Origin of the sequence: Flavobacterium pokkalii (assembly GCF_014596575.1) — a bacterium.
Taxonomy (GTDB): Bacteria; Bacteroidota; Bacteroidia; order Flavobacteriales; family Flavobacteriaceae; genus Flavobacterium; species Flavobacterium pokkalii.
This window is the reverse complement of sequence record NZ_NASZ01000026.1, coordinates 1-48,886: the sequence shown is the minus strand read 5'-3', so window position 1 is coordinate 48,886 and position 48,886 is coordinate 1. Positions and strand designations below refer to the sequence as shown.

The 48,886-nt window shown below is 35.2% G+C and carries 39 protein-coding genes; 27 read left to right on the top strand and 12 right to left on the bottom strand.

The window, feature by feature from the left end; genetic code table 11:
* Nucleotides 1-389 precede the first annotated feature (389 nt).
* The 6 genes from B6A10_RS14370 to phoU all read left to right on the top strand — a co-directional run bounded on the left by B6A10_RS14370 (nt 390) and on the right by phoU (nt 6,383).
* The gene (locus tag B6A10_RS14370; RefSeq protein ID WP_188221415.1) at nt 390-1,577 is read left to right on the top strand and encodes a porin; all 1,188 of its coding nucleotides are present in this window, start codon (nt 390-392) and stop codon (nt 1,575-1,577) included.
* A gap of 90 nt (nt 1,578-1,667) precedes the next feature.
* Nucleotides 1,668-2,501, top strand: coding sequence for a phosphate ABC transporter substrate-binding protein (locus tag B6A10_RS14365; protein ID WP_188221414.1), 834 nt, complete (start codon nt 1,668-1,670; stop codon nt 2,499-2,501).
* 79 nt (nt 2,502-2,580) lie between these two features.
* Nucleotides 2,581-3,894 carry a phosphate ABC transporter permease subunit PstC gene (gene pstC / locus B6A10_RS14360; RefSeq protein ID WP_188221413.1) on the top strand — a complete coding sequence of 438 codons (1,314 nt, stop codon included), beginning with the start codon at nt 2,581-2,583 and terminating at the stop codon, nt 3,892-3,894.
* A 3-nt stretch (nt 3,895-3,897) separates the two neighbouring features.
* Nucleotides 3,898-4,842, top strand: coding sequence for a phosphate ABC transporter permease PstA (pstA, locus tag B6A10_RS14355; protein WP_188221412.1), 945 nt, complete (start codon nt 3,898-3,900; stop codon nt 4,840-4,842).
* A gap of 49 nt (nt 4,843-4,891) precedes the next feature.
* Nucleotides 4,892-5,650, top strand: coding sequence for a phosphate ABC transporter ATP-binding protein PstB (pstB, locus tag B6A10_RS14350; protein WP_055094125.1), 759 nt, complete (start codon nt 4,892-4,894; stop codon nt 5,648-5,650).
* A 70-nt stretch (nt 5,651-5,720) separates the two neighbouring features.
* On the top strand, nt 5,721-6,383 hold the full coding sequence (phoU, locus tag B6A10_RS14345; protein WP_188221411.1) for a phosphate signaling complex protein PhoU: 663 nt from the start codon (nt 5,721-5,723) through the stop codon (nt 6,381-6,383).
* 74 nt (nt 6,384-6,457) lie between these two features.
* Here phoU and B6A10_RS14340 read toward each other — a convergent pair whose 3' ends face one another.
* Nucleotides 6,458-7,096 (bottom strand): response regulator, encoded by a 639-nt coding sequence (locus B6A10_RS14340; RefSeq protein ID WP_188221410.1) that lies wholly within the window; start codon nt 7,094-7,096, stop codon nt 6,458-6,460.
* Nucleotides 7,097-7,107: 11 nt separating this feature from the next.
* Complete coding sequence (locus B6A10_RS14335) at nt 7,108-8,580, bottom strand: sensor histidine kinase (protein ID WP_238929416.1); 1,473 nt, start codon at nt 8,578-8,580, stop codon at nt 7,108-7,110.
* A gap of 342 nt (nt 8,581-8,922) precedes the next feature.
* On the opposite strand from B6A10_RS14335, the gene B6A10_RS14330 reads away from it, so the two are divergent.
* The 3 genes from B6A10_RS14330 to B6A10_RS14320 all read left to right on the top strand — a co-directional run bounded on the left by B6A10_RS14330 (nt 8,923) and on the right by B6A10_RS14320 (nt 18,874).
* Complete coding sequence (locus B6A10_RS14330; RefSeq protein ID WP_188221408.1) at nt 8,923-15,840, top strand: DUF7507 domain-containing protein; 6,918 nt, start codon at nt 8,923-8,925, stop codon at nt 15,838-15,840.
* 55 nt (nt 15,841-15,895) lie between these two features.
* The gene (locus B6A10_RS14325) at nt 15,896-16,810 is read left to right on the top strand and encodes a PorP/SprF family type IX secretion system membrane protein (RefSeq protein WP_055094135.1); all 915 of its coding nucleotides are present in this window, start codon (nt 15,896-15,898) and stop codon (nt 16,808-16,810) included.
* 117 nt (nt 16,811-16,927) lie between these two features.
* The gene (locus B6A10_RS14320; protein ID WP_188221407.1) at nt 16,928-18,874 is read left to right on the top strand and encodes an OmpA family protein; all 1,947 of its coding nucleotides are present in this window, start codon (nt 16,928-16,930) and stop codon (nt 18,872-18,874) included.
* A 104-nt stretch (nt 18,875-18,978) separates the two neighbouring features.
* On the opposite strand, the gene B6A10_RS14315 is transcribed toward B6A10_RS14320, so the two are convergent.
* From B6A10_RS14315 to B6A10_RS14305, 3 genes are all read right to left on the bottom strand, one after another.
* Nucleotides 18,979-20,055 (bottom strand): glycosyltransferase, encoded by a 1,077-nt coding sequence (locus B6A10_RS14315; RefSeq protein ID WP_188221406.1) that lies wholly within the window; start codon nt 20,053-20,055, stop codon nt 18,979-18,981.
* 179 nt (nt 20,056-20,234) lie between these two features.
* A complete protein-coding gene (locus B6A10_RS14310; protein ID WP_055094141.1) occupies nt 20,235-21,488 on the bottom strand; it encodes an aspartate kinase in 1,254 nt (417 codons plus the stop codon).
* A 12-nt stretch (nt 21,489-21,500) separates the two neighbouring features.
* Nucleotides 21,501-22,001 carry a GNAT family N-acetyltransferase gene (locus B6A10_RS14305; protein ID WP_188221405.1) on the bottom strand — a complete coding sequence of 167 codons (501 nt, stop codon included), beginning with the start codon at nt 21,999-22,001 and terminating at the stop codon, nt 21,501-21,503.
* Nucleotides 22,002-22,172: 171 nt separating this feature from the next.
* Here B6A10_RS14305 and fbp point away from each other — a divergent pair, with 171 nt between their 5' ends.
* Nucleotides 22,173-23,186 (top strand): class 1 fructose-bisphosphatase, encoded by a 1,014-nt coding sequence (gene fbp, locus B6A10_RS14300; RefSeq protein ID WP_188221404.1) that lies wholly within the window; start codon nt 22,173-22,175, stop codon nt 23,184-23,186.
* Between the two features lie 70 nt (nt 23,187-23,256).
* Here the strand turns inward: fbp and B6A10_RS14295 are convergent, their stop codons facing one another.
* A complete protein-coding gene (locus B6A10_RS14295; RefSeq protein ID WP_055094147.1) occupies nt 23,257-23,688 on the bottom strand; it encodes a TerB family tellurite resistance protein in 432 nt (143 codons plus the stop codon).
* 185 nt (nt 23,689-23,873) lie between these two features.
* Here B6A10_RS14295 and B6A10_RS14290 point away from each other — a divergent pair, with 185 nt between their 5' ends.
* From B6A10_RS14290 to B6A10_RS14280, 3 genes are read left to right on the top strand one after another with little or no spacing between them, the layout of a single operon-like run.
* Complete coding sequence (locus tag B6A10_RS14290; RefSeq protein WP_188221416.1) at nt 23,874-24,467, top strand: HupE/UreJ family protein; 594 nt, start codon at nt 23,874-23,876, stop codon at nt 24,465-24,467.
* Nucleotides 24,468-24,470: 3 nt separating this feature from the next.
* Nucleotides 24,471-24,902, top strand: a complete 432-nt coding sequence (locus tag B6A10_RS14285) for a deoxycytidylate deaminase (protein ID WP_055094151.1) — start codon at nt 24,471-24,473, stop codon at nt 24,900-24,902.
* A complete protein-coding gene (locus B6A10_RS14280) occupies nt 24,902-26,476 on the top strand; it encodes a S41 family peptidase (protein ID WP_188221403.1) in 1,575 nt (524 codons plus the stop codon). The genes B6A10_RS14285 and B6A10_RS14280 overlap by 1 nt, the downstream gene beginning before the upstream one ends.
* Nucleotides 26,477-26,566: 90 nt before the next feature.
* Here the strand turns inward: B6A10_RS14280 and B6A10_RS14275 are convergent, their stop codons facing one another.
* From B6A10_RS14275 to B6A10_RS14265, 3 genes are all read right to left on the bottom strand, one after another.
* Nucleotides 26,567-27,172, bottom strand: a complete 606-nt coding sequence (locus B6A10_RS14275; protein WP_188221402.1) for an FAD-dependent oxidoreductase — start codon at nt 27,170-27,172, stop codon at nt 26,567-26,569.
* 3 nt (nt 27,173-27,175) lie between these two features.
* Nucleotides 27,176-27,379 (bottom strand): hypothetical protein, encoded by a 204-nt coding sequence (locus B6A10_RS14270; RefSeq protein ID WP_055094159.1) that lies wholly within the window; start codon nt 27,377-27,379, stop codon nt 27,176-27,178.
* Between the two features lie 120 nt (nt 27,380-27,499).
* Nucleotides 27,500-28,078, bottom strand: coding sequence for a MarC family protein (locus B6A10_RS14265; protein WP_188221401.1), 579 nt, complete (start codon nt 28,076-28,078; stop codon nt 27,500-27,502).
* Nucleotides 28,079-28,273: 195 nt separating this feature from the next.
* On the opposite strand from B6A10_RS14265, the gene B6A10_RS14260 reads away from it, so the two are divergent.
* The 6 genes from B6A10_RS14260 (at nt 28,274) to B6A10_RS14235 (ending at nt 33,885) form a co-directional block, all read left to right on the top strand.
* Nucleotides 28,274-28,852 (top strand): DUF3109 family protein, encoded by a 579-nt coding sequence (locus B6A10_RS14260; RefSeq protein ID WP_188221400.1) that lies wholly within the window; start codon nt 28,274-28,276, stop codon nt 28,850-28,852.
* 252 nt (nt 28,853-29,104) lie between these two features.
* Entirely contained in the window at nt 29,105-30,094 is a 990-nt protein-coding gene (locus tag B6A10_RS14255; RefSeq protein WP_055094164.1) for a ribonucleotide-diphosphate reductase subunit beta, read from the top strand.
* 150 nt (nt 30,095-30,244) lie between these two features.
* Nucleotides 30,245-32,641, top strand: a complete 2,397-nt coding sequence (locus B6A10_RS14250) for a ribonucleoside-diphosphate reductase subunit alpha (protein WP_188221399.1) — start codon at nt 30,245-30,247, stop codon at nt 32,639-32,641.
* 144 nt (nt 32,642-32,785) lie between these two features.
* Nucleotides 32,786-32,998 (top strand): addiction module protein, encoded by a 213-nt coding sequence (locus tag B6A10_RS14245; RefSeq protein WP_188221398.1) that lies wholly within the window; start codon nt 32,786-32,788, stop codon nt 32,996-32,998.
* Nucleotides 32,991-33,290, top strand: coding sequence for a type II toxin-antitoxin system RelE/ParE family toxin (locus B6A10_RS14240; protein WP_188221397.1), 300 nt, complete (start codon nt 32,991-32,993; stop codon nt 33,288-33,290). The genes B6A10_RS14245 and B6A10_RS14240 overlap by 8 nt, the downstream gene beginning before the upstream one ends.
* 163 nt (nt 33,291-33,453) lie before the next feature.
* Nucleotides 33,454-33,885 (top strand): RDD family protein, encoded by a 432-nt coding sequence (locus tag B6A10_RS14235; protein WP_238929415.1) that lies wholly within the window; start codon nt 33,454-33,456, stop codon nt 33,883-33,885.
* 71 nt (nt 33,886-33,956) lie between these two features.
* Here the strand turns inward: B6A10_RS14235 and B6A10_RS14230 are convergent, their stop codons facing one another.
* A complete protein-coding gene (locus tag B6A10_RS14230; protein WP_188221396.1) occupies nt 33,957-35,705 on the bottom strand; it encodes an ABC transporter ATP-binding protein in 1,749 nt (582 codons plus the stop codon).
* A 123-nt stretch (nt 35,706-35,828) separates the two neighbouring features.
* Here B6A10_RS14230 and B6A10_RS14225 point away from each other — a divergent pair, with 123 nt between their 5' ends.
* The 7 genes from B6A10_RS14225 (at nt 35,829) to B6A10_RS14195 (ending at nt 45,400) form a co-directional block, all read left to right on the top strand.
* Entirely contained in the window at nt 35,829-36,116 is a 288-nt protein-coding gene (locus tag B6A10_RS14225) for an ArsR/SmtB family transcription factor (protein ID WP_188221395.1), read from the top strand.
* 77 nt (nt 36,117-36,193) lie between these two features.
* Nucleotides 36,194-36,943 (top strand): SDR family oxidoreductase, encoded by a 750-nt coding sequence (locus tag B6A10_RS14220; RefSeq protein ID WP_188221394.1) that lies wholly within the window; start codon nt 36,194-36,196, stop codon nt 36,941-36,943.
* Nucleotides 36,944-37,153: 210 nt separating this feature from the next.
* A complete protein-coding gene (locus B6A10_RS14215) occupies nt 37,154-37,732 on the top strand; it encodes a TetR/AcrR family transcriptional regulator (protein ID WP_188221393.1) in 579 nt (192 codons plus the stop codon).
* Nucleotides 37,733-37,940: 208 nt separating this feature from the next.
* Nucleotides 37,941-39,083, top strand: a complete 1,143-nt coding sequence (locus tag B6A10_RS14210; RefSeq protein ID WP_188221392.1) for an efflux RND transporter periplasmic adaptor subunit — start codon at nt 37,941-37,943, stop codon at nt 39,081-39,083.
* Nucleotides 39,084-39,092: 9 nt separating this feature from the next.
* Nucleotides 39,093-42,257: an efflux RND transporter permease subunit gene (locus B6A10_RS14205; RefSeq protein ID WP_188221391.1), complete on the top strand. Its 3,165-nt coding sequence runs from the start codon at nt 39,093-39,095 to the stop codon at nt 42,255-42,257.
* A gap of 129 nt (nt 42,258-42,386) precedes the next feature.
* Nucleotides 42,387-43,802, top strand: coding sequence for an efflux transporter outer membrane subunit (locus tag B6A10_RS14200; RefSeq protein WP_188221390.1), 1,416 nt, complete (start codon nt 42,387-42,389; stop codon nt 43,800-43,802).
* Nucleotides 43,803-44,053: 251 nt separating this feature from the next.
* Nucleotides 44,054-45,400: a deoxyguanosinetriphosphate triphosphohydrolase gene (locus B6A10_RS14195; RefSeq protein ID WP_188221389.1), complete on the top strand. Its 1,347-nt coding sequence runs from the start codon at nt 44,054-44,056 to the stop codon at nt 45,398-45,400.
* Between the two features lie 3 nt (nt 45,401-45,403).
* Here the strand turns inward: B6A10_RS14195 and B6A10_RS14190 are convergent, their stop codons facing one another.
* Entirely contained in the window at nt 45,404-46,477 is a 1,074-nt protein-coding gene (locus tag B6A10_RS14190) for a DUF3078 domain-containing protein (protein WP_055094187.1), read from the bottom strand.
* Between the two features lie 28 nt (nt 46,478-46,505).
* On the bottom strand, nt 46,506-48,296 hold the full coding sequence (locus B6A10_RS14185) for a 1-deoxy-D-xylulose-5-phosphate synthase (protein ID WP_188221388.1): 1,791 nt from the start codon (nt 48,294-48,296) through the stop codon (nt 46,506-46,508).
* Between the two features lie 38 nt (nt 48,297-48,334).
* On the opposite strand from B6A10_RS14185, the gene B6A10_RS14180 reads away from it, so the two are divergent.
* Nucleotides 48,335-48,778 (top strand): nucleoside deaminase, encoded by a 444-nt coding sequence (locus tag B6A10_RS14180; RefSeq protein ID WP_188221387.1) that lies wholly within the window; start codon nt 48,335-48,337, stop codon nt 48,776-48,778.
* Nucleotides 48,779-48,886 lie beyond the last annotated feature (108 nt).

The window sequence follows — 48,886 nt, the reverse complement described above, 5'->3', positions numbered from 1 at the left end:
TTAATCAGTTGTAAATCAACGACTAAACATACGAAATAACTTATGTTAAACCAAATATAAAGCACAAAAAAAACCGCCTCAGTTTTGAGACGGCTTCTTATTTTTTTATTTTTTTACTCAAAATTTAAGCCGGATTGTTGCTTTTGGGAAGAATAGAAAATGGCATTTTTTTCAATGTTAAGAAATTGTTAAGCAATAAAACAACTGGTTAGGCCTTATGAATACTGGGTTTTGTTGTTTTTAAATCTCGTTTTTCTGACATTGTTACTTGTCTAATGTGAACAAATCTTTACGTTGTGGTGTCTTAATGGTAACTCAGGCTTAATATTTAGAAGAAAGTTTAATATTAGGTTTGCATTAAAATAATACAATATTGATTCTAAGTTAAAATGAAAAAGAAATTATTTGTTATACTGTTGATGTGTTCAATGGTAACTTTTGCTCAAGAAGGGAAAAAAACTTCAGAAGGCTATAATGTCAATAAAAAGAAATTAGGATTTACTGCAGTTGATAGTTTGTTTCAGGTAAATATTGGTTTTAGAATTCAAAGTCGTGCCGGATTTGAAAAAACAGAAGGAGAAACCGGTTTTTATGAAGGTGAAGTAAGAAGAATGCGTTTGAAATTGGACGGGTTTGTTTATAATCCAAAGTTTGGATATAAAATAGAATTAGGTTTTGCGGCTAAGGATATGGTAACCTTAGACAATAAAAATGGGAATGTAATTCTGGATGCGGTATTCTTTTACCATCCTACAAAAAACTGGACTATTGCTTTTGGACAAACAAAATTACCTGGAAATAATCAACGTGTGATTTCTTCGGGAGCTCTGGAATTTACGGATCGAAGTATTAATAACTCCAGATTTAATATCGATCGTGACTTTGGACTTTTTGTAGATTATAGTCATGAAAGTCCATCTAAGTTTGCTTACTCATTCAAAGGAGCTTTGACTAAAGGAGAAGGAAGAAACTGGGTGAAAACCGAAGATGACGGAATTGCTTTAACGGCTAAGGCTGAGTTGTTTCCTTTAGGTTCGTTTACAAAACATGGTTCGAATTTCGAAGCTGATTTAGAAAGAGAAAAATCAGTGAAATGGATGATTTCGGGAGCTTTTTCTCAAAACAACCACGCTTTAAGAAAGCAAGGGCAATTAGGAAGTGAGTTGTATGAACCAAGAACTATTAAATCGTTGTTTTTTGATACCATGTTAAAGTACAATGGCTGGTCGCTTATCGGAGCTTATATGTCGGCTATGTGTGATGATCCAATCACGGTGAATCCCTTGGATATCACTAAAACACAAACAGTTTTTACAGGTCACGGAGTGGATACGCAGTTAAGCTATGTTTTTCCATCCAATTATCAAATCGCAGCCCGATATTCTATTCAAAAAGCAGCTAGTGAAATTCAGGCTACTAATCCGGATGCTGATGAGTATGCTTTAGGTGTGTCGAAATATATTTTAGGCCACAAATTAAAAGTGCAAACTGAGGTTTCTTATAGAAATGACAAATACATTTCAGGGGATAATATAGGAACCTGGTATGTACGTGGTCAGGTGGAAATTGGATTGTAATTTATTAATACACTAACAATTAGATAATATTAAGTTAACATTGAAGCAAAGTATCTAAAGTACTTTTGTATCAAAATTAAAACAAAGAAAATGAAAAAATCAAATTTAAAATTATACGCATTTTTAGCTGTAATCATGATGGTTGGATTGTCTTTTACAGCGTTGAAAAAAATCACTGTAAAGGGGTCTGATACGATGGTAATTTTGTCTCAAAAATGGGCAGAAGTATATATGGCAAAACACCCGGGAACAGTAATTCAGGTTACCGGAGGAGGTTCAGGTGTTGGTTTAGCTGCTTTGTTGAATGGTTCTACAGAAATTGCTAATGCAAGTCGTCCTATTAAACCGGCTGAGGTTCAAAAATTAAAGTCAAAATATAAAACAGCAGGAATCGAAATTCCATGCGCTAAAGATGGTTTGTCTGTTTTCTTAAATAAAGGGAATAAAGTTTCTGAATTAACGGTACAACAATTAGGCGATATTTATTCGGGTAAAATTACTAACTGGAAACAAGTAGGAGGAGATGACGCTAAAATCCGTTTGTACGGAAGAGAAAGCAGCTCTGGTACTTTTGAGTTTTTCAGAGAGCATGTAGTGAAAGGAGATTTTGCTACTAACGTACAAACTTTGCCAGGAACTGCAGCTATCGTAAATGCGGTAAGTAAAGATAAATACAGTGTAGGTTACGGTGGTGCTGCTTATGCAGAAGGAGTGAAAGATTGTAAAGTAAAAAAAGATGCTAAAAGCAAAGGAGTATTGCCAACTGCTGCTACCATTAAAAACAAAACCTATCCGATTTCAAGATACTTGTTTATGTATTTGAAATCAAGACCTACAGGAGAAACTAAAGCTTTTATTGACTGGATTTTAAGCCCGGAAGGACAAAAATTAGTTGTTGAAACTGGATATTTCCCGGTAAAATAATACAAATAAATGATGACAGTCCTTTATCACCAAAACTGATAAAGGATTTGTCGTATTTTATAAATTCTAAATTTTTAAAATGAGTTCTCCAATTTCGAGTAAACAAAATTTTACCAAGGAGAGTCTGGAAAAACAATTCCGACTTTCTGAATTTCTGGCTGAAAAAATAATTTCTTCGGTTGCATTTTTGTCGATTGCAATCATCTTTTTGATATTCATTTTCGTTTTTAAAGAGTCTTTACCAATTTTTAGTTTAGGAAAAGAATCAGCAAAAGTTGAAATGCAGCAATCTGTTTCTGCCTCAGGAGACCAACCCGAATCTTACGGTGGTGTTGAAACGGAAGATTTACAACCGGAGTCTTATGGTGGTGTTGAAACAGAAGATTTGCAACCGGAGTCTTATGGTGGTGTTGAAACAGAAGATTTGCAACCGGAAACTTATGGTGGTGTGGAAAAAGAGGATTTACAGCCTGAATCTTACGGTGGTGTTGAAAAAGAAGATTTACAACCAGAGTCTTATGGTGGTGTAGAAAAAGAGGATTTACAACCGGAAACTTATGGAGACGTTCAGGCAGAACCATTAGTGGAAAATAATGATTCGGCAGAAGATACAGCTAAGGAGAAAAAATCAAACTCAATTTGGGATACTTTATTAACTCCGGATTGGGTTCCGGTTTCCGAAAACCCGAGATTTGGTTTGTTAAGTTTACTTATCGGAACGTTGAAAGTAACGATTATTTCGATGCTTATTGCAGGGCCAATTGCTATTTTGGCAGCGCTTTATACTTCTTGTTTTGCTTCTAAAAGAACTAAAGAAATCATCAAACCAATTATAGAAATGTTAGCTGCTTTCCCATCAGTTGTTATTGGTTTCTTTGCTTTGATGGTAATGGCTACTTTCTTTCAGGACATTTTTGGGTATGATTCCCGATTAAATGCTTTTGTAGGTGGTGTTGCGATGGCTTTGGCGGCGATTCCAATTATTTATACGATTTCAGAAGATGCGCTTTCTTCTATTCCAAAAACATATACTGAAGCAAGTTTAGCATTAGGTGCTAACAAATGGCAAACGGCCTTTTATGTGGTATTGCCTGCGGCGACTCCGGGGATTTTTGCTGCTTTATTATTAGGAGTAGGAAGGGTTTTTGGAGAAACCATGATTGCTTTGATGGCAACCGGAAATGCGGCTTTGATGTCGGCTAATCCTTTTGAAAGTGTGCGAACCTTTGCAGCAACAATCGGAGCAGAAATGGCTGAGACCGTTTTTGGTGAAACACATTACAGCGTGTTGTTTTTTATAGGTTCTCTATTGTTCATTTTTTCTTTTGGATTAAATGCGTTGGCCGAATTTTATGTAAAGGGTAAATTAATTAAGAAATTTCAAGGGAAATAAAACATGGAAACAACAACTACAGAAATGAATAGTTCTTTGCTTTCAACTCAAAATAAGTCTTCAGATTTAAAAGGAAAACTGATTGTAGGCGCCACACAATTGGCTGTTTATACCATAATCGCAGTGCTTTTTGTTATTTTGGGGATTATCATTTACGAAGGGCGCGAAAAATTCTCCTGGGAATTTATTAGTTCTTTTCCAACTAATGGAATGACTGAAGGAGGAATTTTTCCGGCTTTAATCGGGACTTTTATCATGGTGATTGTAATGTCGTTGGCTGCTGTTCCTTTTGGTACAATTACAGCAATTTATTTGACGGAATATGCCAGCGAAAGTTCCAAATTTGCGGCGGCAGTTCGTTTTTCGGTTCGAACTTTAGCGGTGGTTCCTTCGATTATTTTTGGACTTTTCGGACTTGGATTTTTTATCCAATTCGTTGGAACGGGTTTTGATACTGCTTTTAACGGAGGTGAATTACGATGGGGGCAACCTAATATTCTTTGGGCGAGTTTAACGATGTCTTTTTTGACCTTGCCGGTAATTATTGTTTCGGTGGAAGAAGCTTTAAAAACGATTCCGAGAGAATTGCGTGAAGCGAGTTTAGCCTTGGGAGCAACTAAATGGCAAACTATCAAAAATGTGGTACTTCCGGGTTCAGTTTCCGGAATTATGACCGGAACGATTCTTGCGGTGAGTAGAGGTGCCGGTGAGGTGGCTCCTATATTATTTACCGGAGCAGCTTATTATTTGGCTACATTGCCGGGTTCTTTGAGTGACCAGTTTATGAATTTGGGTTACCATATTTATATCATGGCAACGCAGTCTTCTGATGTGGAAAAAACAATGCCTATCCAGTTTGCAACAACTTTAGTATTGTTGATTCTTACATTGTCTCTTAACGTAATTGCAGTTGTAATCAGATCAAGAATCAGAAGAAAAGCAAAATAATTTTGCTTATTAATTATTAAAATATACTTTTAGATATAATAAAATAAAAATGAAAGATATAAAAATACAAGTAAATGATTTGTCATTGTATTATGGTGAAAAGAAGGCATTAAAGGAGATTTCGATGCAGGTGCCGGCTAATAAAGTGACTGCTTTAATTGGGCCTTCCGGTTGTGGGAAATCGACTTTTTTGAGATGTATTAACCGAATGAATGATTTGATTCCGAGTGTTTCTATTACCGGCCAGATGCTTGTAGAAGGGGTGGATATTTACGATAAAAATGTAGATGTGGTAAACATCCGAAAAAAAATCGGGATGGTTTTTCAAAAATCGAATCCTTTCCCGAAATCCATTTATGAAAATGTTATTTATGGTTCCCGAATTAACGGAATTACCGATAAAAGAGAATTGGACGAAATTGTTGAAACCTCTTTAAGACAGGCGGCTATTTGGGACGAATTGAAAGACCGATTGGGCGATTCGGCTTTGGGACTTTCAGGAGGTCAGCAACAACGTTTGTGTATTGCCCGAACTTTGGCTGTAAATCCGGATATTATTTTGATGGATGAACCGGCGAGTGCTTTGGATCCTATTTCGACTTCTAAAATTGAAGAATTAGTTCATGAATTAAAAGAGAAATACACGATTTTGATTGTTACGCATAACATGCAGCAGGCAGCACGTGTAAGCGATCATACGGCTTTCTTTTATATGGGAGAATTAATTGAGATGGGTAAAACAGATGCTATTTTTACCAAACCGGCCAAAAAGCAAACTGAGGATTATATCACGGGTAGATTTGGATAAAATTATAGAAATAGTTTATAATTGTTTTTTATAATTTCAGTCTTAATATTTTTAAAAAATAAAGTACAGAATGACACACTTTGAAATAGAATTAGATAAGTTAAAAAATGTAATTCAAAAAATCGGAGCTTTAGCTGAAAATCAGGTGAATGAATCGGTTAAGGCCTTGCTTTCTGAACCGGTTGCCGAAGGGAAAGAAGTAAAAAAAATTGAAAGTAAAATTGATAAATTGGATGTTAAGATTGACGAAATTTGTCAAAGAATTTTTGCTTTGCAACAGCCTGTTGCCTCTGATTTGCGATTTATCATGGCTTCGTTGCAAATTAGCAATGAGATGGAACGCATAGGCGATTTGGCCATTAGTATCATCAAAAAAAATAAGAGTATAAAAGAAAAACACGATTTGATAGCAAAATTTGATATTGCTACCATTGCCAGAGAAGTCGAAGTGGTGATGGTAAAAACAAATGAATGTTTTTTAACCCGAGATTCTGAGGTTATTTTGTCTGTTTTTCCTTTAAATTATGCAATTAAAGCTAAGGTAGATGAGGTTATTGGAGCCATTATTAATGAAATGAAAAGCAATTCTAAAGTTGTGGTTTCCGGAACCAATCTGGTTTTGGTATTAAAACATTTAGAACGTATCTCGGAACATTGCAGCAATATTGCCGAATATGTGTATTTTATGGTTCATGCCAAAATTATCAAACACGAAAAGTTTGAAGATAAATAATTGATTTTTTTCAAAAAAAAATAAACCAGGTTTTCAATGAGAAGAACCTGGTTTTTTAGTTTTTTGAAAAATAGTTAGCCTTCCAGTCCTACAGATTTATTGTATAAGGTAATGAGTTCTACAATATTTCGGATGTTTAATTTGCTGAAAATTTTGTTTTTATGGGTGCTAACTGTGGTGAGTTGGATGTTTAATTTATTGGCAATTTCAATATTTCCGTCTCCATGAACCAGTAGTTCCGAGATTTCTTTTTCTCTTTTGGATAGTTTATCCAGCGGATTGATACTTTCTTTATTTGTAGAAGCTTTTACGAGATCTTTAATAATATCGGGAGTTAAATAATTTCCGGTTTTTAAGATACTTTCTACGGCGTTAGTGAGTTTCTTTTTATCGCTTAATTTATTCAGGTAACCATTAGCTCCGGCAATGATGTACGGACAGGCGTGAGTTTCTTCGTCATAAACCGAAAAGATAAGTATTTTAACTTCAGGCTGAATGTTTTTGATTTCTTCAATCATTAGCGTATTTCTTCCGCCGGGGATATTGATGTCGAGTATAATTAAATCAAATTCTTTTTGTTTTAATAGTTTAATGGTGTCACTAAAATTATCAGTTGTAGAAATAGAAATGTGTTTAACTTTTTCTTCTAATATGATAGAAACACCAGTTCTTACAACGAGATGGTCGTCTACTATAAGGATTTCTTTTTGCATAACTTCTTTCTTTAAATTAAGGACTTGTTTTGTTTAAAGTTAATATTGATGGTTACAGTAGTTCCATCATTAGTAGGGTTTGAAAAAGAGATGTCTCCTTTTAGTATTATTAAAAGTTCTAGTACTAAATGCAGACCAATTCCATAAGTGCTTAAGATTAGTTTTTCGGGGTCTCTGTTTTTAAATAAATTAGTATAATAGTCTATAATTTCCTGACTCATTCCTGTGCCGGTATCTTTTACCCAATAGGTAATTTTTTCAGTATCGGATGAGGCACCAATTTCGATACTTCCTGAATTCGTATTTTTTACGGCATTGTCTAATAAATTATGGATGATGATTGAAATGATTCTGATATTAATGTCCGAATTTAAAGTATTATCGGTTTTATTTATAATTTGAGTGTCATTATTTGAGGCAATTTCTTCAAAAAAGATTTTTTTGCTTTCAATCAAATCATAAACAGAGTACTCTTGCTGGTTGTAATCGCGGTCTTCGATGTATATTTTGGAATATTCGATAAGCGTTTTGGTAAAATCATACAGTTGCGAAGAGGATTTGTAAATGGTACTTGCGTATTTGTAAGTTTCGGGATTTTTTGCTTTTTTGGTATTGCTGCTCAAATGTTTAGCAATAAGCTGGATGTATTTTAACGGACTACGAATATCATGGCTAATGGTTCCGATGATTTTTTTGTGTTGAATAATTTCGGTGTATAATTCCAGTTTGGTTCTTTCCAGATCATTAATGATGGCTTCCAGTTGTGTTTTTTGCTGTTTTAATTCCTGTTTGGATTTGATGATTTTTTTGAGCATTCCGCTATAATATACGCTGATAGAACATATAATAATGCAGATGAAAAAAATGTTGGCAAGCAAAAGGTAATAATTGGTTTTACGGGTACCGTCGCCCATGAGTTCTGAAAAACGCTCTTCACTACGGGTAATACTGTGACTGAGTTTGTCCAGCTCTTCCAGAATTTTGATTTTTGTAGCTAAATCTAGTTTTTGTTTTTCTATTAATCGGTGTAGTGCAAAACCTCTATTGTATAATTGTGTATTTAAGTAGTCTCCATGTTTCCATTCCTCAATGGCATTTTGTAAAAACCACAGACTTTTAAAATTGTTAAAAAGCCAAATCATGTCATTTAAATCCTCTTCATGATTTTTACCTTCTCTAAAACCCTGCTTGATTGTCTCGGTATCTAGTTTTTTTGTTAATGCTATTCGGGCTTTTTTATCACCAAGCGGAATACTGATGTTAGAAACAAATTTTGTCCAATATTCTTCTTTTGAGGTGAAAACATAATTTATCAAATTGCGGGTGGCAACATTATGTCCTTTGGAGTAGCGTGATTCTCCGTTTACATAAGCTCTTGTGGCTGAAAGTGTTTTTATCGTGTAGAAGTTAACTACTATCAACATCGAACAGGCTGTTAGTATTATAATTAAAAAAGTAATGGTATTTGTTTTAGCTGGATTCAATTTTATAGAGAATACTAAACGTTGTTAATTGCTGGATGAAAAGGATTGTAATGAATAGTTTGTGGTGTTAAAAACTATCGCTTTACAAATATATCAATATATACAAATTTTTTTTGTAAGAATTAATCGATTTAAAAGTTGAATTTTATCAAGATATTAATCGATTTTATTTCCCTTTCTTGTAGGTTTATATCTACTTATTTTCTCCGATTTTCGATATCCATTAATTTAATTTTGTGAATGAATCATTATTGCTGCTGAATTTTAGGTTTTTTATAGTCTTACTATTCGGATAAAATCAGCTAAAATAAGATTTACAATCAAAATCAAATGCTTTAGATTATGAGAAATAATTACTTTAATTTATTAAATAATAAGCTAATTAAAACCTTACAGTTAACTGCTAAGTTTAATATGTTGGCTTTGTTTTTAGGGTTTCTTATATTGTCCTTTAATTCATACGGACAAAATAATGCGGACGACCCAGTTCCTTTTGTGTCTTCGAACTTTGCTAATTTATCAGTTAGTGAAAATACAACAGCAGTTTTGTGTGTGGGTTGCGGAGTAAGCAATGAGGCTAATTTAATTGATGCTGATTTAACTAATTATGCGACTGCAAGCACAGGTGTACTTAGTGTAGGTGTTGTCAATTCATTACGAGTTACTGACGGAACTTTAAATAAAAGCTATGTTCCGGGAACATTTACAGGTTTTAAAATAGGAACCGGGAGTCAGCTACTTAGTTTGGATTTATTAAACGGGATAACAATAAGAACCTATCTTGATGGGGTTCTTCAGGAAACAAATTCCGGAAATGGATTGTTAAGTTTGAGTTTGCTTTCCGGAACAAATGAAAATTTAGTAGGTTTTAATACTTTAAAATCATTTGATGCGGTTGAAATCGTTTTAAACGGAACAGTGTCGTTATTAAGTGCTACCAATGTTTTTTATGCAGTAATAAAAGAATATAGTGCCGGACCTGATTTGGTTTGTAATACGGTTACAAAAATGAGTTTTCCCACTTATCCGGTTACTATAGATCAGGCGAATACTGGTTTTTCGGGATTACTTTCTGCAGGAAGTGTTTCGAATACTGAAAACGCTATTAGCGCTGATGATTCAGATTATGCTACAATTAATTTTACAGTGGGAGCATTGGCTAATGCAAGTATCGCTATAAAAGACCAGGTTACCAATTATCCCGCAGGAACTTATGCGGGGGTTGAAATAGAAAACACGGGTCTGCTAGATTTATCAGTCTTAGGTAATATTGTAGTTTCTACTTATTTGGACGGAATATTAAAAGAGCAATTTTCGGGTAATAATTTATTAGCCAATGTAGGATTGCTTCCTGCTGCGGGACGTTTTAAATTAGGATTTGTGAGTTCTCAGAGTTTTGATGAAGTAAAATTAACCATCAATCAAACGGTAGGATTGAGTTTAGCAACTACCAGAGTTTATGGTGCTGTTTTTGAAAAATTTTGTGCTGGACCTGATTTAGCTTGTAATACGCAAACACCTATGACAGCTCCAACGTATCCGGTATATGTTAATAATGCCAATTCAGGAATTAATGGTTTAGTTTGTGCTTTGTGTACGGTAACCAATCAGGATAATTTAATTGATGCCGATTTAACAAATTACGCCAGCGTTAATCTGGCTGTGGGTGTTGGAACCAGCGGAAGTTTATCCGTAAAAAATCAAATTACCGATTATCCGGCCGGAACTTTTGCCGGTTATACAATAGAAAATCCTGCTTTACTTAATGTAGGAGCATTGGATTCGGTAATTATAACCACTTATTTAAATGGAATTCAACAAGAAACCAAAACAGGAAATGGACCTTTAGTTTCTGTAGGAACTGATTTGTTAGTGAGCACCGGAAAACAAACTCTGGGTTTTGTATCTACGATGCCTTTTGACGAAGTTAAAATTACTTTTCAAAATACAGTCTCAGTAAATTTAGGAGAAGTTAAAGTGTATAACTCTGTTTTTCAAAAATTATGCGAACCTGTTGTAGAATGTAATAAAACTTACACTTGGACTAATCCTGATTTTCCGGTAATTATTGATACGGATCATTCGGGTGTTGAAGGTGTTGCCTGTGTGTCTTGTGCTGTTACGAATACCAATAATTTATTAACAGCAGACGAAACGGATTATGCTAATATTACCTTGGTTGCCGGAGTTGTGGGTTCTGGATCAGTTGCCGTAAAAGATCAGTTGTTTACTTATCCAAAAGGAACTTTTGCCGGTTTTGTAATTGATGATTTAGGGACGCTGGCTCAGGTTAATTTATTCCAATCATTACAAATTAGTACTTATAATGATGGTATTTTACAGGAATCGCAATCAGCTGGACAATTAATTGATTTGTCACTTTTAGGATTGGATGTTTTAGGTTCCGTTCCGGGTGCTTATAATGTTGGTTTCAAAGCGACTTTGCCTTTTGACGAAATCAGGCTGACTTTAAATTCGGTAGCCAGTGTAATCAATTCTATTAATGTTTACGGTGCTTTTGTGGATACTTCTGAGAGTGACGGAGGCGACGGAAGTACATTAAATTGTAATGCTTCTTCTATTTCTGTTCTGAAAGAGGGAACTTATGTGGATGCTAATTCTGATGGAAAAGTAAATCCTGGTGACCGAATTGATTATACATTTGAAGTTAAAAATACCGGTTTTAAAACGGTAAGTAATGTAACATTGACGGATGATAATGCTACTGTTTCCGGTGGGCCAATAGCCAGTTTAGAGCCGGGAGCCAGTGATACCACTACTTTCACGGCAACTTATGCGATTACACAGGCAGATATTGATAAAGGTGTGGTTTATAATTTAGCTACTGCTAATGCTATTAGTATTTTAGGAACGCCATTGACCGCTACTTCAACCGATCCAACTCCTTGTACAACTTGTCCTGTAAATCCTGATTGTCCTGATTGTACTGCTACTGAGGTACTACAAACGGATGGTATCGCCTTGGTAAAAACCGCAGTAGTAAGCGGAACCGGAGTAAAAGGTGATGTGATTACTTATACTTTTACAGTAACCAATACTGGAAACACTACTTTAACTAATGTAGTAGTAACCGATCCAATGACTGGTTTGGTAATCTCGGGCGGATCAATTGCTAGTTTGGCTCCGGGAGCTACTAATAGTACAATTATCGGTACTTATATTATCACTCAGGCAGATATTGATGCCGGAAAAGTAAGCAATCAGGCTACAGTAACTGCCAAAGATCCTTTTGGTAATGTTATTACGGATCTTTCGGGAACATCAGTAACTACAGATGACAGTACCGAAACACCGGTGACTCAAAATCCATCGATTGCTTTAGTAAAAACAGCAAGTGTATCAGGTTTAGGTGGTTTAGGAGATACGGTAACTTATACTTTTGCTGTAACCAATACCGGAAACACCACATTGACTAATGTTGTAATAACCGATCCATTGCCGGATTTAGTAATAAATGGTAGCCCTATTGCCAGTTTGGCTCCGGGAGCAACAAGTTTAGCAATTACCGGAACTTACAGTATTAAGCAAACGGATCTCGATGCTGGAAAAGTTAGTAATCAGGCTACAGTTACTGCTAAAGATCCACAAAATAATGATGTTACTGATTTATCAGGAACTACCATATTGACAGATGATACGACCGAGACTCCTGTAGGAGCCAGATCAACTATTGCTTTGGTAAAAACAGCCAGTGTAGGTGGTTCAGGAGGATTAGGAGATATCATTACTTATACTTTTGCTGTGACTAATACCGGAACAACGACTTTGACTAATGTTGTGGTAACTGATCCGATGGTTGGATTAATTATTACAGGAAATCCTGTTGCCAGTATAGCGCCAGGTATTACCGATTCATCAATTACAGGAACTTATGTTATTACTCAGGCTGATATAGATGCTGGTCAAGTAGTGAATTCGGCATTGGTGACAGCTAAAGATCCATCAAATAATGATGTAACGGATATATCAGGAACGACAATTGGAACTAATGATAATACGATAACTCCAATCACACAAAATTCAACTATAACTTTGGTAAAAACAGCCAGTGTAGGTGGTTCAGGAGGTGTAGGAGATGTTATTACTTATACTTTTACAATTCATAATACAGGAAATACCACTTTAAAAAATATTTTAGTAAGTGATCCAATGCCCGGATTGTTACTTACGTCTAATTTAATTGCCAGTTTGGCACCTGATGCTGATACAACAATTACGGGAACTTATGTTATTACTCAGGCTGATGTTGATGCCGGAAAAGTAAGCAATCAGGCCACAGTAACAGCTAAAGATCCTCAAAATAATAATGTGACTGATTTATCAGGAACTTCTGAAATTACAAATGATCCTACAGAGGTAACTTTTACCAAATCAGCTTCAATTGCTTTTGTGAAAACAGGAGTTTATAAAGGAAATGCAACTAAAGCTAAAGTAGGAGACAAAATTACTTATACGTTCACTGTGACGAATACCGGAAACGTAACGATAAAGAATGTAACTATAAATGATACCAAATTAGGAATTACCAATCTGGTAGTTAGCCCTTCCACTTTAGCACCATTGGCAAGCGGAGTAGCAACTATGGATTATACCATTACTCAGGCTGATATTGATGCCGGAAAAGTAACGAATACTGCTACTGCTACCGGAAAAGATCCACAAAACATTGATGTTACAGACACGTCTGGAACTGCTGTTGATAATGATACCAGTACCGAAACAATTATACCAAAATCGGCTTCTTTAGCCTTTGTGAAAACAGGAGTTTATAATGGGAATGCAACTAAAGCTCAAGTAGGTGATAAAATTACTTATACGTTCACGGTAACGAATACCGGAAATGTAACTGTAAAAAATATTGTGATTAATGATGCTAAGTTGGGAGTAAGTAATCTGTCTTTGATTCCGGCTACATTAGCGCCTGCAGCAACCGGAGTGGTGACTCAGGATTATACTATAACTCAATCCGATATTAATGCCGGAAAAGTAACTAATTCGGCTATAGCTATCGGAAAAGATCCGCAGGATATCGATGTTCAGGATGTTTCAGGAACAACTGTTAGCAATGATATTAGTACGGAAACTATTTTGCCAAAATCAGCTTCAATTGCTTTCGTAAAAACAGGAGTTTATAATGGAGATGCTACTAAAGCTAAAGTAGGTGATAAAATTACTTATACATTCACGGTAACGAATACCGGAAATGTAACGATTGACAATATTGCGATTATCGATGTAAAACTTGGAATTACCAACTTGGTTTTAGTTCCAAGTACACTAGCACCGTCTGCAAGCGGACAAATAACTCAGGATTATGAAATTACCCAGGCAGATATTGATGCAGGGAAAGTGACGAATACAGCTACAGCTACAGGAAAGGATCCACAGGGAGTAAATGTGTTTGATATATCAGGAACTACTGTAAATAATGATACCAGTACAGAAACTACCTTGCCGGAATCTTCTTCAATTGCTGTGATGAAAACAGCAACAATTAGTGGAACCGGAACCGGACTTTTAGGTGAAACAGTGAATTATACTTTTACCGTAAAAAATACCGGAAACACAACTCTGACTAATGTTGTTGTGACTGACCCGATGACGGGTATAATCCTGACTGGAAATCCTATTGCCAGTTTAGCGCCGGATGCTATCAGTACAGCTATTGCCGGAACTTATGTAATTACCCAAAATGATATAGATGAAGGAAAAATAAGCAATCAGGCTACGGTAACAGCCAAAGACCCTCAAAATAATGATGTAACCGATATGTCCGGAACAACATTAACTACGGATGATACCACTGATACACCATTAACGCAATCTTCTTCCATTGCTTTGATGAAAACGGCAGTAATTAGTGGAACTGGAACCGGACTTTTAGGTGAGACAATTACCTATACTTTTGCGGTGAAAAATACCGGAAATACAACTCTGACTAATGTTGTTGTTACCGATCCAATGAGCGGTTTAACCCTTACAGGCAGCCCAATTGCGAGTTTAGCTCCTGGAATTACCAGTACAGCTATTACCGGAACTTATGTAATTACCCAAGATGATGTAGATGACGGGAAAGTTAGTAATCAGGCTACGGTAACAGCCAAAGATCCTAAAGATAATACTGTAACCGATTTGTCTGGAACAACATTAACAACGGACGATATTACTGAAACTCCGGTTGCTCATAATTCGAGTATTGCCTTAGTGAAAACAGCAGTTTATAATGGAAATGCCACTAAAGCTCAGGTTGGGGATACAATTAGCTACACATTTTCGGTAACGAATACCGGGAACACCAACTTGATAAATATTGTTGTAATGGATCCAATGGCAGGTTTAATTCTTACCGGAAGTCCGATTGTGAGTTTGTCACCTGGAGTTACTAATTCAGGTATCACAGGGGTTTATACTATTACTCAAGCCGACATTGAAGCCGGAAAAGTAAGTAATCAGGCTACCGTTACTGCTTTAGATCCGGATAATAATCCGGTTAGTGATCTTTCCGGAACAGCAATAGATAATGATGCAATTACAGAAACAGGATTGCCACAGTCGCCAAAAATTGCTTTAATCCTAAAAGGAGAATTCCAGGATGAGAATCAGGACGGTCAGGCACAAATTGGGGAAACCATTTTGTACACTTATACCATCATGAATATGGGAGATGTTCCGCTAAGCAATGTTTGGATTAAAGACCAATTGGCAGGACTTGATGAAAACTCCGGAACCATTGATATGCCTATCGGAGCGATGGATACCACTACTTTTTCGGCAAGTTATAGCATTACACAAGAAGATATTATTGCTGGACATGTGATGAATCAGGCTACCGTGTATGGTACAAGTCCGCTGGGAGTTGTAGTTCAGGATTTATCAGATGACGATAGTCCGTTAGAAGATGATTCGACGGTAATAGGGGTTGAAGGTTGTGTTGTTGAAGTTTTCAACGCAGTTTCTCCAAATGAAGGTTCAGGATATGAAAGGATTTTATACATACGAGGATTGGATTGTTATCCAAATAATTCTGTTCAGGTGTTTGACCGTTGGGGAGTAAAAGTGTTCGAGGTGGACGGATATGATAATAATGCAAAAGCTTTCAGAGGAATTTCTGAAGGAAGAGCTACGGTAAGTCAATCTAAAGCTTTGCCAAGCGGTACTTACTATTATGTACTAAAATATGTTGATCCAAATAGTGGAGAAGCTCACGATAAGGCGGGATACCTGCATTTAATTAACTAAATAAATGCAAAGCACGAAAAAGAAAAGTTCTTTTAGAATAATTAAAATTAAGAGTATGAAAACAAATTCTATAATACTATTTCTGTTGTTAGTAATGGTGTCCGGTTTTGCCCAACAGGATTCGCAATACAGCCATTACATGTATAATACCATTAATATTAACCCTGCTTATGCCGGTAGCAGGGGAGTAACAAGCATTTTTGGTTTGCATCGTTCACAATGGGTAGGATTAGATGGAGCACCAACGACTAATGCCTTTTCCATCAATGCGCCTTTAGAAAATTCAAGATTGGGAATTGGGGTGTCTTTTGTTAATGATAAAATTGGAGCTGGCGATCAAAATAATCTGGCGGTAGATTTATCTTATACAATTCCTACTTCTGAAAATTACAAATTGTCTTTTGGTATCAAAGCTTCAGCCGACTTATTGAATGTGGATTATACGAAATTAAACAGATATAATACCGGGAATCAGTTGTTTCAAAATAACATCGATAACGAGTTTTCTCCTAATATTGGAGCGGGAGTTTATTATCATTCTGATAAAATGTATGTTGGTTTTTCGGTTCCTAATTTCTTAACGGTAAAACATTTTGATGATAATTCTTCAACGGCTTACAAAGACCGATTGCATTATTATTTAATGGGAGGTTACGTTTTTGATGTAAGTCCTGATGTAAAATTGAAACCAAGTGTTTTGACTAAAATGGTATCGGGAGCACCTTTGCAGGTCGATTTAGCTGCTAATGTTTTGTTGCAGGATAAATTTTCTTTGGGACTTTCTTACAGATGGAGTGCTGCGGTAACCGCCATGGCAGGAATTCAAATAACCGATGGATTATTGGTGGGTTATAGTTATGATTTTGACACTACTTCTTTGGAAAATTATAATTCCGGTTCACATGAAATATTCTTGCGTTTTGAATTATTTAGAATTCAAAAACGAATTATAACTCCAAGATTTTTCTAAAAATAAAGCGTATGAAATCGCCATTAACAAAAATTTTGCGCAAGCAAATACCAATGAATAAAAAAGGGAACTGGCGAAGCGTACCATGTGTTACAACTGAAAATAAAATTTAAACGTATGAAAAAGCATTACATATCAATATTGTTGTTTGGTTTTTTTGCTATGCAACTCACAGCACAGGTAAGTTATGATAATAAAGCCGATAAAGAGTACGACCGATTTGCTTATATCGATGCCATAAAAACTTACGAAAGGATGTATGAAAGGGGATATAAGTCTCCGGATATGCTCCTGAAACTGGCAAATGCCTATTATTTTAGTGGCGATTTAGAAAATGCAGCTAAATACTATAAAGAGCTTTTTGCTACCGAAACCATTGTCACTCCGGAATGTTATTACCGTTATGCACAGTCTTTAAAATCAATTAAAGAATACAAGAAGGCTGATGAAATGATGGCAAAGTTCAATAAGGAAAACGGTAATGATTTGAGAGCTAAATTGGCTAAAAGTCAGACAAATTATTTAGAGGTAATTAAGAAAAATTCCGGACGTTATGATATTGAAAATGCAGGGATTAATTCTAAATATTCTGATTATGGAAGTTCTTATTACAATGGAAATTTAGTTTTTTCAACAGCGCGTGATACTGGAAGTTTTGTAAAACGAATGGATCCCTGGACCGGCGAAGGTTTTACAAATTTATATGCAGCTTCGGTAGATTCGGATGGGATGTTGGCTAATGTGCACAGAGCATTCAAAAATTTGAATACCAAGTTTCATGAGGCTACTCCCGTTTTTACCAAAGACGGAAAAACCGTTTATTTTACCCGAAATAATTATAATAATGGTAAAAGAGGCACCGATGCTAAAGAAACTACTTTACTGAAAATTTACAAAGCAACTTTAAACGGTGAAAATTGGGATAATATTACCGAATTGCCTTTTAATAGTAACGATTATAGTGTAGCCCATCCGGCTTTAAGTTCTGACGAAAAGACCTTGTATTTTGCTTCAGATATGCCGGGAACAATCGGGCAATCGGATATTTATAAGGTAAGTATTAATGACGACGGAACTTTTGGAACTCCTGAAAATCTGGGTAAGGGTGTAAATACCGAAGGAAAAGAAACTTTTCCTTTCATTACCGAAAAAAACGAACTCTATTTTGCCTCAGATGGACATCCCGGTTTGGGAGGTTTGGATGTTTTTGTATCCAAAGCCAGACAGGACGGTAGTTTTAAAGAGGTTCTAAATGTTGGTGAGCCTTTAAATAGTTCTAAAGACGATTTTGGATTGTGGTTTAGTCCGCAAACTAAAATTGGTTATGTGACTTCAAACAGAGACGGAGGAATGGGGGGTGATGATATTTATAAAGTAAAAGAAAAACGCCCAATTGAATATCCTTGCGAGCAATTCCTGAGCGGAACTGTGGCTGATGTAGAAACACATGAAATGATTTCGGGTGCCAAAGTAAGTCTGTTTGACAGCAGTTACAAATTGTTGAAAACATTAACTACAAATGCAAAAGGAGAATTCGATTTTGGTCAGGTGGATTGTGAAGCTAAATATTATATCAAAACCGAGAAAGACGCGTATAATACTGATGAAATTACGGCAACAATTACTGCTGCTACCGGAAAAACCATCATTCCGATTACTATCGAAAAAACACTTAAAAAAGTAACAGTAGGTGATGATATTGCGAAAGCTTTTGGTATAAAAATCATTTATTTTGATTTGAATAAATCAGACATTCGTCCGGATGCGGCTTTAGAATTATCTAAAATTTTAGACGTAATGATGCAAAATCCAACAATTAGAATTGATATTCGTTCGCATACGGACAGCAGAAATACAGCTGCTTATAATTTAAAACTTTCCGAAAGAAGAGCTGCTTCTACTAAAGAATGGCTGATTAAAAACGGAGTGGATGCAGCAAGATTGACGGCAAAAGGATACGGCGAATCGCAATTGGTTAATAAATGTGCTGATGGTGTAGATTGTACTGAAGAAGAACATCAGGCAAACAGAAGAAGTGAATTCGTAATTGTTTCGATACAATAACATAACCAGTAGTTTTAGTTAGGTTAGTTTTTTTTCGTTGTCCTATAACGGGGGTTAATTAGGACAACATGTTAAACGCACTAATTGACCATTTTTTTGGTCGATTAGTGTTTGTTTAATAGAAAAACTTCAAAAAGGGTCGTCCAGTTTATGTTGGATTTTATTTCAGAGAGTCCTTTGTAATGTACTAATTCTTCCAGGTTTTCAATAGTAAAAAGGTCTTGTTCGCTAAAAGGGACAAGGCCTTCTTTTTTTAATTTTTGAGCTAAATATTCCTGCTCGTATTGTCCCGGAGTAGGTATAAAAAAAGCTTTTTTGTTTAGTTTGGCCAAATCCATAATCGAGGTGTATCCGGAACGACAAAGAATAATTTCACTTTCGTTTAAGGCTTGTTCCAGTTGGCGGCTGTTCATGAAATTGTAAAAAGTAGCATTTTCAAGATGTTCTTTTTTTTGTTCTTTTTCAATTATTCCTTTTACAAAAAGTACTTTTCCTTTATAAAGTTGGATTTCTTTTTTTAGCTTTTCTTCCAATAAACTTCTTTGTGGTTCAGGACCTGAAAGAAGAATCATTAAATCGTATTTTGTATCCACTTTTTTTAAGTGCATCCTACTCAATGGACCAATGTATCTGATGTTGAAATCAGGGTGTTTCAGATGGCTTAATTCTCCGGCTAAATTTGGATTGCCGCTGTTATCCGGAATCCAGCATTCGGTATATTTTTTTATAATATTTTGATGTAGAAGACTGCTGAGCCAGGTTGTGTTTCCGGTTAAAACATTCAATTGGTGTGTGATAAATACCGAAGGCACATTTTTGTTGTAAATCCCAAGTCTGTTGTCGGAAATGATGCCGTCGATTTCGTATCTGCCAATCCATTTTTTAACCAATCTTTTTTCTTCTAAAATGGCTTCAATCATTCTCGGGCAATTTTTCAAAAGTTTCCATTTGAAGTTTTTAGCGTTTTTGGCATATTCTATTTCGTAGGAAGGTAATTCGAGGAATTTCAGGTATGGAAATTCTTTTTTTAATAAGTCCAAAGCAATGCCGTCTGAGGCAATAATCGGGATATGATTGTTGTCCTGTAAGGCTTTAATAATCGGAATACAACGGGTGGCATGTCCCAGTCCCCAGTTGAGTGGTGCTACCAGAATGGTTTTGCTTGGCGTATTTATATTCATTTTTTAATCATTTGAATGATAAAAATAGTTAAACAAAATTAGGGAGACAGCCTTTGTTAATTATCAAACTATTAAGTAATTATTTCCGGATGTTTGAAAAGATACTGGTTTTATAAAAACAAAAAACACTGTTGTTAATTACTAAACAACAGTGTTTTTACTATAGAATTTTAAGAAAATTATTCTTTAGTAACAATTTGCATGGTTTCAGTTCCTAATTGTTTTAGGAGAACTGTTTTTCCTTCGCTCACAGTTTGAGCAGCAGCGTCGTTAAAATGTCTGATAGTGTACAAGGTTACATTTTCGTTATAACCTACTTTGAATTTTTTAGACAAAATAGCCAATAAGTCTTTGAAGTTACCAAACTTATCCTCAACGCAAACAGAGAAACTGATGGCAGAGTTTTGAATCAAATTCACTTTGATTTTGAATTCGTGGAATAATCCGAAAATCTCGCTGATGTTTTCCTCCATGATGAATGAAAAATCAATAGAAGAAAGCGAAATCAATAACTGATCTCTCTTAACAATAAAACAAGGCATGAATGGTTCAAGAGTTGCTCCTTTGCTTACCACAGTTCCTTTTAATAAAGGATTGATAAATGATTTTACGTGTAAAGGAATTTCCTTTTTTTGCAAAGGTTGTAAAGTTTTTGGGTGAATTACCGTTGCTCCGTAAAAAGCTAATTCGATAGCTTCTCTATACGAAATTTGATTTAACAAACTCGCATTTTCAAAATACCTTGGATCGGCATTCATAACTCCCGGAACGTCTTTCCAGATGGTTACACTTTCGGCATTTAAGCAATACGCAAAAATTGCAGCAGTGTAATCAGAACCTTCACGACCTAAGGTTGTTGTGAAATTATTTTCGTCAGAACCTAAGAAACCTTGTGTGATGTTCAGACTTTTGGTTTTGATGTTTTTAGAAATGTTGTTTTGAGTCAATTCCCAATCCACTTCGGCATCACGGTAATTGTTGTTAGTTTTGATGTAATTACGAACATCAATCCATTGGGTGTCGATACCTCTGAAGTTCATATAATGACTCAAAATGGTAGTAGAAATAATTTCTCCCATACTTACAATTTGATCGTACACAAAGTTGTAATTTGGAGATTTATTATGCGCTAAGAAATATTCTAAATCAGAAAAATGCTCGTTTACCGCAGCAAAAACCGCATGGTTTTCATCTTCGAATAAATCTAATAAAATTTGATTGTGGTATTTTTTGATTTCCTGTACCGATGCATTTAATTCAGCCGATTTATCAAAATAATTTTTGATGACTAATTCTAAGGCATTAGTAGTTTTTCCCATCGCCGAAACTACTAATAAAACATCTTCATAACCTGCTTTTTGCAAAACGTCATACACGTTTCTGATTCCGGCAGCGTCTTTTACCGAAGCACCACCAAATTTAAATACTCTCATATTTTATTTTTTCTAATATTGTTTTAATCTGTTTTCAATAAAATCGGCAATTCCTGCTTCATCCATTTGGGCAACATGCCATTCTTTTAATACTTTGGCGCCTGTTTTTTCATAAAAATCAATTGCCGGAGTATTCCAGTCCAGTACGTTCCAGTCTATTCTTTTTACGTTGTCCCTTTGCGCCTGTTTCATAATTTCAGAATAAAGTGCATAACCAATTCCCTGACCTCTTCGGTCGTGTTTTACTACTAAATCCTCCAAATGGATTATTTTTCCTTTCCAGGTAGAATAACGATAGTAGTAGAAAGCAATGCCTACAATTTCTTTGTTGTTACTGTTCGAATCTGTTTCGGCTACAAAAACGTGAAATAGTGGTTGTTCACCAAAACCATCTCGGATTAAATCTTCTACGGTTATGATAACGGCATCAGGCTCTTTTTCAAAATCGGCTAATTCCTGAATTAGCTTAAGAACGGACGCCATATCTTCTTTTTGACCAACTCTAATATTCATAGATTCGTATTTTTTGGTTTAAAAATTTAACAATATGGCTTTTCAGAATTCTTTGGAACTAAAAATTCTTAGCAAATATACAATACTGGTAAACTAAGTAAGTTTTATTGAATCATTATCACAAAAAAAACGATATTTGTTACTTCAAATTTAAATTATATCGATTTCGTAATGGAAGAAAGATCAACCACCTTAGGAGAATTTATTATTGACAATCAAAAATCATTTCAGTATTCATCCGGAGAATTATCCCGAATTATCAATTCCATTCGTCTTGCAGCCAAAGTTGTAAGTTACAAAGTAAACAAAGCAGGATTAGTAGATATAACCGGAGCTGCCGGAGAAACTAATATTCAGGGTGAAGACCAACAAAAATTAGATGTGTATGCGAATGAGGTTTTTATTCAAACTTTAAAAAATCGCGAAATTGTTTGTGGAATTGCTTCCGAAGAAAATGATGAATTTATTACCGTTGAAGGGAAAGATAAAGGGCATAAAAATAAATATGTGGTTTTGATGGATCCTTTGGACGGATCTTCCAATATTGATGTGAATGTTTCGGTGGGAACGGTTTTTTCGGTGTATCGAAGAATTACTCCAATAGGGACTCCGGTTACTCTGGAAGATTTTCTACAACCGGGAACCATGCAGGTAGCTGCAGGTTATGTGATTTACGGGACATCAACCATGTTGGTTTATACTACAGGTGACGGGGTTAATGGTTTTACTTTAAATCCGGCTATTGGTACTTTTTACCTTTCACATCCAAATATGAAATTTGCTCCTGACGGACATATTTATTCTATCAACGAAGGGCATTATTTTCAGTTTCCGCAGGGAGTGAAAGATTATATCAAATATTGTCAGGCCGAAGAAGGAGATCGTCCTTACACTTCCAGATACATAGGAAGTTTGGTTTCAGATATTCATCGAAATATGATTAAGGGAGGAATTTATATTTACCCAACAAGTTCTAAAGCACCAAAAGGAAAATTGCGATTGCTTTATGAATGTAATCCGATGGCGTTTATTGCTGAACAGGCCGGAGGGAAAGCGTCGGATGGTTTTGGAAGAATTATGGAAATTAAACCAAAAGAATTGCACGAACGCGTGCCGTTTTTCTGCGGAAGTTACAATATGGTGGCTAAGGCGGAAGAATTTATGCTTAATGCGTCAAAAAAATAATGTGATTTTTTATCAATAAAAAAAGCTCTTGATTTTTTCAAGAGCTTTTTTGTATATCTAAATAGTCTGATTATTTGTGCATGTTTTGCATTTCGTAAGCAAAAGTGTCAAAATCTACTTTTTTATCTACTAATGACAAAGCTTTTCCAATGATGTAATTTACATTACTTGGAGTGAATCCTAAACCAATAGCAATTTTTTTCAAAAGTGTTTCCTGTTTGTCTCCTAATTGATGGTCAACATGAACCATTCTGGCTAAATCGTATAAACGCTCCAGTCTTTGAGAATATAAATAAGGAGGATTGATAGGATGGATAGTTGGGTTTTCTAAAATTTCCTCATATTCTGAAGCTGAAATTTCAAGTTTTGTAGCTAATTTGTCCAAGAAGCTTTTCTCTTCGTTTGAAACAATACCATCAGCTAAAGCAACACGAACAATCGCAGAAAAATGCCCCTTATTTCTTTGTTTAAATTCGCTATCAAATAAATCTGAAAATGACATAATTATTGTATTTTTTTTATTCGGCAAATATAATTCAATTTTTAAATTATTAATTTTCTTTTGTGAAATTATTTAAGGTAAATACAGTACGGCAGGAAATTATTCCTAAGGAATTAACTGATTGAATTGAGGAGTTTCAAAATTAATCGTAAGTTTACATCCCTTATCAATATATAATACCTATGATGTCCCAATTTTTAATCTATTTTCAATTAGGATTAAAACATATTTTAAATATCTATTCCTACGATCATATTCTGTTTTTAATTGCGCTTGTAATACCGCTAGCATTCAAAGACTGGAAGCGAATTTTAATATTGGTAACTTTTTTCACGTTAGGGCATACTATTGCTTTGTTGCTAACATTGTATGGAATTATTACGGTAAAAGTGGCTGTGGTTGAATTGCTTATTCCGATAACTATTTTAATTGTGGCTTTGTTTCATCTTTTTACAGCCGGGAAATCGGGAAAAAAGGAAAGTATCAATCTGGTTTTCTTTGTGACGCTTTTCTTTGGGATTATTCATGGTTTAGGATTTTTAAATTATTTTAAAAAAATGCATCACGGAACTTCAACTTCAAAATTGTTGGCGATTTTAGAATCGGCTTTAGGAATCGAAGCGGGGCAATTAGTTGTAGTTTTGGTGGTTTTGATTTTGGCTTATATTGTTCAGACTGTTTTTAGATTTTCAAAAAGAGATTGGACTTTAGTGATGTCGGCATTTATTATTGGAGTAGTTTTGCCAATTATTTTAGGTAATGAAATTTGGTTACGATAGATTATGGAAGAAAAAAAATTAAATAAATACGATAAGGCTTATTTGCGCATAGCCAAAGAATGGGGACAATTGTCCTATTGTAAACGTAAGCAGGTAGGGGCAATTATTGTAAAAGACCGAATGATTATTTCGGATGGATATAATGGAACGCCAACCGGATTTGATAATTGTTGCGAAGACGAAGAAGGATTGACCCGTTGGGATGTGTTGCATGCCGAAGCTAATGCAATTCTTAAAGTAGCCCGTTCCACACAATCCTGTGAAGGAGCAACACTTTATATTACGCTTTCCCCCTGTAAAGAATGCAGTAAATTGATTCATCAGTCGGGAATAAAAAGAGTGGTGTATCAAAATGGTTATCGTGATGATTCCGGAATTCAGTTTTTGAAAAAGGCAGGAGTGATTATCGAACATATTCCTGATTTAGAGGATTAATGAAAATAAATTACAAATACATTCCCGTTTATGTTAGTATCATCCTTTCTATTGGAATACTAATAGGTGGATTTTTGGATTTCTCCAATCAAAATCAGTTTTCAAATAATAAAAGTTCTAAGGCCAAACTCAATCAATTAATCGATTTTATCAATAATGAATATGTTGATGAATTGAATACCGATTCGATTGTTAATAAAACCGTCGATAATATTCTGGCGCAGCTCGATCCGCATTCTGTGTATATTCCGGCGAGCGAACAGGCAGAAGTTGCCGAGAACATGAAAGGTGATTTTGTGGGTATCGGAGTTCGGTTTTATGTGTATAAAGATACGGTTGCGGTGGTAGAGCCAATGGAAAACGGCCCTTCGGCAAATGCAGGAATTAAATCAGGAGACCGAATTTTATATGCAGACGGCGCAAAGTTATTTGGACGAAAACTGCCTGCAGATTCATTGTTTGCTAAATTTAAAGGCGAAGAAGGCTCGCGGGTGGTACTTACCATTTATAGGAAATCAGAAAAAAAGAAAATAAATTTCACCATCAGGAGAGGAGTTATTCCGTTAAAAAGCGTCGATATTGGGTTGATGCTGAATCCTGCTACGGCATATATTAAAATCAATCGATTTGCCGAAACTACATATAAAGAGTTTAAAACCAATTTGACCCGATTAAAAAAACAGGGCGCCAAATCCCTGATTATTGATTTACGGGATAATGGCGGAGGTTATATGGAAGAAGCTATTGCAATTGCCGATGAGTTGTTGTCGAATAAAAAGCTGATTGTTTTTACCAAAAACAAGAAAGGGAAAATTGATAAAACCTATGCAACCGAAAAAGGCGATTTTGAAACAGGGAAAATAACCGTTTTAATTAATGAAAATACGGCTTCGGCCAGTGAAATTTTGGCGGGAGCTATCCAGGATAATGACCGGGGAACTATTGTTGGCCGACGTTCCTTTGGGAAAGGTTTGGTGCAGCGCGAAATGGATTTTGAGGACGGATCGGCGGTGCGATTGACTGTAGCCCGTTATTATACGCCTACAGGAAGATCGATTCAAAAGCCTTATGTTAAAGGTGTGGAACAGTATTTTAAAGAATCGGAGTTGCGTTTTAAAAACGGAGAACTGTATGATAAAGACAGTATAAAAGTGGCTGACAGCTTGAAATTTAAAACACCAAAAGGCAGGATTGTGTATGGCGGTGGCGGAATTGTTCCGGATGTTTTTGTTCCGCTTGAATTTGAAAATGCCGATGAAGCTACCGTTTTTTTAATGGAATCCGGAATTGTTGGGAATTTTGTTTTTGAACAATTGGATAAAAATAGAAATGCTTTTAAAGGGCTTTCATTGGAGGAATTCCTGAAGAAAATGAATGCTACGGATCGATATTTTGATGTTTTTAACCAATTTTTGTTGAAACATGTTCCGGGGATTCAGCTGGAAAAAAGTAAGGCAATTGTAAAACGTTATCTGAATGCTGAATTCTCCAAACAATTGTATGGTGAAAAAGCCTATTTTGATATTGTCTTAAAAGATGACGTGATGATTAAGAGGGTTTTAAATAAAAAATAGGTGTAAAATAAAACCATTAAGAAATTGAGAAAGTTTAGCTGCAACGCTTAATAAACTTAATTTCTTAATGGTTTTATTTTATAAATATTTTTATCGAATGCTGTCGTGGGCGTGAGTTTGAGTGCCATTGTTCCACAGTGTCAGTAAATCAGTGGCTACAGCCGCGCCACTTCCGGCGGCAATGGCCAGTTGACTTCTCCATCCAGCTAAAGTTCCAATCACATAAATGCCTTCGGTAACCAGATGATCGGTGTTTTTTAATTGGATGCGTTCTTTTTCAGGCAACGCTTTTTGATGTGGGATAACATATTGCATCAGTCCTTCGATGGCAAATGTATTAGCGGAACCTATTCCGACAACGATAGCTTTGGTTTGATAGCTGTTTTTATTGGTAACAACGGTAAAATTTGGCGCTTCACCTTCTATACGAACTACTTTTTCGTTGTGAATTTGTGTAATATGTGGGTAACTTTGGTTTAAATGCTCGATACTTTCGTTAAGTATTTCTGAACCTAGTTTGCCAGCGGGAATCCCGTAAGCGTTATTAAACAAGGCATCCTGAAGTGAGGAGGATTTTTGATGTGAAAAAATACCGATTTTTTTATCGGACATGAATTTTTTGTCTTTGGCAGAGCCAAGTACTAAAGCACACGATACGCCGGAAACTCCACCACCTATAATTAAAACGTCAAACATAAATTATAGTTTGTCGTTCATTTTGTCTTCAATTTTTTTCGACATTCTAAAAATGATTAGAATCAGGATGGCGCAACAAGAAGCGGCAATTCCAATAAAAGCTACTGCGTTATCTCCTCCGAATAGATTGCTGAAATCTAATTGAGTAATGTTGAAGATGACAAGTGCTGCGGCCAGAAACACTAAGATGTTAGTAAAAATTTTCATGATATTTATTTTGACATGTAATTAAAAAAATCTGTTTTGAGAAAGAAAGAAAATCTTTACTCTGGATTTCAGATTGTTTTTACAGGCTAAATTATTGGGGTAAAATTATAAAAAAAACGTTTAGATGAACAGTCCTTTAACATTAGAAGCAAATAATTTAACAGCTATAGCCAGAAGTACTACTCCAAATGCTTTCCTGACTACTCCAAGTCCGTTTTTTCCTAACATCTTTTCAATTTTGGAAGAAGATTTTAATACAATATAGACTAGAATAATATTGAGAAAGATGGCTATTACTATGTTTATAGTATGATATTGCGAGCGTAAAGAAAGTAAAGTGGTCATGGTTCCGGCTCCGGCTATCAACGGAAAAGCAAGTGGAACGATGGATGCTGAGTTGGCTTCTTCGTCTCGGTAAATGCGGATGCCAAGTATCATTTCTAAAGCAATAAAAAAGAGTACAAAAGATCCTGCTACTGCAAATGAGTGTACGTCAATGCCTATGATACTTAGAAAATCTTCACCTATAAAAAGGAAAACCAGCATTATGATTCCTGCTACTAATGCAGCTTTTTCAGAATCAATATGACCGTGTTTTTTTCTAAGATCTACAATGATTGGAATGGAACCTACAATGTCGATTACGGCGAAAAGAACCATTCCTACGGTGATAATTTCTTTTAGGTTTATTAAAAGCATATTTTTTGTTGTTTTTGAAAATTAATTTGGCAGGTATTGTTAATTGATTTAAATATAGCTAAATGCAAAATTAAATTAATCTTTTATGACGAGTTTTTTAGAGGAGCAAATATTATTCTAACGGTTGAATTATCCTTCTTTTGTTAGAGAGAGATTGATTACCTTTGTAGTCTGTAATGAAAGTGTTTAAAAGTTATGTTTCAATTAGGGAAAACAATAGTTTCTGAGGATATTTTAGAAAAGGAATTTGTGTGTAATTTATCAGCTTGCCACGGGGCTTGCTGTATTGATGGAGATGCCGGAGCACCATTGAATGAAGAAGAGACTAAGATTTTGGAAGAAATCTATCCTAAAGTAAAACCTTTTTTGCGAAAAGAAGGGATTGCGGCTATCGAAGCACAGGGAACCTGGGTGAAAGGTACTGATGGAGATTTAGAAACTACTTTGATCGACAATAAGGATTGTGCTTATGTGATTTTTGACGGTAAAACGGCTTTGTGTGGAATTGAACAGGCTTATAATCAAGGTTTGACCGATTGGAAAAAACCGGTTTCCTGTCATTTGTATCCAATAAGAGTAAAAGATTTTACCGAATTTGCGGCTGTTAATTATGATAAATGGGATATTTGTGATGATGCCTGTACTTTGGGGAAAGAATTAGAAGTTCCGGTGTATAAATTTGTCAAAGAAGCTTTGGTTAGAAGATTTGGTGAAGACTGGTATTTGGAGCTCGAAGAAGTGGCTCGTGAGTGGAAAAAAGTGAAGTCAAAATAAACTATTTTTTTCTTGTTTCTTATTTTTTAAATCCTATATTTTACGGCGGTTTATAACGTTTTCGGGTTTTTAATCTACTGATATTTAGTTGTTTATTTTTATTGGATAAATTGGAGGCGTTTTCCGGCTTTGTTAAAAACTAGCTCTTATTGTGGATAAGTTTGGCTTTTAATTGCCGCAATATTTCACAATCTTTGTAATGCTTCAAAAAGCAAAAAACTATCCTTAAATCTCATTAAAAATAGAATAACAATGTCGCAAATTGAGCCAATTTTACAAGAGAATAAAAATCGTTTCGTAATTTTTCCAATTAAACACCATGATATCTGGGAATGGTATAAAAAAATGGAGGCAAGTTTTTGGACTGCAGAAGAGATTGATTTGTCTCAGGACTTACACGATTGGAACAATAAGCTAAATTCGGATGAGAAATATTTTATCAAACATATTTTAGCATTCTTTGCTGCTTCGGACGGAATTGTAAACGAAAACTTAGCGGAAAACTTTGTAAACGAAGTGCAATATCCGGAAGCAAAATTCTTCTATGGTTTCCAAATTATGATGGAAAATATTCATAGTGAAACCTATTCGCTTTTGATTGATACGTATGTAAAAGACGAAAAAGAAAAAGACGAATTGTTCAATGCATTAGAAGTTTTTCCTGCGATTAGAAAAAAAGCCGATTGGGCTTTAAAATGGATTGAATCCGATTCTTTTGCCGAAAGATTGATTGCTTTTGCTGCTGTGGAAGGGATTTTCTTCTCTGGTGCTTTTTGTTCTATTTACTGGTTGAAAAAACGTGGTTTGATGCCGGGATTAACGTTTTCTAACGAATTAATTTCCCGTGACGAAGGAGTTCACTGTGATTTTGCGGTGCATTTACACAACCACCACTTGGTAAACAAAGTTCCTAAAGAAAGAATCAAAGAAATTATCGTAAACGCTTTGGATATCGAAAGAGAATTTATTACAGAGTCGCTTCCGGTGAGTTTGATAGGTATGAACGCTGGTTTGATGACACAATATTTAGAGTTTGTTACCGACAGATTATTGGTAGAATTAGGTTGTGAAAGAGTTTACAATACCGCTAATCCATTCGATTTTATGGATATGATTTCGCTTCAGGGGAAAACAAATTTCTTTGAGAAAAAAGTATCTGAATATCAAAAAGCGGGAGTTTTAAATAGTGGGAAAGCTAATGATTCTGATGGTCAGGAAATTTCTTTCGACGCTGATTTCTAAAAAAAATAAATAATTCGTTCCGGTAATTTCTGCCGGAATGAATTTAAAAATACCTAAAGTGACTTGCTTTAGTGCCTAAAGGGCAAAACAAAGATTACAAATAACCTGAAACAGAGAAGGGATTTTCTGTTTTACTAAAACCCAAAACTTATGTACGTAGTAAAAAGAGACGGCCACAAAGAGCCAGTAATGTTCGACAAAATCACAGAAAGAATTAAAAAACTTTGCTATGGTTTAAATGATTTAGTGGATGCCGTAAAAGTGGCAATGAGGGTAATCGAAGGATTATATGATGGGGTTTCTACGTCAGAGTTAGATAATTTGGCAGCCGAGACTGCGGCTTCGATGACCATTGCGCATCCGGATTATGCTTTGTTAGCGGCCAGAATTGCTATTTCCAACTTACATTCGAATACTAAAAAGTCATTCTCAGAGACAATGACTGAAATGTATCATTATGTAAATCCAAGAAATGGACAAAAAGCACCTTTGATTTCTGATGAGGTTTTCAAGGTAATTCAGGAAAATTCAGAGTTTTTAGATTCTCATATTATTTATAACAGAGATTTTAATTACGATTATTTTGGTTTCAAAACATTAGAGCGTTCTTATTTATTGAAAATAAACGGGAAAATTGTTGAGCGACCACAACATATGTTAATGCGTGTTTCTGTTGGGATTCACTTAGACGATTTGCAGGCAGTTTTAGAAACTTACGATTTAATGTCTAAAAAATTCTTCACGCATGCAACACCAACGTTATTCAACGCAGGGACACCAAAACCGCAAATGTCTTCTTGTTTTCTTTTAGCAATGCAGGACGATAGTATTGACGGAATTTACGATACTTTGAAACAAACAGCCAAAATTTCGCAATCAGCGGGAGGAATTGGTCTTTCAATTCATAATGTTCGTGCTACAGGTTCTTATATTCGTGGAACTAATGGAACTTCTAACGGAATTGTACCAATGTTGAGAGTATTCAACGATACAGCTCGTTATGTAGATCAGGGTGGAGGAAAACGTAAAGGTAGTTTTGCGATTTATATCGAAACCTGGCATGCGGATATCTTTGAGTTTTTAGATTTGAAAAAGAATACCGGTAAAGAAGAAATGCGCGCCAGAGATTTATTCTTTGCCATGTGGACTTCGGATTTATTCATGAAACGTGTTCAGGAAGACGGAGCTTGGACTTTAATGTGTCCTAACGAATGTCCTGGTTTGTATGATGTATATGGAGAAGAATTTGAAGCCTTATATACTAGTTACGAAAACCAAGGAAAAGGTAGAAAAACCATCAGAGCGCGTGAATTATGGGAGAAAATTTTGGAATCTCAAATCGAGACCGGAACGCCATACATGTTATACAAAGATTCTGTTAACCGTAAATCAAATCAAAAGAATTTAGGAGTTATTCGTTCTTCTAACTTGTGTACTGAAATTATGGAGTACACTTCTAAAGATGAAATTGCGGTTTGTAACCTGGCTTCGCTTTCATTGCCAATGTTTGTTGAAAATGGAGCATTCAATCACGAAGCTTTATATAATGTTACCAAGCGTGTAACCAGAAACTTGAATAAAGTTATCGACCGAAACTATTATCCGGTTCCGGAAGCCGAAAATTCTAACTTGCGTCACCGTCCGGTAGGTTTAGGAGTTCAGGGATTAGCCGATACTTTCATCATGTTGCGTATGCCGTTTACAAGCGATGCGGCTAAGAAATTAAATCAGGAGATTTTCGAAACTTTATACTTCGCAGCTGTTACTGCTTCTATGGAAATGGCAAAAGAAGAAGGACCATATTCTACTTATGAAGGTTCGCCAATTTCACAAGGAGAATTCCAACATAATTTGTGGGGATTAAAAGACGAAGAATTGTCAGGTCGTTGGGATTGGGCTTCGTTAAGAAAAGAAGTGATGGAACATGGTGTTCGTAACTCTTTATTAGTAGCACCAATGCCTACAGCTTCGACTTCTCAAATTTTAGGAAACAACGAAGCTTTCGAACCATATACATCCAATATTTATACTCGTCGTGTATTATCAGGAGAGTTTATCGTGGTAAACAAACATTTATTACATGATTTAGTAGAACGTGGCTTGTGGACCGAAAGTTTGAAACAGGAAATTATGCGTCATAACGGTTCTGTTCAAAATATTCCTGAAATCCCACAGGATTTGAAAGAATTGTACAAAACAGTTTGGGAAATGTCGATGAAAGACATTATCGATATGTCCCGTCAAAGAGGGTATTTTATTGACCAGTCACAATCGTTGAACTTGTTTATGCAGGATGCTAATTATGCTAAATTGACTTCGATGCATTTCTACGCTTGGCAATCCGGATTGAAAACAGGTATGTATTATTTAAGAACCAAATCGGCAGTAGATGCGATTAAGTTTACTTTGAATAATGATAAAAAAGAACAGCCAGTTGCTGCTAATGAAGAAGTAAAAACAGATTCTATTGATATTAACGAATATAAAGCGATGATTCTAAAAGCACAAGCCGGTGGTCCTGAGGATTGCGAAATGTGTGGGTCTTAATATGATTTTAATTATTAATTCAAAATATTTTCAAAAACAGTCATCTTTGCGATGGCTGTTTTTTGTTTTAATAAGGTTGTTAATTATTCGTTTCAAAATTATAATTGCTTAAATTTGTAGTAGTTAAAACTAAATCATTAAGTTATGGAACTTAAAAATTTATCTAAATACAGTGATGCTGAAAAGATTGTTCTTGCTGAACAATTGTGGGACAGTGTTTCTAAAAATGATTTAGAAATTTCTGAAGAAGTAAAAAGAGAATTAGATATTCGAATTCAAAATTTAGAAGAAGGAAAAACGGAATTGTATACTTGGGAAGAGGTTAAAAATCATTTGAAAGCTATCCGTAGTGTATAAGATTCATTTTGCTAAAGAGGCATTGTTTGATATTGAAGACATTGTCCTTTGGTATGAAGAACAAAGAATAGGTCTTTCTTATGATTTTGAACTTTGTTTAGAAGCCGGAATTGATACTATTTTGAGAAGCCCGGAGGCTTATCAAAAAAGATATAAGAATATCAAAGTTAGGTATATTTCTAGATTTCCTTATGGAATTCATTATAGATTTCAAAAAAATGAAATTACCGTTGTTGGTATTTTTCATACTTCACGTTCTCCTAAAAACTGGTCAAAAAGATTAGGATTATAAAATTGATTATATTTTTTCATAAAAACAGCCATCATTTGATGGCTGTTTTTTGTTGAATATCAAATATTTAAATTCGGTTTGATTCTTTTTTTGAGTATAATTTGTTAAATTTGAGTAAGTTAATTTTGTTTGAGATTCTTGTTTAACACTAAATATAATAGTCATGAAAACAGAAGAATTTACAATAACAGAAGAGTTATACGCAAGCCAGTTTCAGCGTTTTCTTAATCTTTGTATCGATTTAATGTTTATTTATATCATTGTTTTGAGTTTAGGAACTACGATTATTTTGGTGGCTTTGTCGGCTAATAATTTCGAATTATCGAATTGGGTAGAAAATCTCTCTATGTTTGAAATTGGGTTTTATGCCGTTGTTGTGGCTTTTTTGTATTATTATTTTACAGAAGTTTATTTTTCCCGTACCATTGCTAAATTAATCACACACACCATTGTGGTGAATGCTGACGGTACTAAACCTTCTAAAAAAGCCTTTTTTATTCGTAGTTGTTGCCGTTTTATTCCGATTGATGCTTTTAGCTTTTTGAAAGAATTTCCAAGAGGCTGGCATGATACTTTTCGCAAACTTATGTGGTAAAAAAACGAAAACTGAATAAAATGCGTAAACATTTTAATGCATTGACTAATGTAGTCGAGGCTTAATCTGAATTATTTTCTTTCCCCAATTTGCTGTCTCCACATGGCGTAATACAGTCCTTTTTCGTTTAATAAATCGTCGTGTTTCCCTTGTTCGATAATTTGTCCCTGTTCCAAAACAAAGATTTTATCGGCGTGCATAATTGTAGATAAGCGGTGCGCAATTAAAACCGTAATTTGGTCTTTTTTGGACGAAATACTTCGAATGGTTTTGGTGATTTCTTCTTCGGTAATGGAGTCCAAAGCTGAAGTTGCTTCATCAAAAAGCAATAAATGCGGATTTCTTAATAGCGCTCTCGCTATGGATAAACGCTGTTTTTCACCTCCGGAAACTTTGATTCCTCCTTCGCCAATTGTAGTGTAGATTCCGTTTTCAGCGCGTTTTAATAAATTTTGACAGGCCGATTTTTGTAAAACATCATTGATTTCTTCATCGGTAGCATTAGGTTTTACAAAAAGTAAATTGTCTTTTATAGTTCCTGAAAATAATTGAGCATCCTGAGTTACAAAGCCCAATTGTTGTCTCAATTCAGTAATGTCAATTTCTTTAGAATTTTTTTCATTGTAAAAAATAGCACCTTCAGCAGGAGTGTACAATCCGACTAGCATTTTTACCAAAGTGGTTTTTCCGCTTCCGGAAGGGCCTACAAAAGCAATGGTTTCGCCTACTTCAGCTTCAAAAGAAATATCTTTTACCGCATAACCTTTGGCGGTTTTGTGTTTGAAACTTACATTTTGAAAGCTTAAATGATTGATGTCGCCAATTGTTTTTGGATTTTTTGGTGTCTTTTCGATTTTAGCATTCATCAAATCGGCAAAATTATCCATCGATGCTTTGGTTTCATTAAAAGTTGCAATTACATTTCCTAATTCCTGCAAAGGATTGAACAGGAAAAAAGAAAAGAACATCAGTGTAATTAAATCGCCGGGTTTGATTATGTCTTTAAAAATAAATAGGTATAAGGCAAAAACCAGACAGGTTCGCATAAAATGAACAGTTGTGCCTTGAATAAAACTTAGTGAACGAATAAAACGCACTTTTTTAAGTTCAAGTCCCAAAATATTAATCGTAGTTGCATTCAATCGGTTAATTTCCTGTTCGGTCAAACCAAGGCTTTTAACCAATTCGATATTGCGTAAGGATTCGGTTGTGGCACCTGCCAAAGCGGTTGTTTCACCTAAAATTTCTTTGGAAACTTTTTTAATTTTTTTGCCTAAAAACGAACTTACAAACGCAATGACCGGAACAGTTATCAGGAAAATTGGTCCTAAAAGCCAATGGATGCTCACCGCGTAAACAATTACAAAGACAATCCCGACTATTGATTGAAAAATCAGGGAAATAGAGAGCGTGATGAATTTTTCGCAATCAATTTTTACTTTTTGTAGTTTGCCCAAAGTTTCTCCGCTGCGCTGGTCTTCAAAATCCTGAAATGGTAATTGTAAAGCTTTTTGAATGCCATCGGTGTACATTTGAGCACCAGTTCTTTGGATGATGATATTGGTAAAATAATCCTGAAAATTTTTAGCAATTCGGGAAACCATTGCTGCTCCAAGCGATAATGCCAGCCAGCCCAAAACGGCTTTGATGAAATTATTTTGGTTGTGATTGAAATTAGCAACACCAACACCACATTCGTTAAGTAATTTACCTATAATGATGGAATCAAATAATGAGAAGCATTGGTTAATTGCAGCTAAAAATAAGGCAATGTATAAAAGTGTTTTGTGAGTTTTTATGTAAGAATATAATAGCTGCATAAGCTTTCTTTTTTAAGGAGATTTTGGATAGAAAATTAAGGAAGATTAATTTAGGGTACTGCAAATTTAAAATATTGCATCGAAATATTTCGATATATTAAAATGTTTTTTTACATTTGCTGCATGATTACCGAGTTGAATAGTAAACAAGTAGAAAAAATCTCTAAAGCATTAGGAGATCCTTATCGATTGCAAATTATGGATATGATTAGTAAACGTAAAGATTTTATGCAATGTTGTGAAGTTTCAGAATGTTTTAATTTGGCTCAATCCACAATGTCTCATCATTTGAAACAATTAGTTGAAGCTGAATTATTGGTAGCTGAAAAAGAAGGACGTAATTTGAGATTTACCATCAATAGAGAAATTTGTGAGGCATATAGTCGTTATATTGCCCGTTTAGGCTTTTAGCCTTTTTTTTAATTCAAAACATCGAAATATTTAGATATTTAAATACTTAAAATAATTAAATTGTAAAATTGAAGACAATGAAAAAATTACAAAATAAAGTTACAGTAGTAACAGGAGGAAACAGCGGAATTGGTTTAGCAACAGCTAAATTATTTGCAGAAGAGGGAGCAAAAGTAGCAATCACTGGAAGAAACAAAACTACAATTGATGAAGCTGTTTTTGAAATCGGAAATGCTTCTATTGGATTTGTAAGTGATGTTTCGGATATAAATAATATTGACAGAACTTACAAGACAGTGAATGATACGTTCGGAAAAATTGATGTTTTAGTTGTAAATGCCGGAGTTTTTATAGCAGCTCCATTGGCAGAATACACAGAAGAGATGTTTGACCAAACTAGTGATATTAATTTCAAGGGAGTTTTCTTCAGTATACAAAAAGCTTTACCTTACTTAAATGATGGAAGTTCAGTTATTATTACGGCTTCTACAGTGGCTCATAAAGGTTTTGCCACTACAGCAGCTTATTCCGCATCAAAAGCTGCGGTTCGTTCTTTAGCCAGAACCTTATCAGCAGAATTGTTAGACAGAAACATCCGTGTTAATGTACTTTCTCCCGGACCAATTGATACGCCAATTTTTTCAAGAAGTGGAGCCTCTGAAGAAGAAGCTAATGGAACTAAAAATCATTTTGCTTCCGGAATTCCAGCCAAACGTTTGGGATCTTCTGAAGAAATGGCAGCAGGATTCTTGTATTTAGCATCGGATGATTCTAAATTTATGATAGGAGGAGAATTGTTATTAGACGGAGGAGCTGCTACGCTTTAAAATGTTTTTATCCAAATCAAAGAATTTCACTTAATATTTTCCTTTATTATAGATACCTGTTTTTTAGTTTTTAGATGAATTACATCCGGAATGAATTTTAGTAAAGAAGGATTTTTTCTGGATGTAGTTTTTACTTTTTGTGAAATTTTTTCCTTTTTGGAATAAGCGTTTCAAAAATAGTTGTATATTTGTAGACGTAAATTAAATCTAATGGCACGCTGTGTAGAATTTAACGAAGTTGAGAAAATTGAAAAAGCAATGAATGTCTTTTGGGAAAAAGGATATAATGCTACTTCAATTCAGGACTTAGTGGATGCTATGCAAATCAACAGAAGCAGTTTATACAATACCATTGGCGATAAGCACCAGTTGTTCATGAAATGCATTGGCAATTATTTCGATAATGCCATGATGGAAGTTAAGGAAAAAGTTTCAAAATATTCTTCTGCTAAGGAAGCTTTGATAAATTTGATTACCGATAAAGCAGGCTGGATTGTGTCTTGTGATAAAGGATGTTTAGGTATGAAAACCATTTTTGAGATAGCTCCTGATGATTGTCAAGTCAGAAATCAAATGAGCAAAAACAATGAAGTGTATATTGATTTTTTAAAGTCAATAGTCCAAAAAGCAATGGATGCCGGGGAAATGGATGATTCTGAAAGTGCTGAGATTATGGCAGAATATATTGTTAATTCTTTTACTGGCTGGAAGCAAGCATATATTCTTCATCAAAATCCAATCAAAATAAAAAAAATGTCAGAAGTTCTGATAAAAAATATATTTAAATAATCTTTTTTTTAACGTTATTTCTGGAACGTTTATTTCAGAAATTTAAGTGCAACAAGAATGATTTTTTTAAATTACAGCTTTGATTCTGAAACGTTTATTTCAGAATCAATATTTCTTTTCAAATATTAATTAAACTAAATGCAGCATGAATTCTGAAACAATTATTCCAAAAACAATAACAAAAACTAAATTAAATCAAATCTCTTTTATGAAAAAAGTTACTTTTCTAATATTAAGTGCAATATTTTTTATCAGTTGTGCAGATAAAAATGCTGCTCCTCCGCCATCAGCCGCGCCACAATTACCAGTTTTAAGTATTACAAAAGAAGATGTAACTACTGAAACCGAATATCCTGCTTCTATTCAAGGGTCAGTAGATGTTGAGATTCGTCCTCAGGTAAGCGGAAATCTGGAACGTGTTTTAGTGGATGAAGGTGCTTATGTGACTAAAGGTCAGACTTTGTTCAAAATAAACGAGCGTCCTTTTCGTGAGCAGTTAAACAATGCTCTGGCCAATTTACACGCGGCAGAAGCGGCTTCAATCAATGCCCAGTTAGAAGTTGATAAACTAAAACCATTGGTACAGAACAAAGTAGTTTCTGATTATCAGTTAAAGACGGCTAAAGCTTCTCAAAAAATTGCTGCTGCAAATATTGAGCAGGCAAAGGCAATGGTAGAATCGGCCAGAATTAATTTAGGCTATACTACTGTAAAAGCTCCTGTTAGCGGTTACATAGGTAGATTACCAAAAAAACAAGGAAGTTTAGTTTCTGCTACTGATATTGAACCTTTAACAACACTTTCAGATGTACACGAAGTTTTTGTTTACTTCTCTTTAGGTGAAACCGATTTTATCAAATTCAAATCTCAATATGCCGGAAATACAATTGGAGACAAAATTAAAAATCTGCCTCCTGTTACTTTGATTCTTGCGGATAATAATCCTTTTAGCAAATCAGGAAAAATAGATATGGTGGACGGTCAGTTTGATAAAACAACGGGAGCCATTACTTTGAGAGCAACTTTTCCAAATGCGAATGGAACGCTTCGTTCGGGAAATACGGGAAAAATCCGTTTAGGAATCAATCATAATGATGTAATACTCGTTCCTCAATCTGCTACGGTTGAAATGCAGGATAAAGTATTTGTTTTCACAGTAAATAAAGAAAATAAAGTAAGCAAAATGCCTATAACCATTGTTGGTAAAAGTGAAACCAACTATTTAATTAGTGATGGTATTAAATATGGCGATCAAATTGTTTTAAGCGGAATAGACAAACTTCAGGAAGGTCAAGTAATCCAACCTAAAAAAGCAGCTAAGGAAGTTGCTCAAATCATTAATAAAAAATAATTTTTACAAATGTTCAAAATATTTATACAAAGACCTGTACTGGCTACTGTTATCTCCATTTTATTGGTGATTTTGGGTGTGCTGGGATTAACTAAATTACCCTTGCAGCAGTTTCCGGATATAGCGCCGCCATCGGTTTTAGTAACGGCAGTTTATCCGGGAGCAAATGCCGAAACGGTTTTACGTTCGGTAGCACCATCTTTGGAAGAATCTATAAATGGAGTGGAAAACATGACTTATATGAGTTCTACTGCGAGTAATGATGGAACTCTGGCAATTACAGTTTTCTTTAAACTGGGTACTGATGCAGATCAGGCTGCCGTAAATGTTCAAAATAGAGTAGCACAAGCAACCAGTCAGTTACCTGCAGAAGTAGTACAACAAGGCGTTATCACCGCCAAACAGCAAAATAGTTTTATCATGGCCATTGGTATGTATACCGATGATGAATCCAAATACGATCAAACTTTTGTTGCCAATTATGCTCAGATTAATATTATTCCGGAAATTAAACGTATTCCGGGAGTTGGTTCTGCTACTATTTTTGGAGGTGTAAAAGATTATTCGATGCGTGTTTGGCTAAATCCAACACAAATGGCAACTCATAATGTAACGCCAAATGAAGTTATGGCTGCTATCCAGGATAAAAGTTTGGAAGCGGCTCCGGGAAAATTTGGAGAACGAAGCAAAGAAGTTTTCGAATATGTAATTAAATACAAAGGGAAATTAACCAAACCCGAAGACTATCAAAATATTGCCATCCGTTCTAATGAAGACGGATCAATACTTCGTTTAAAAGATGTTGCCAGAGTAGAGCTTGGAGCTTATTCTTATAACAGTATAACACGTTTGAATGGTAAAAAGGGAATCGTAATTGGTGTAATTCAATTAGCCGGTTCTAATTCCAATGATATTCAGGTTGCTATTAATAAAATGATGGATAAAGCCTCTAAAGACTTTCCTAAAGGCATCAAAAAGAATATTTTTTACAGTACAAAAGTTTCACTGGATCAATCGATTGATCAGGTAAAACACACCTTAATAGAAGCTTTTATTTTGGTATTTATCGTAGTATTTATCTTCTTACAGGATTTTAGATCTACTTTAATTCCGGCGATTGCTGTTCCGGTAGCCATATTAGGAACCTTCTTTTTCATGCAATTATTCGGATTCTCGATTAATTTATTAACCTTATTCGCTTTAATTCTGGCAATTGGTATTGTGGTCGATGATGCTATTGTGGTGGTCGAAGCTGTACATGCCAAAATGGAACACAAACACTTGTCTCCTAAAATTGCTACAAGTGAAGCAATGCATGAAATTACAGGTGCTATTATTTCGATTACATTAGTAATGGCTGCGGTGTTTCTGCCAGTTGGTTTTATGGAAGGGTCTACCGGAGTTTTTTACCGTCAGTTTGCATTCACGATGGCTATTGCTATTGTAATTTCGGCAGTTAATGCATTGACTTTAAGTCCTGCTCTAGCCGCTTTATTCTTAAAAGACAATCATGCAGTACAAGGTGATGATGTTCCCTATCAGAAAAAAGGATTTAAAGAGAAATTTTTTAATGCTTTCAACAGCAGTTTTAATTCGTTAACCAATCGTTATGTGGGCGGTTTAAAATTTCTTATTCGTAGAAAATGGCTGAGTTTAGGTGGTTTAGCATTAATTACTATTGTTACAATTATAATGGTTAAAACTACACCTTCAGGATTTATTCCAACCGAAGACCAGGGTTTTATAGCTATTTCGGTAAACACACCATCGGGAACCTCATTAGATCAAACTCAAAAAGTAATGACACAGGCTGAAGAAATATTAAGTAGTCTGGATGCTTCAAGAGATGTTACCTCGGTTTCTGGTTTCAATTTATTGACGAATTCTACAAGCCCTTCCTCTGCAGTTGTTTTTGTTTTATTGAAACCAAATGAAGAACGTGGAGAAGTGAAAAACATTGACGAAATCATGAATCAGGTTCGTGGTAAATTAGCTTCAATTTCAGGAGGTAGTTTCTTTGTGTTTAGTTTTCCAACTGTTCCGGGGTTTAGTAATGTGGAAGCTCTGGACTTAGTGTTACAAGACAAAACTGGGGGTAAATTAGATAAGTTTAGCGGAATCTCTCAAAATTTCATTGGAGAATTGATGAAACGCCCTGAAGTAGCAGTTGCCTTTACCTCTTTCAAAGCCGATTATCCACAATTGCAATTGGATATTAATGATGAAAAAGCGGATCAATTGGGAGTAAAAGTTAAAGATATTTTACAAACCATGCAGGCTTATTTTGGTAGTGCTCAGGCATCTGATTTTAACCGTTTTGGTAAATATTACCGAGTGGTGGTTCAAGCTGATATTGATGACCGAGCTGATCCTTCTTCTATAGACCGTGTTTTTGTGAAAAATAATCGTGGCGAAATGGTTCCTATCAATACTTTGGTTAAACTAAGCAGAATTTATGGTTCAGAAACGGCTTCGAGATACAATTTGTTCAATTCTATTTCTATAAATGCTATACCTGCTCCGGGATTTAGTTCCGGTGACGCGATTAAAGCCATCGAAGAAGTAGCAGCACAACAATTGCCAGCTGGTTATGCATATGAATTTTCAGGACAAACCCGAGAAGAGATTTCATCCGGTGGACAGTCGGCAACGATTTTTTTATTGTGTCTGATATTTATTTACTTTTTACTTGCTGCACAATATGAAAGTTACATTCTGCCATTAGCAGTTATATTTTCTATTCCGGCCGGAATATTTGGAGTATTTGCCGCTATTGGTTTAACAGGTATTGAAAACAATATTTACGTACAGGTAGCATTGGTAATGCTTATTGGACTGCTTGCTAAAAATGCGATTCTGATTGTTGAATTTGCAGTTCAAAAACGAAAATCAGGTCAGGCATTAGTAAAAGCTTCCATAGATGCAGCCAAACTACGTTTGCGACCAATTATCATGACCTCTTTAGCCTTTGTTGCCGGATTAGTTCCGATGATGAGTGCTACTGGACCATCGGCTCAGGGAAATCATTCCATTAGTATTGGCGCAGCAGGAGGAATGGTTTCAGGGGTAATTCTGGGGCTATTAATTATCCCGGTTTTATTCATCGTATTTCAATATTTACAAGAAAGAATTACTGGAAAGCCAATAGCAGTAATTCATAACGAACAAAAATAAGTAATGGAAAATTTTATAACAACGGTGCTACTTGTAATTATTTTTGGTGTAGCCTATTTATCGTACAAGACTGCTAAATATTTGGAAAGCACAAAAGATACTTGTACAGAAAATTAATGACAATTTAAGATGAAAAAATATATAACTAAAATTGTGATGGTCGCTATTTTGACCATCACAATACTATCCTGCAAGGTTTCGAAGGATATTGAAGTTCCAAAGGAGGCACTTCCTGAAAATTTCAGGAATCAAGAAGGAAATGATACTCTAAATACAGCAGCTGTCAATTGGAAATCCTTTTTTGAAGAACCTGATTTGGTCAAGCTCATAGATGTTGCTGTAGCAAAAAATAATGATTTGCAAATTGCCGAAAAAAATATTGCTATTGCCAATTTGAAATTTAAACAATCCAAATTGGGTAATTTTCCGCAATTGAACGCCTATTCGAAAGTAGTTACTAACCGCCTTTCTGACAACAGTTTGAATGGGATTAGTACGGGACAATTTTTAGGTCAAAAACATTTGGAAGATTATGCTGTTGGTCTTGATTTGTCCTGGGAAGCGGATATTTGGGGAAAAATAAAAAATCAAAAGAAAAATGCCTTAGCTGAATTTATGCAAACTACCGAAGCCAAAAAAGCATTGCAAACAGCTATCGTAGCTACGGTTTCTAAAGGTTTTTATGATTTATTAATGCTTGATGCACAACTTGAAATTGCTAAAAAGACTTTGGTTTTAAACGACAGTACATTGTTTATTGTCAATTTACAATTTGAATCAGGTCAGTTAAGTTCTTTGGCAAAAGATCAAACTGAAGCTCAAAGATTAGTTGCGGCTCAGTTGATTCCGAAATTAGAACAAAATATAGAAATTCAGGAAAATGCATTAAGTGTTTTGTCAGGAAGTTTTCCTGATAAAAAAGAAAGAGAAAGTCAGTTGAACAAAATTCTTGTCAAAGAAAATCTTTCAGCTGGAATTCCTTCTCAATTGTTAGAAAAAAGACCGGATGTAAAAAGTGCAGAGCTCGGAGTTACAATGGCTAATGCAAAGGTGGGAATTACAAAAGCCAGTTTGTATCCTGCGTTAAACATTACGGCAGTAACCGGTGTCAATTCATTTGAATTTGATAAATGGTTTAACATTCCGGCATCCTTATTTGGAACAGTAACAGGAGGGATAACAGCTCCGATTTTTAACAGTAAAAAATTAAGAACACAATATGAAGTGGCTAAAGTTCAAAGAGAACAGGCTATATTACAGTTTAAGCAAACTGTTTTAGTCGCTGTTCAGGAAGTATCAGATGCGCTGGCAAAAATTAAGAAGCAGGAAGAGCAATATGATATTGCAAAAGAACGAGTAGCCAAACTTCAAAAAGCCATCGGAAATGCTGATATGCTTTTTAAGAGCGGAATGGCCACTTATCTTGAAGTTATTGTGGCTCAGGGAAATCTTTTGGCTGCCGAACTTGAATTAGCAACCATTAAAAAAGATCGATTAGTGTCTAATGTTGAATTGTATCGTGCTCTTGGCGGAGGATGGGAATAATTAAGATGATTTAATACTTAGAAAAAATAAATTCAAAAATTAAAGAATTATTTATTTAATACAGATTTGATTTTTGATAATATTCTAAGTATAAATTTTTACCGCAGATTCGCAGATTTTTAATTGATAATTCAATTAAAAATCTGCGAATCTGCGGTTTTTTTGATACGCTTTGTTTCTGTGTTTTTGTCTTATAAAATCCTAAAATAAAATGTATTTTTGGTTTCTTAAATCTACAATCTGAAATAAAAATGAACTGGGAACAACTTTTATCTTTAAAAAGACAAGGCGACACAAGTAAAAGACTAAGAATTGAGCAGGATGATACCCGTTTAGGATTTGAAGTAGATTATGACCGAATTATTTTTTCGGCTGCTTTTAGAAGTTTACAGGATAAAACGCAGGTTATTCCTCTTTCAAAAACGGACTTTGTACACACTCGATTAACTCATAGTTTAGAGGTTTCAGTGGTGGGGCGTTCTTTGGGACGTTTGGTTGGAAAAAAAATCATTGAAAAATATCCGTATTTAAAAGAAGTTCATGGTTTTCATATGAATGATTTTGGAGCAATTGTCGCTGCAGCTTCTTTGGCGCATGATATTGGGAATCCTCCTTTTGGCCATTCCGGTGAAAAAGCTATCGGCGAATATTTTTCTAAAGGGGCAGGTGCTAAATACAAAGAATTTTTAACCCCTAAACAATGGCAGGATTTAATTGATTTTGAAGGAAATGCCAATGGTTTTTCGGTAATGACTTCCAGTCGTCCCGGAATTGAAGGTGGATTGCGGATTTCTTACGCTACTTTAGGTGCTTTTATGAAATATCCAAAGGAAAGTTTGCCTAAAAAACCAACGCGCAATATTTCAGATAAAAAATACGGTTTCTTTCAGGCAGACAAGGAATTCTTTCAGGAAGCCGCACTGGATATGGGATTAATTCCAAATAAAACCGGAGAAGATATTGGTTTTGAAAGACATCCGCTGGCTTATCTGGTAGAAGCCGCCGATGATATTTGTTACACTATTATTGATTTTGAAGACGGAATCAATTTAGGTTTGGTCTCTGAAGATTTTGCTTTGGAATACCTGATTAAATTAGTAAAAGACAGTATTAATACTTCAAAATACAAGACTTTAGAAACTAAAGAAGATCGTATCAGTTATTTGCGTGCTTTAGCGATTAGTAGTTTGATTAATGATGCCGTAAAAGTATTTGTTGCCAATGAAGAAGCGATTTTACAGGGGAAATTTCCTTTTGCTTTGATGGAAAAAAGCAAATACAAAGTGCAAATGGATGATATTATCAAAATAAGTATTGATAAAATTTACCAAAGTCGCGAAGTAATTGAAAAAGAATTGGTAGGTTACCAAATTATTCAAACTTTGCTGGATAAATTTATCACAGCTTATGACAATAAATTCAACGGAATCGATTCTAATTATGATAAGTTAATCCTGAAATTATTACCGGAGAAACATCATTTGGAAAAAGAAAGTCTGTACGACCGTTTGTTACATATTTGCCATTATGTTTCCTTGTTAACCGACGGAAATGCGTTGGAAATTTATGAAACTATAAATGGTAGAAAAAAACGCTAAGAATTAAAAAGCATAAGTAAGTCCAACGCCCAAAACTTGTTTAATTTGAACTTTAGGACCTTCATTTACGGTGACTCCGTCAACTTCGGTTTTGTTTTTAATATCGTCGTCGTATAGGATTCGGGCGCCAATATTGGCTTTTACATATTGGTTTACTACCAAATTTAAGGCTAAATCACAGTCCACATCCACGTTCCCAAAATTATTAAGATAATCCGAGTATAAACTTAGGGTGTTTACAAAAATGACATTTTTGGCTATTTCCTTTTTAATGTTGTTGGTAAATAAAATACCTAATTCGTTTTTGGCTCTTCTTCCTTTGGTTAGTAAATTTCCTTCTTCATCGTAAGTGGCTTTTTCAACACCAAAAGCTCCTTTGTTAGCCAGGGTTTGATCCCAAACAAAAGTAGCTTTGTAGGTAAATGGAGAAAAATACATCACCCGGCTTTTGTCCTTGCTGCTGTTTTCAGCTCCTGTTCCCAAGAACATATAAGCGGGAGCAAACAGTCGTGAAATAGGGTTTTCTTTGTCGGGATATTTGTAACCGTTGGTAAATTGCGTGTTGAAATTAAGTTTAGCGGAATGGAACCAATTGCTTTCGGCATTTTTTCGGTAACCAAAAGTCGAGTTAAATCGGAAAGCATCATCGGTTTTACGGATTTCAATTCCGTCCTGCTTGTTCATTCCGTATCTTATGCTAAGCTCGTTTACCCATTTGACCAGTTTTTTTTCATAGGTTCGGTTAAAATCTCCTTTTAACAAACCTGAAACCGAGTTGGTTCCACCGGCGCTCCAGTTTACAAAAGCAATCTCCGAAATGTCAAATCCCAGTACGTTTTTTTTGCCCCAGCAGGAAGGTGGAGCTTTTTCGATTGCAGGTATGGTAACAAAACGAGCAAAAGAATATCTTAGTTTTTCAGGTTTAGGTTTTCGATAAAAATTATCATTCATTACGGGAATAATAATTTTTTTGATGGTATCGTTTTTAATAGAATCAGTAACTACTTGAGAAAAAACGGGAGTGTTAGTCAGGAATAAAAATCCAATTATGAGTAGGTAGTGATTTTGTATTTTCATTATCAAATTGAGATTTTAGAGGTTTAAATTACTTGTTTATATAACTTAAAAAAAGTGATTTTAGTGTTTTAACGTCAATTTCGCAACATTGTTGTAACTCATTGATAGTTCCCTGTTCTATAAACTTATCCGGAATTCCCAAGGTTTTTATATTGTTATTATAATTATTTTGTGCTGCGAATTCTAAAATTGCACTCCCAAAACCACCAATAATTGTGCCATCTTCAATTGTGATGATGAATTTGAATTTTTTAAATAGTTGATGCAGTGTGTTTTCGTCTAATGGTTTTACAAAAGGGAAGTCGTAATGTGCAATTGCTTCCGGATTCCCCAGTTCGTTTAACGCTAAATTTACATTGTTTCCAATGGTTCCATTTGAGAGGACGGCAATTTCAGAACCTTCTTTAATTGTGTAGGCTTTGCCAATTTCTATTTTTTGATATTGACCAAAATGATTTTCTTTCCAATTTTTAATAATACCTCTGCCTCGTGGATACCTTATTGCTATTGGATGTTCTAAGCCTAATTGAGCAGTGTAAAATATATTTTGTAAGGCAATTTCATTTGTCGGAGCATAAATAATCAGATTTGGAATGCAGCGCAAATAGGCAATATCAAAAACGCCGTGATGGGTTGCGCCATCTTCACCCACGAGTCCGGCTCTGTCCAGACAAAAAATTACCGGAAGATTTTGTAGGGCTACATCATGAATAACCTGATCGTAGGCTCGTTGTAGAAATGTGGAGTAAATATTGCAAAAAACCATCATGCCCTGAGTTGCCATTCCTGCGGCGAGCGTTACCGCGTGTTGTTCGGCGATACCCACGTCAAAAGCGCGTTCAGGCAAAGCCTCCATCATGAATTTTAACGAACTTCCGGTTGGCATGGCAGGTGTAATTCCGACTATTTTTTGGTTTTTTTGTGCCAAATCCAGAATCGTTAGCCCAAAAACGTCCTGATATTTTGGAGGCAGATTTTCCTCTGATTTTGGAATAATATCACCAGTTATTCGGTCAAACTTTCCGGGAGCATGGTATTGTACCTGATTTTCCTCAGCCTGTTGCAGTCCTTTACCTTTAATAGTAATGACGTGAAGGAATTTAGGGCCTTTTATTTTTTGTAAACGCTTGAGTTCTTTTGTTACTGCAAAAATATCGTTGCCGTCTATTGGTCCTGAATAATTAAAATTCAGGGATTTTATCATGTTGTTTTGCTTGGGATTTTTGCCTTCTTTTACCGCAGTAAGGTAATTTTTCAAAGCACCTACGCTTGGGTCAATTCCGATAGCATTATCGTTGAGAATCACTAATAAATTAGCATTAGTTACTCCGGCATGATTTAATCCTTCAAAAGCCATTCCTGAAGCTATCGAAGCATCGCCAATAACTGCAATGTGTTGTTTTTCGAAATCACCTTTTAAATTAGAAGCAAGTGCCATTCCCAAAGCTGCCGAAATGGAAGTAGAGGAGTGACCTACGCCAAAAGCATCATATTCGCTTTCGCTTCTTTTAGGAAAACCGGAAATTCCGTTTAATTGGCGGTTAGTATGAAAATTTTCTCTTCGGCCGGTGAGTATTTTATGTCCGTAAGCCTGATGTCCCACATCCCAAATTAATAAATCTTCAGGTGTATTAAAAACATAATGCAGGGCAATTGTCAATTCGACAACACCCAAACTCGCACCCAAATGACCTTCTTTTACCGAAACAATATCGATGATGAAATCGCGTAATTCCTGAGCCAGCTGAGGAAGTTGCGCTTCGTCAAGTAGGCGTAAATCAGTTGGTGTTTGTATGTTTGAAAGTAAATTTTTCAGCATAGTGCAAATGTACAAATTGAATACTGTATTTTTGTTGCATGGAGAACATTTTCACAGATGAGTATTTTATGAAAAAGGCTATGCAGGAAGCCGAAGTCGCTTTTGAACAAGGTGAAATTCCTGTGGGAGCGGTTATTGTTGTCAATAATACCGTAATTGCCCGAAGTCATAATCTGACTGAAATGTTGAATGATGTAACAGCGCATGCCGAAATGCAATCCATAACTGCTGCCGCTAATTATCTAGGTGGAAAATACCTGAAAGACTGTACCCTTTATGTCACTCTGGAGCCTTGCCAGATGTGTGCCGGTGCTTTGTATTGGAGCCAAATTACTAAAATTGTTTTTGGAGCCCGTGACGAACAACGCGGTTTTATGACTCTGGGAACAAAACTCCATCCTAAAACTACCGTGGTTTCCGGAATTATGGCTGATGAAGCTGCCAATTTGATGAAACGTTTCTTTGCTTCGAAGAGAAAGTAGTTTATAGTTTTGAACTGCCCCCAAAAAGTTAGACGCTATTTGGGGGCATTTTTATGGAAAGAAAAGTCAAATACAATTATGAATTTAAACTTCGTTGTGTACAAGAAG

What these genes read in the sequence shown, in the direction of transcription:
- B6A10_RS14370 (WP_188221415.1), top strand. Translation starts at nt 390, where the DNA reads ATGAAAAAGAAATTATTTGTTATACTGTTGATGTGTTCAATGGTAACT.
- B6A10_RS14365 (WP_188221414.1), top strand. Translation starts at nt 1,668, where the DNA reads ATGAAAAAATCAAATTTAAAATTATACGCATTTTTAGCTGTAATCATG.
- pstC (WP_188221413.1), top strand. Translation starts at nt 2,581, where the DNA reads ATGAGTTCTCCAATTTCGAGTAAACAAAATTTTACCAAGGAGAGTCTG.
- pstA (WP_188221412.1), top strand. Translation starts at nt 3,898, where the DNA reads ATGGAAACAACAACTACAGAAATGAATAGTTCTTTGCTTTCAACTCAA.
- pstB (WP_055094125.1), top strand. Translation starts at nt 4,892, where the DNA reads ATGAAAGATATAAAAATACAAGTAAATGATTTGTCATTGTATTATGGT.
- phoU (WP_188221411.1), top strand. Translation starts at nt 5,721, where the DNA reads ATGACACACTTTGAAATAGAATTAGATAAGTTAAAAAATGTAATTCAA.
- B6A10_RS14340 (WP_188221410.1), bottom strand. Translation starts at nt 7,096, where the DNA reads ATGCAAAAAGAAATCCTTATAGTAGACGACCATCTCGTTGTAAGAACT.
- B6A10_RS14330 (WP_188221408.1), top strand. Translation starts at nt 8,923, where the DNA reads ATGAGAAATAATTACTTTAATTTATTAAATAATAAGCTAATTAAAACC.
- B6A10_RS14325 (WP_055094135.1), top strand. Translation starts at nt 15,896, where the DNA reads ATGAAAACAAATTCTATAATACTATTTCTGTTGTTAGTAATGGTGTCC.
- B6A10_RS14320 (WP_188221407.1), top strand. Translation starts at nt 16,928, where the DNA reads ATGAAAAAGCATTACATATCAATATTGTTGTTTGGTTTTTTTGCTATG.
- B6A10_RS14315 (WP_188221406.1), bottom strand. Translation starts at nt 20,055, where the DNA reads ATGAATATAAATACGCCAAGCAAAACCATTCTGGTAGCACCACTCAAC.
- B6A10_RS14310 (WP_055094141.1), bottom strand. Translation starts at nt 21,488, where the DNA reads ATGAGAGTATTTAAATTTGGTGGTGCTTCGGTAAAAGACGCTGCCGGA.
- B6A10_RS14305 (WP_188221405.1), bottom strand. Translation starts at nt 22,001, where the DNA reads ATGAATATTAGAGTTGGTCAAAAAGAAGATATGGCGTCCGTTCTTAAG.
- fbp (WP_188221404.1), top strand. Translation starts at nt 22,173, where the DNA reads ATGGAAGAAAGATCAACCACCTTAGGAGAATTTATTATTGACAATCAA.
- B6A10_RS14295 (WP_055094147.1), bottom strand. Translation starts at nt 23,688, where the DNA reads ATGTCATTTTCAGATTTATTTGATAGCGAATTTAAACAAAGAAATAAG.
- B6A10_RS14290 (WP_188221416.1), top strand. Translation starts at nt 23,874, where the DNA reads ATGTCCCAATTTTTAATCTATTTTCAATTAGGATTAAAACATATTTTA.
- B6A10_RS14285 (WP_055094151.1), top strand. Translation starts at nt 24,471, where the DNA reads ATGGAAGAAAAAAAATTAAATAAATACGATAAGGCTTATTTGCGCATA.
- B6A10_RS14280 (WP_188221403.1), top strand. Translation starts at nt 24,902, where the DNA reads ATGAAAATAAATTACAAATACATTCCCGTTTATGTTAGTATCATCCTT.
- B6A10_RS14275 (WP_188221402.1), bottom strand. Translation starts at nt 27,172, where the DNA reads ATGTTTGACGTTTTAATTATAGGTGGTGGAGTTTCCGGCGTATCGTGT.
- B6A10_RS14270 (WP_055094159.1), bottom strand. Translation starts at nt 27,379, where the DNA reads ATGAAAATTTTTACTAACATCTTAGTGTTTCTGGCCGCAGCACTTGTC.
- B6A10_RS14265 (WP_188221401.1), bottom strand. Translation starts at nt 28,078, where the DNA reads ATGCTTTTAATAAACCTAAAAGAAATTATCACCGTAGGAATGGTTCTT.
- B6A10_RS14260 (WP_188221400.1), top strand. Translation starts at nt 28,274, where the DNA reads ATGTTTCAATTAGGGAAAACAATAGTTTCTGAGGATATTTTAGAAAAG.
- B6A10_RS14255 (WP_055094164.1), top strand. Translation starts at nt 29,105, where the DNA reads ATGTCGCAAATTGAGCCAATTTTACAAGAGAATAAAAATCGTTTCGTA.
- B6A10_RS14250 (WP_188221399.1), top strand. Translation starts at nt 30,245, where the DNA reads ATGTACGTAGTAAAAAGAGACGGCCACAAAGAGCCAGTAATGTTCGAC.
- B6A10_RS14245 (WP_188221398.1), top strand. Translation starts at nt 32,786, where the DNA reads ATGGAACTTAAAAATTTATCTAAATACAGTGATGCTGAAAAGATTGTT.
- B6A10_RS14235 (WP_238929415.1), top strand. Translation starts at nt 33,454, where the DNA reads ATGAAAACAGAAGAATTTACAATAACAGAAGAGTTATACGCAAGCCAG.
- B6A10_RS14230 (WP_188221396.1), bottom strand. Translation starts at nt 35,705, where the DNA reads ATGCAGCTATTATATTCTTACATAAAAACTCACAAAACACTTTTATAC.
- B6A10_RS14225 (WP_188221395.1), top strand. Translation starts at nt 35,829, where the DNA reads ATGATTACCGAGTTGAATAGTAAACAAGTAGAAAAAATCTCTAAAGCA.
- B6A10_RS14220 (WP_188221394.1), top strand. Translation starts at nt 36,194, where the DNA reads ATGAAAAAATTACAAAATAAAGTTACAGTAGTAACAGGAGGAAACAGC.
- B6A10_RS14215 (WP_188221393.1), top strand. Translation starts at nt 37,154, where the DNA reads ATGGCACGCTGTGTAGAATTTAACGAAGTTGAGAAAATTGAAAAAGCA.
- B6A10_RS14210 (WP_188221392.1), top strand. Translation starts at nt 37,941, where the DNA reads ATGAAAAAAGTTACTTTTCTAATATTAAGTGCAATATTTTTTATCAGT.
- B6A10_RS14205 (WP_188221391.1), top strand. Translation starts at nt 39,093, where the DNA reads ATGTTCAAAATATTTATACAAAGACCTGTACTGGCTACTGTTATCTCC.
- B6A10_RS14200 (WP_188221390.1), top strand. Translation starts at nt 42,387, where the DNA reads ATGAAAAAATATATAACTAAAATTGTGATGGTCGCTATTTTGACCATC.
- B6A10_RS14195 (WP_188221389.1), top strand. Translation starts at nt 44,054, where the DNA reads ATGAACTGGGAACAACTTTTATCTTTAAAAAGACAAGGCGACACAAGT.
- B6A10_RS14190 (WP_055094187.1), bottom strand. Translation starts at nt 46,477, where the DNA reads ATGAAAATACAAAATCACTACCTACTCATAATTGGATTTTTATTCCTG.
- B6A10_RS14185 (WP_188221388.1), bottom strand. Translation starts at nt 48,296, where the DNA reads ATGCTGAAAAATTTACTTTCAAACATACAAACACCAACTGATTTACGC.
- B6A10_RS14180 (WP_188221387.1), top strand. Translation starts at nt 48,335, where the DNA reads ATGGAGAACATTTTCACAGATGAGTATTTTATGAAAAAGGCTATGCAG.